Annotated in this window: 41 protein-coding genes and 1 pseudogene (1 of these 42 running past the window's edge); 21 read left to right on the plus strand and 21 right to left on the minus strand. The window is 66.1% G+C overall.

Annotation, left to right across the window (positions count from 1 at the left end):
• The 9 genes from LQZ85_RS15285 to dnaA form a co-directional block, all read right to left on the minus strand.
• Nucleotides 1-80, minus strand: partial view of a response regulator transcription factor gene (locus LQZ85_RS15285; protein ID WP_056275698.1) — the start only. Its footprint begins 607 nt before the window's first position; the window shows 80 of its 687 coding nt (coding positions 1-80); it begins with the start codon at nucleotides 78-80; its stop codon lies beyond the left edge, outside the window.
• On the minus strand, nucleotides 68-1,336 hold the full coding sequence (locus tag LQZ85_RS15290; RefSeq protein WP_053098246.1) for a histidine kinase: 1,269 nt from the start codon (nucleotides 1,334-1,336) through the stop codon (nucleotides 68-70). Before LQZ85_RS15290 ends, LQZ85_RS15285 begins: the two co-directional genes overlap by 13 nt.
• 136 nt (nucleotides 1,337-1,472) lie before the next feature.
• A complete protein-coding gene (locus LQZ85_RS15295) occupies nucleotides 1,473-1,877 on the minus strand; it encodes a DUF3566 domain-containing protein (RefSeq protein WP_053098244.1) in 405 nt (134 codons plus the stop codon).
• Nucleotides 1,874-4,435, minus strand: a complete 2,562-nt coding sequence (gene gyrA, locus LQZ85_RS15300) for a DNA gyrase subunit A (protein ID WP_053098243.1) — start codon at nucleotides 4,433-4,435, stop codon at nucleotides 1,874-1,876. Before gyrA ends, LQZ85_RS15295 begins: the two co-directional genes overlap by 4 nt.
• Nucleotides 4,436-4,486: 51 nt before the next feature.
• Entirely contained in the window at nucleotides 4,487-6,556 is a 2,070-nt protein-coding gene (gene gyrB, locus LQZ85_RS15305) for a DNA topoisomerase (ATP-hydrolyzing) subunit B (RefSeq protein WP_171821963.1), read from the minus strand.
• A gap of 118 nt (nucleotides 6,557-6,674) precedes the next feature.
• On the minus strand, nucleotides 6,675-7,178 hold the full coding sequence (locus tag LQZ85_RS15310) for a DciA family protein (RefSeq protein WP_056275693.1): 504 nt from the start codon (nucleotides 7,176-7,178) through the stop codon (nucleotides 6,675-6,677).
• Nucleotides 7,171-8,331 carry a DNA replication/repair protein RecF gene (gene recF / locus LQZ85_RS15315; protein ID WP_056275690.1) on the minus strand — a complete coding sequence of 387 codons (1,161 nt, stop codon included), beginning with the start codon at nucleotides 8,329-8,331 and terminating at the stop codon, nucleotides 7,171-7,173. The genes LQZ85_RS15310 and recF overlap by 8 nt, the downstream gene beginning before the upstream one ends.
• 63 nt (nucleotides 8,332-8,394) lie before the next feature.
• Nucleotides 8,395-9,537, minus strand: coding sequence for a DNA polymerase III subunit beta (dnaN, locus tag LQZ85_RS15320; RefSeq protein WP_053098240.1), 1,143 nt, complete (start codon nucleotides 9,535-9,537; stop codon nucleotides 8,395-8,397).
• A gap of 494 nt (nucleotides 9,538-10,031) precedes the next feature.
• On the minus strand, nucleotides 10,032-11,423 hold the full coding sequence (gene dnaA, locus LQZ85_RS15325) for a chromosomal replication initiator protein DnaA (protein ID WP_053098239.1): 1,392 nt from the start codon (nucleotides 11,421-11,423) through the stop codon (nucleotides 10,032-10,034).
• Nucleotides 11,424-11,741: 318 nt separating this feature from the next.
• Between dnaA and rpmH the strand changes: the two genes are divergently transcribed.
• The 12 genes from rpmH (at nucleotide 11,742) to LQZ85_RS15385 (ending at nucleotide 22,836) form a co-directional block, all read left to right on the plus strand.
• On the plus strand, nucleotides 11,742-11,879 hold the full coding sequence (rpmH, locus tag LQZ85_RS15330) for a 50S ribosomal protein L34 (RefSeq protein WP_022889115.1): 138 nt from the start codon (nucleotides 11,742-11,744) through the stop codon (nucleotides 11,877-11,879).
• 27 nt (nucleotides 11,880-11,906) lie between these two features.
• Nucleotides 11,907-12,227, plus strand: coding sequence for a ribonuclease P protein component (rnpA, locus tag LQZ85_RS15335; protein WP_230101163.1), 321 nt, complete (start codon nucleotides 11,907-11,909; stop codon nucleotides 12,225-12,227).
• Complete coding sequence (yidD, locus tag LQZ85_RS15340) at nucleotides 12,224-12,574, plus strand: membrane protein insertion efficiency factor YidD (RefSeq protein WP_056275688.1); 351 nt, start codon at nucleotides 12,224-12,226, stop codon at nucleotides 12,572-12,574. Before rnpA ends, yidD begins: the two co-directional genes overlap by 4 nt.
• 3 nt (nucleotides 12,575-12,577) lie before the next feature.
• On the plus strand, nucleotides 12,578-13,648 hold the full coding sequence (gene yidC, locus LQZ85_RS15345) for a membrane protein insertase YidC (protein WP_056275685.1): 1,071 nt from the start codon (nucleotides 12,578-12,580) through the stop codon (nucleotides 13,646-13,648).
• A complete protein-coding gene (locus LQZ85_RS15350) occupies nucleotides 13,645-14,139 on the plus strand; it encodes a R3H domain-containing nucleic acid-binding protein (RefSeq protein WP_056275682.1) in 495 nt (164 codons plus the stop codon). The genes yidC and LQZ85_RS15350 overlap by 4 nt, the downstream gene beginning before the upstream one ends.
• A 37-nt stretch (nucleotides 14,140-14,176) precedes the next feature.
• Complete coding sequence (gene rsmG, locus LQZ85_RS15355; protein ID WP_230101141.1) at nucleotides 14,177-14,797, plus strand: 16S rRNA (guanine(527)-N(7))-methyltransferase RsmG; 621 nt, start codon at nucleotides 14,177-14,179, stop codon at nucleotides 14,795-14,797.
• A gap of 2,773 nt (nucleotides 14,798-17,570) precedes the next feature.
• Nucleotides 17,571-18,014: an AAA family ATPase gene (locus LQZ85_RS15360; RefSeq protein ID WP_230101142.1), complete on the plus strand. Its 444-nt coding sequence runs from the start codon at nucleotides 17,571-17,573 to the stop codon at nucleotides 18,012-18,014.
• 586 nt (nucleotides 18,015-18,600) lie between these two features.
• Nucleotides 18,601-19,476, plus strand: a complete 876-nt coding sequence (locus LQZ85_RS15365; protein ID WP_269464941.1) for a ParA family protein — start codon at nucleotides 18,601-18,603, stop codon at nucleotides 19,474-19,476.
• Nucleotides 19,476-20,444, plus strand: coding sequence for a ParB/RepB/Spo0J family partition protein (locus LQZ85_RS15370; RefSeq protein ID WP_082586457.1), 969 nt, complete (start codon nucleotides 19,476-19,478; stop codon nucleotides 20,442-20,444). The genes LQZ85_RS15365 and LQZ85_RS15370 overlap by 1 nt, the downstream gene beginning before the upstream one ends.
• Before the next feature lie 82 nt (nucleotides 20,445-20,526).
• Nucleotides 20,527-21,954: a sugar porter family MFS transporter gene (locus tag LQZ85_RS15375; protein WP_230101143.1), complete on the plus strand. Its 1,428-nt coding sequence runs from the start codon at nucleotides 20,527-20,529 to the stop codon at nucleotides 21,952-21,954.
• A gap of 9 nt (nucleotides 21,955-21,963) precedes the next feature.
• A complete protein-coding gene (locus tag LQZ85_RS15380) occupies nucleotides 21,964-22,299 on the plus strand; it encodes a hypothetical protein (protein WP_053098229.1) in 336 nt (111 codons plus the stop codon).
• Nucleotides 22,300-22,317: 18 nt separating this feature from the next.
• Nucleotides 22,318-22,836 carry a GrpB family protein gene (locus LQZ85_RS15385; protein ID WP_230101144.1) on the plus strand — a complete coding sequence of 173 codons (519 nt, stop codon included), beginning with the start codon at nucleotides 22,318-22,320 and terminating at the stop codon, nucleotides 22,834-22,836.
• A gap of 90 nt (nucleotides 22,837-22,926) precedes the next feature.
• On the opposite strand, the gene trxA is transcribed toward LQZ85_RS15385, so the two are convergent.
• The 4 genes from trxA to LQZ85_RS15405 form a co-directional block, all read right to left on the minus strand.
• Nucleotides 22,927-23,250 (minus strand): thioredoxin, encoded by a 324-nt coding sequence (gene trxA, locus LQZ85_RS15390; RefSeq protein WP_042541543.1) that lies wholly within the window; start codon nucleotides 23,248-23,250, stop codon nucleotides 22,927-22,929.
• A gap of 67 nt (nucleotides 23,251-23,317) precedes the next feature.
• A complete protein-coding gene (gene trxB, locus LQZ85_RS15395) occupies nucleotides 23,318-24,292 on the minus strand; it encodes a thioredoxin-disulfide reductase (RefSeq protein WP_056277582.1) in 975 nt (324 codons plus the stop codon).
• 88 nt (nucleotides 24,293-24,380) lie between these two features.
• Nucleotides 24,381-26,000: a murein biosynthesis integral membrane protein MurJ gene (gene murJ, locus LQZ85_RS15400; protein WP_230101145.1), complete on the minus strand. Its 1,620-nt coding sequence runs from the start codon at nucleotides 25,998-26,000 to the stop codon at nucleotides 24,381-24,383.
• Complete coding sequence (locus LQZ85_RS15405; RefSeq protein ID WP_230101146.1) at nucleotides 25,993-28,176, minus strand: DUF6049 family protein; 2,184 nt, start codon at nucleotides 28,174-28,176, stop codon at nucleotides 25,993-25,995. Before LQZ85_RS15405 ends, murJ begins: the two co-directional genes overlap by 8 nt.
• Nucleotides 28,177-28,274: 98 nt before the next feature.
• On the opposite strand from LQZ85_RS15405, the gene LQZ85_RS15410 reads away from it, so the two are divergent.
• Nucleotides 28,275-29,807, plus strand: a complete 1,533-nt coding sequence (locus LQZ85_RS15410; protein ID WP_230101147.1) for a methyltransferase — start codon at nucleotides 28,275-28,277, stop codon at nucleotides 29,805-29,807.
• A gap of 40 nt (nucleotides 29,808-29,847) precedes the next feature.
• Nucleotides 29,848-30,903 carry an LLM class flavin-dependent oxidoreductase gene (locus LQZ85_RS15415; RefSeq protein WP_230101148.1) on the plus strand — a complete coding sequence of 352 codons (1,056 nt, stop codon included), beginning with the start codon at nucleotides 29,848-29,850 and terminating at the stop codon, nucleotides 30,901-30,903.
• 191 nt (nucleotides 30,904-31,094) lie between these two features.
• Here the strand turns inward: LQZ85_RS15415 and LQZ85_RS15420 are convergent, their stop codons facing one another.
• Nucleotides 31,095-32,855 (minus strand): alkaline phosphatase family protein, encoded by a 1,761-nt coding sequence (locus LQZ85_RS15420; RefSeq protein WP_230101149.1) that lies wholly within the window; start codon nucleotides 32,853-32,855, stop codon nucleotides 31,095-31,097.
• Between the two features lie 79 nt (nucleotides 32,856-32,934).
• Here LQZ85_RS15420 and LQZ85_RS15425 point away from each other — a divergent pair, with 79 nt between their 5' ends.
• The 7 genes from LQZ85_RS15425 to LQZ85_RS15455 all read left to right on the plus strand — a co-directional run bounded on the left by LQZ85_RS15425 (nucleotide 32,935) and on the right by LQZ85_RS15455 (nucleotide 39,027).
• Nucleotides 32,935-33,228, plus strand: coding sequence for a hypothetical protein (locus LQZ85_RS15425; protein ID WP_056275643.1), 294 nt, complete (start codon nucleotides 32,935-32,937; stop codon nucleotides 33,226-33,228).
• 61 nt (nucleotides 33,229-33,289) lie between these two features.
• Entirely contained in the window at nucleotides 33,290-34,717 is a 1,428-nt protein-coding gene (locus LQZ85_RS15430; RefSeq protein ID WP_056275640.1) for a CCA tRNA nucleotidyltransferase, read from the plus strand.
• Between the two features lie 215 nt (nucleotides 34,718-34,932).
• Complete coding sequence (locus tag LQZ85_RS15435) at nucleotides 34,933-36,258, plus strand: transcriptional regulator (protein WP_230101150.1); 1,326 nt, start codon at nucleotides 34,933-34,935, stop codon at nucleotides 36,256-36,258.
• Nucleotides 36,259-36,395: 137 nt separating this feature from the next.
• A complete protein-coding gene (locus tag LQZ85_RS15440) occupies nucleotides 36,396-37,946 on the plus strand; it encodes an aldehyde dehydrogenase family protein (RefSeq protein ID WP_230101151.1) in 1,551 nt (516 codons plus the stop codon).
• Nucleotides 37,947-38,014: 68 nt separating this feature from the next.
• Nucleotides 38,015-38,416, plus strand: a complete 402-nt coding sequence (locus LQZ85_RS15445; RefSeq protein WP_187249170.1) for a DUF779 domain-containing protein — start codon at nucleotides 38,015-38,017, stop codon at nucleotides 38,414-38,416.
• Nucleotides 38,417-38,476: 60 nt separating this feature from the next.
• Nucleotides 38,477-38,752 carry a type II toxin-antitoxin system Phd/YefM family antitoxin gene (locus tag LQZ85_RS15450; RefSeq protein ID WP_230101152.1) on the plus strand — a complete coding sequence of 92 codons (276 nt, stop codon included), beginning with the start codon at nucleotides 38,477-38,479 and terminating at the stop codon, nucleotides 38,750-38,752.
• Complete coding sequence (locus tag LQZ85_RS15455; RefSeq protein ID WP_230101153.1) at nucleotides 38,749-39,027, plus strand: type II toxin-antitoxin system RelE/ParE family toxin; 279 nt, start codon at nucleotides 38,749-38,751, stop codon at nucleotides 39,025-39,027. Before LQZ85_RS15450 ends, LQZ85_RS15455 begins: the two co-directional genes overlap by 4 nt.
• A 23-nt stretch (nucleotides 39,028-39,050) precedes the next feature.
• Here LQZ85_RS15455 and LQZ85_RS15460 read toward each other — a convergent pair.
• From LQZ85_RS15460 to LQZ85_RS15490, 7 genes and pseudogenes are all read right to left on the minus strand, one after another.
• Nucleotides 39,051-39,728: pseudogene (locus LQZ85_RS15460) on the minus strand (tryptophan--tRNA ligase); the annotation flags it as partial.
• A gap of 180 nt (nucleotides 39,729-39,908) precedes the next feature.
• Complete coding sequence (locus LQZ85_RS15465; protein ID WP_230101154.1) at nucleotides 39,909-40,664, minus strand: ATP-binding cassette domain-containing protein; 756 nt, start codon at nucleotides 40,662-40,664, stop codon at nucleotides 39,909-39,911.
• On the minus strand, nucleotides 40,661-41,458 hold the full coding sequence (locus LQZ85_RS15470) for an ABC transporter ATP-binding protein (protein ID WP_230101155.1): 798 nt from the start codon (nucleotides 41,456-41,458) through the stop codon (nucleotides 40,661-40,663). The genes LQZ85_RS15465 and LQZ85_RS15470 overlap by 4 nt, the downstream gene beginning before the upstream one ends.
• The gene (locus tag LQZ85_RS15475; protein ID WP_230101156.1) at nucleotides 41,455-42,315 is read right to left on the minus strand and encodes an ABC transporter permease; all 861 of its coding nucleotides are present in this window, start codon (nucleotides 42,313-42,315) and stop codon (nucleotides 41,455-41,457) included. Before LQZ85_RS15475 ends, LQZ85_RS15470 begins: the two co-directional genes overlap by 4 nt.
• A complete protein-coding gene (locus LQZ85_RS15480; protein ID WP_053098213.1) occupies nucleotides 42,312-43,274 on the minus strand; it encodes an ABC transporter permease in 963 nt (320 codons plus the stop codon). Before LQZ85_RS15480 ends, LQZ85_RS15475 begins: the two co-directional genes overlap by 4 nt.
• 53 nt (nucleotides 43,275-43,327) lie before the next feature.
• Nucleotides 43,328-44,821: an ABC transporter substrate-binding protein gene (locus tag LQZ85_RS15485; protein WP_230101157.1), complete on the minus strand. Its 1,494-nt coding sequence runs from the start codon at nucleotides 44,819-44,821 to the stop codon at nucleotides 43,328-43,330.
• A gap of 28 nt (nucleotides 44,822-44,849) precedes the next feature.
• On the minus strand, nucleotides 44,850-45,545 hold the full coding sequence (locus LQZ85_RS15490) for a DUF1684 domain-containing protein (protein ID WP_230101158.1): 696 nt from the start codon (nucleotides 45,543-45,545) through the stop codon (nucleotides 44,850-44,852).
• Nucleotides 45,546-45,901 lie beyond the last annotated feature (356 nt).

The raw sequence follows: 45,901 nt of genomic DNA on the forward strand, positions 1-45,901 counted from the left end.
ACACTGTGTCCGGCGTCCTCGAGCAGTCGCACGAGCCCCTCGCGCAGCAGGACGGAGTCCTCGCAGATCAGGATGCGCATGGCACGTTCACCTCCAGGCTGGTCGGTCCGCCGACGGGGCTCTCGAGGCGGAAGGTTCCGCCCGCTGCGAGGATGCGATTCGCGATGCCGTCGAGGCCTCCGCCGGGCTGCACCTGGGCGCCGCCCATGCCGTTGTCCTCGACGCGGGCCCAGAGCACCCCTCCGTCGCGGAGACGGACAGTGACACGCGCCTCGCTGGCCCGCGAATGCTTCGCGGCGTTGGTGAGCGACTCGGCGATCGAGAAGTAGACAGCGGCTTCGGCCTCGCGGCTGCAGCGGCCGTCCATGCGCACATCGAGATGGACGGGGATGTGCGAGCGGCCGGCGAGGGCGGACAGCGCCGCGTCCAGGCCCCGGTCGTCGAGGACCGATGCATGGATGCCACGGGCCAGCTGACGCAGCTCGGTGATCGCGGCCTTGGTCGAGGTGTGCGCCTCGGCGATCAGCTCCTTCGCGGCATCCGGGTCGTTGTCGATCTTCTGCTGGGCGAGCCCGAGGGTCATGCCCACCGATACGAGTCGCGGTTGGACGCCGTCGTGCAGGTCACGCTCGATACGTGTGCGTTCGACATCCGCGGCACGTACAGCGCCCTCACGCTGAGCAGTGCTGGTGCGCACTCGCTCGGTGAGCTCGGCCTCGCGGCTGCGAACGACGATGGCGAGTGAGAGCACGCGGTTGAGGAGCGCCAGTCCGATCATTCCGGCGAGGCACGCGGCTACTCCGAGGATCCCGATGAGCGGTGCCCACGCGGGGTCGATGCCGCCCCCGCCGAACGGACCCATCACGGCATCCGTTCCCGTGAGAGGAGCGAACGAGATGGCGATCGACCAGACGAGGCCGAAGGCGAGCCGCAGCACGATCCAGCCGAGAACGGCGGTGATCGCGAAGTTCGCGAGGGCCCTCCACATGCGGCCGTCGATGGCCTGGCGGCCGAGCGAGCGGAGCCAGCCCGCGAACCCGGGGCGATCCCGAGGGCGCCATCTGAGCGGCGTGATGGGCGACCTGTAGAGAGCGCTGACTCGCGCGACCTCGAACCAGCCGACGCCGAACAGGGCGTACACGAGCCCGACGAGCAGCACGATGCCGACGCCCGCCGCGAAGAGCAGGCCGAGGCCGGTGCCGAGGAGTCCGGAAAGAGTCGCGAAGATGAAGCCGCCGATGACTCCGATTCCCGCGAGATGCAGGATAGAGAGCACGATGCGCAACGGCGGCTTCGTGGCCGTCGCCGGTGGTGGCGTGGCAGTGTGTGTCGTCATGGTTCAAAGGTACGGCGGCCCCGATCCGGCCGACACCGAGGCAACCGGAGACCCGGGTTCGGGTTTTCCCTACTCCGTCGGAGAACAGAAGAGGGGCGGATGCTGTTCGCATCCGCCCCTCCTCGAATCCTGACGATCAGTTCGACATGAACCCGACCAGCAGTCCGCCGGTCACCTTCACGGCGACGTTGTAGATCCCGGCGATGACCGCACCCAGCACCGTGAACACGATGAGGTTGAGGATCGAGACCACCGCGGCGAATGCCATCACCTGCGGCAGGCCGGCGACCTCGGAGATCCGCACGGAGTTGTCGGTGATGGTTCCGATGAACTCATCCGCCTGCGTGAGGATGCCGGTCGCCTGCAGCACGAGGAAGATCAGGAAGAACGACACCATCGTCACGATCGCGAGCGCCACAGCGCCCAGGAACGACAGCTTCACGGCCGACCAGAAATCCACGTAGACGAGGCGCAGGCGCACCTGCTTGCCACCGGTCTTGCGCGTGGACTTCTTCGCCAGCTTGTCGGCTACTGTGCTCATGCGTCTGCTTCCTCAGGGTTCTCGTTCGTCTCGGGGGCCGTGGACTCGGAGTCCACCGCAGCCTCATCCGATTCGTCTTCTTCGGTGAGGCCCCGCTCACCGTTGCGGGCGATGGCGAGGATCCGGTCGGCTTCCGTCGTCCGTGCGAACACCACTCCCATGGTGTCTCGGCCCTTCGCGGGCACCTCGGCCACGGCAGAGCGTACCACCTTGCCGCTGGACAGAACCACAAGGACCTCGTCGTCGGAGGAGACCATCAGACCACCCGCGAGAGTGCCCCGATCGTCGTTGAGCTTGGCAACCTTGATGCCGAATCCACCACGTCCCTGGACGCGGTATTCCTCGATGGCGGTGCGCTTCGCATAGCCCCCGTCGGTCACCACGAACACGAACTGGCCGAGGGCGGCGACGGATGCCGACAGCAGGCTGTCGCCCTCACGGAACTTCATGCCCTTCACGCCGGCGGTCGCGCGTCCCATCGGTCGCAGCGCATCATCGGTCGCACTGAACCGGACGGACATGCCGCGGCGGCTGATGAGCAGGATGTCATCCTCAGCGTTCACCATGAGAGCCGAGACCAGCTCGTCCTCGTCGTTCAGGCGGATCGCGATGACGCCGCCCTGGCGGTTGGTGTCATACGCGTCGAGACGCGTCTTCTTGACCAGACCGTCGCGCGTCGCGAGAACGAGATAGTCGGCGACCCCGTAGTCGCGGATGTCGAGCACCTGCGCGATGTTCTCGTCGGGCTGCAGGGCGAGGAGGTTCGCGACGTGCGTTCCCTTCGCATCGCGGCCGGCCTCGGGAACCTCGTAGGTCTTCGAACGGTAGACGCGACCCTTGTCGGTGAAGAACAGCAGCCAGTGGTGCGTCGTCGTCACGAAGAAGTGCTCGACGATGTCGTCGGCCCGCAGCTGGGCGCCCTTGATGCCCTTGCCGCCGCGGTGCTGCGACCGGTAGTTGTCGCTGCGCGTGCGCTTGATGTAGCCGGCGCGGGTGATGGTGACGACCATCTCCTCTTCGGCGATGAGGTCTTCCATCGAGACGTCGCCGTCGAAGCCGTGCAGGATGTGCGTGCGACGGTCGTCTCCGAAGCGCTCGACGATGCCGGTGAGCTCTTCGCGGATGATGTCGCGCTGCAGCGACTCGTCGACGAGGATCGCCTGGTACTCGCCGATCAGCCGCTCGAGCTCCGAGGCCTCGTCGAGGATCTTCTGACGCTCGAGGGCGGCCAGTCGGCGCAGCTGCATGTCGAGGATGGCCTGGGCCTGGATGTCGTCGATGTCGAGGAGCTTCTGCAGTCCCTCGTTCGCATCCTGCGTGGTCTGCGATCGACGGATGAGAGCGATGACCTCGTCGAGAGCGTCGAGCGCCTTGAGGTAGGCGCGCAGGATGTGCATGCGAGCCTCTGCCTTGGCGAGACGGAAGCGCGTGCGTCGGACGATCACTTCGAGCTGGTGCGTGATCCAGTGGGTCACGAACCCGTCGATCGCGAGCGTGCGCGGCACGCCGTCGACGATCGCGAGCATGTTCGCGCCGAAGTTCTCCTGCAGCTGCGTGTGCTTGTACAGGTTGTTGAGCACGACCTTCGCGACCGCATCGCGCTTGAGCACGACCACGAGACGCTGACCCGTGCGGTCGGACGACTCGTCGCGGATGTCGGCGATGCCGGTGATCTTGCCGTCACGGGCGAGGTCGCCGATCTTCACCGCGACGTTGTCGGGGTTCACCTGGTACGGCAGCTCGGTGATCACGAGGCACGTGCGGCCCTGGATCTCCTCGACGTTGACGACCGCGCGCATGGTGATCGAGCCGCGACCCGTGCGGTACGCCTCGTGCACGCCCTTGGTGCCGAGGATCTGCGCGCCGGTGGGGAAGTCGGGGCCGGGGATCCGCTGGATGAGACCCTCGAGCAGCTCTTCGCGGGGGAGGCCGGGGTTGTCGAGCGCCCAGAGGGCGGCAGACGACACCTCGCGCAGGTTGTGCGGAGGGATGTTGGTGGCCATGCCGACCGCGATACCCACCGACCCGTTGACGAGGAGGTTCGGGAAGCGGGCCGGAAGAACCGTCGGCTCCTGAGTCTGGCCGTCGTAGTTGTCGGTGAAATCGACCGTGTCCTCTTCGATGTCCCGAACCATCTCGAGCGCGAGCGGGGCCATCTTGGTCTCGGTGTACCGGGGCGCCGCGGCACCCATGTTGCCGGGAGACCCGAAGTTGCCCTGGCCGAGGGCCAGCGGGTAGCGCAGCGACCAGGGCTGCACGAGACGCACGAGGGCGTCGTAGATCGCCGAGTCACCATGCGGGTGGTACTGACCCATGACCTCGCCGACCACGCGAGCGCACTTCGAGAAGGACTTGTCGGGGCGGAATCCGCCGTCGTACATGCCGTAGATCACGCGTCGGTGGACGGGCTTGAGTCCATCGCGCACGTCGGGCAGCGCACGGCCGACGATCACGGCCATCGCGTAGTCGAGATAGCTGCGCTGCATCTCGGACTGCAGGTCGACCTGGTCGATCTTGCCGTGGTCGTGTGCCGGCTCGGGGCGTACTTCGTCAGTCATGTGTGTTGTCGATTCCGGTCGTTATGGGAACGAATGCAGGCGCGGGACGCGTCAGATGTCGAGGAAGCGGACATCCTTGGCGTTGCGCTGGATGAAACTGCGTCGCGATTCGACGTCCTCACCCATCAGCACGCTGAAGATCTCATCGGCCGCTGCGGCATCCTCGATGGTCACCTGGCGGAGCGTCCGGGTGCTGTGGTCCATCGTGGTCTCCCACAGCTCCTTGGCGTTCATCTCGCCGAGACCCTTGTAGCGCTGGATGCCGGCATCCTTCGGGATCCTCTTGCCGTTGTCGAGTCCGAACTTGAGCAGCGCGTCGCGCTCGGCGTCGCTGAACACGTACTCGTGGGGCTGGTTCGTCCACTTGAGACGGTAGAGCGGCGGCATCGCGAGGTACACGAAGCCGGCCTCGATCAGTCCGCGCATGTAGCGGAACAGCAGCGTGAGCAGCAGCGTCGTGATGTGCTGGCCGTCGACGTCGGCATCCGCCATCAGCACGATCTTGTGATAGCGCGCCTTCTCGATGTCGAACTCTTCGCCGATTCCGGTGCCGAAGGCCTGGATCATCGCCTGGACCTCTTTGTTGCCCAGTGCCTTGTCGAGACGCGCGCGCTCGACGTTGAGGATCTTGCCTCGCAGAGCGAGGATCGCCTGCGTGTGCGGATCGCGACCCTGCACAGCGGAGCCACCTGCCGAGTCACCCTCGACGAGGAAGATCTCGCTGATCGAGGGATCCTTGCTCGTGCAGTCCTTGAGCTTGTCGGGCATCGCGGCGGACTCGAAGACGCTCTTTCGACGAGCGGTCTCGCGGGCCTTGCGCGCGGCGAGACGAGCGGTGGCCGCATCGATCGCCTTGCGGATGACGTTCTTCGCCTGGATCGGGTTGCGGTCGAACCAATCGCCGAGCTGATCGCCGACGACCTTCTGCACGAACGCCTTGGCCTCGGTGTTGCCGAGCTTCGTCTTGGTCTGCCCTTCGAACTGCGGCTCGCCGAGCTTGATCGAGATGACCGCGGTCAGACCTTCACGCACGTCGTCGCCCGACAGGTTGTCGTCCTTCTCCTTGAGAAGGTTGTTCGCCCTGGCGTACTTGTTGACGAGCGTGGTGAGCGCTGCACGGAAGCCCTCTTCGTGCGTGCCGCCCTCGTGGGTGTTGATCGTGTTCGCGTAGGTGAAGACGTTCTCGGTGTACGAGGTGGTCCACTGCATCGCGACCTCGAGAGAGATCTTGCGCTCGGTGTCCTCGGACTCGAAGGCGATGATCTCGTCGTTGACGACCTCGGCGTGACGCACCTTGTTGAGGTATTCGACGTAGTCGACGAGACCGCGCTCGTAGAAGAAGACGTCGTTCGGCTGGGTGAGGGTCGGCTGCCCGTCGACCTCGACCTGGTAAGCCGAATCGGGACGCTCGTCGGACAGCTCGATGCGGAGGCCCTTGTTGAGGAACGCCATCTGCTGGAAGCGCGTGCGCAGGGTGTCGTACTCGAAGTTCGTGGTCTCGGTGAAGATCTCGGCGTCCGGCCAGAACGTGATGCTGGTTCCGGTGTCGTCGGACGCCTCGCCCTTCTCGAGCTGCTGCTGCGGGACGCCGCCGTTCGCGAAGCTGTGCCGCCAGACGAAGCCCTTCTGCTTGACCTCGACGTCGAACCGCGTCGACAGGGCGTTGACCACCGACGAGCCGACGCCGTGGAGACCGCCGGAGACGGCGTACGCGCCGCCGCCGAACTTTCCGCCGGCGTGCAGGATGGTCAGAACGACCTCGACCGTGGACTTCGTCGGGTCGGAGGAGTGGGGATCGACCGGGATGCCGCGGCCGTTGTCGACCACGCGGACGCCGCCGTCTTCGAGCAGCGTCACGAAGATGGTGTCGGCGTAACCGGCGAGAGCCTCGTCGACCGAGTTGTCGACGATCTCGTAGACGAGGTGGTGCAGACCACGCGGTCCTGTGGAACCGATGTACATACCGGGGCGCTTGCGGACGGCTTCGAGACCTTCGAGGATCTGGATCGAGTCGGCACCGTACTCACCGGGCTGCTTCACCTTGGGTGAGATCTTGCCCTCGGTCGCGGGGGTTCCCCCGTTGGTCGATTCCGTCTCGTCAGCGGGGGATTCAGGCGTCATCAGAGGGCATTCTCCACATCGATATCACGAATCCCCAGTCTAGCGGCTTTTCGTGGCGAGATGCGGCTCAGCGGCCGCGTGTGGCCCTCTGAGCGTTTCAGACCCCATCCGTGGTGTCCTACCCGTAGGTATCGCGCGGGCCCCGTCCTGGAACGACTCTGGGACCCCATTTCCAGGAGGGTACGTCCGGTCCGATGAAGCGGAGGTTCTCGACACCCGCGTCCGGATACCGTCGGCCGATCTCCGTCAGGATCGTTCCCCGCATGTACTGCAGGTTCTTCGCCCAGGCGGTCGAGTCGCACTTCACCGTGAGCACACCGCGCTCGAGGGAGACGGGTTCGGAGTGCTTGGCGGTGTCCGTGCCTGCGAGGTCGGACCACTGCCTGACCAGGTCCTCACGGGCGAGAGTCTTCTGCCAGCCGGAGTCCCGCGTCAGCTTGTCGAGCACGGCTCCGAGCGGTCCGGGGTCGCGGCCGGGCGTGAACGGCGCGTTGTCGTCGTCGGTGACGATGCGTCGCTTGCGCTTCCACGTCTTCGAACTCGGCGCGAGTCCGCGCAGGCGCAGATAGGTCGCGACGGTCTCGGGAGTCTCGGATGCCGGATCGGGTGCGATCTCACTCATCTGCCACCTCCCTCTCATCACTGATCGTTCCCGCCGAGATCCGCACCACATGGGCGTGGAGCACCTCGGGGATATCCTCCTCCACGGCTGCCGTCACGACCACCTGCTCATAGCCCGCGGTGAGAGCTGCCAGCCGCTGACGGCGATCGGCGTCGAGTTCGGCGAACACATCGTCGAGGATGAGGACGGGATCGCCGGCAGGAGACTCGCTGCGCAGCAGCTCTGCGGAAGCGAGACGCAGCGCGAGGGCCACCGACCAGGATTCCCCGTGGGACGCATACCCCTTCACCGGAAGACCACGAACGCGCAGGACGAGGTCGTCGCGATGAGGGCCGGTGAGAGTGAGACCGCGGTCGAGCTCGTTCGACCGTTTCGCGAGAAGTGCGGCGTGGAACATCTCGGCGATGTCTCCGGAGGTCTCGGCCGGCGCGTCGACACCCTCTTCGGGATCCGCTCCTCGCACCGACAGAGCCCACTCGAGCTGCGGGCGATGATCCTCGCCCGCGATCGCCGCGTACGCCTCGGCCACCGGCTGCTGGAGATCTGCGGCGAGACGGTGTCGCGCGGTGATGATCTCGGCACCGAGGGAGACGAGCTTGTCGTCCCACACATCGAGGGTGCTCAGGGCCTCGCCCTTGATGCCACGCGCCCTGGCCGACTTCAGAAGCGCATTGCGCTGCTTGAGAACACGGTCGTAATCGGCGAGGACCGAAGACATGCGGGGCGTGCGCTGGATCAGCAGCTGGTCGACGAAACGACGCCGAGACGAGGGGTCGCCGCGGACGATCTGCAGATCCTCGGGAGCGAAGAGCACCACATGGGCGTAGCGAGGCAGCTCATTGGTCTTCGAGGGGGAGCCGTTGATCCGCGCCTTGTTCGAGCCCTGCTTGTTGAGCTGGACCTCGATGAGCACCTTGCGTTCGCCGTGAGAGAGGCGAGCGCGGATGATCGCGAAATCCTGACCCTCGCGCACCATCGGCGCATCCGACGAGACGCGGTGCGAACCGAGAGTGGCGAGGAAGACGACAGCCTCGGCAAGGTTGGTCTTGCCCTGGCCGTTGCGCCCGACGAGGACGTTGGGACCCTTGTGCAGAGCGAGATCCGCGGTCGCGTAATTGCGGAAGTCGACCAGGCTCAGGTGTTCCACAATCACGCTGTCAGCCTACCTTCGGGCTCTGACACTGCCGTCGCCGCGCGGAGCGCGCCCGTCGCAGGATCAGCGAAGCAGCAGGTTCGGCTGCAGCAGGTACTTGAACGAATCCAGACCGGCCTGGTCGACCGAGGTCTGGCTCGTGATCAGCACGGGGCTGAGCTTGTTCGCGTTGTCGCTCGACGTGAAGGTGACGCGGACGAACTCGCTCTTGACCGCGCCGAGCGCCTCGATGAGGTACTGCGGGTTGAGGCCGAGCGTGACGTCGTCGCCACCCGAGAGGATCGCGTCGACGGACTCGGATGCACGCGCATGCTCACTGCCCGACGCATCCATCGTCACGCTGTCGGACGTGAACGTGAAGCGCAGCGGAGCTGCTCGGTCGAGCACGAGCGACACACGGCGCACGGCCTCGACGAGGTCTGCGGTGTTCACGACCGCATAGTGCTCGGTCTGCTCCGGGAAGAGACGGCGGACCGGAGGGAAGTTTCCCTTGATCAGCAGTGAAGTGACCGTCTTGTTGCCGGCCGTGAACGCGATGATCTCGCGGTCGCCCGCTCCCGAGAACGCGATCTGGATGGTGCCTGCATGACCGAAGGTCTTTCCGACCTCGAGAAGAGTGCGTGCGGGCACCAGTGCGCTGGCTTCGACCGCTTCACCGTCCCACGGTACGTCACGGAGGGAGACGCGGTAGCGGTCGGTGGCCACGAGGCTGAGCGTCTGGCCGGAGACCTCGAGCTGCACTCCGGTCAGGACCGGGGTGACGTCGTCGCGCGAGGCGGCGAAACCCACCTGGCTGATCGCGGTGCCGAAATCGTCGGCGGGCACGACGCCGGAGGAACCGGACACCTCGGGGATCGACGGATATTCCTCGACCGGCATGGCTGCGAGGGTGAACCGCGCCGAGCCGCAGGTGACCGTGATGCTGCCGTCGTCCTCGACGGCGATCTCGATCGGCGCGTTGGGAAGGCGGCTGGCGATGTCGGAGAGCAGTCGACCGTGCACCAGGATCGTGCCCGGTGTGTCGACGGTGGCTTCGATTGTCGTGCGCGCGGATGCCTCGTAGTCGAACGCCGAGAGCGTGAGACCGGAGCCGTCTGCCTCGATCAGGACGCCGGCGAGGATCGGCTGCGGGTTGCGCTGCGGAAGCAGCTTGACCACGAACGACACGGCCTCGCTGAAGACATCGCGGTTGACCTGAAACCTCACGGGTGCTCCCTTGTCGTCGTTCTGAGACGTGTCGTCATCGGTCCTGCCAGTGCAGGGCTTCCCATGCTAGCCCCCAACTCGGGAGTATCCCTACGACCGGATCAAAGCTCGGGCCTGTCGGACTTTCCCCACCCTCTGGTGATCGGATCGCCCCTGAATTGAATTAACTCCTTAACGGTGTTAACACCTGTGGATACTGTGGATAACTCGGTGGAAAGCAGACGCGAGTAGGGAACTACACGGTTGTCAGTTGTGGAATCCCTGAGGAATCCGCGGGTGGACGGCATCCGTCGGGTCGAACCGTCTCCCACAGTTATCCACAGGTTCGACGGTTTCACACACATTCGTCCCGACCTGCAGGCGAGTCATCCACAAGTTATCCACATGTGCAAACTGGCATCGATCTGCTCCGTCGTATGCCGCTCACACGCACGCAAAGGGGGTCGTAGCCTCCTATCGGAAGCTACGACCCCCTTTTTCGAGGCGACGTGGACTCAGCGTCGACCGAGCTGCGTGGTGATCTCGGTCACCTGGTTGTAGATCGAACGGCGCTCCTTCATGAGCTCGCTGATCTTCTTGTAGGCGTACATGACGGTGGTGTGATCGCGGTTGCCGAACAGCTGGCCGATCTTCGGCAGGGACAGACTCGTCCGCTCGCGGCACAGGTACATCGCGATCTGGCGCGATGTGGCTATCTGCTGAGACCTGCTGGAGCCGTACAGGTCGTCGACCGTCAGCTTGAAGTACTGCGCGGTCGCAGTGATGATGTCGGTCGGCGAGATGATGTTGTCCTCTGCCGTGTCGATGATGTCGCGGAGCACCGTCTGGGCGAGCGAGATGTCGAGGGCCGAACGGTTCAGGCTGGCGAATGCGGAGACGCGGATCAGCGCACCCTCGAGTTCACGGATGTTCGACGACACCACGGTGGCGATGTACTCGAGTACCTCGTCGGGAATATGAAGCGCCTCGCTCTGCGCCTTCTTGCGGAGGATCGCGATGCGCGTCTCGAGGTCGGGCGCCTGCACGTCGGTGATCAGGCCCCATTCGAACCGACTGCGCATGCGATCCTCGAAGCCGGTGAGATGCTTCGGCGCGACGTCGCTCGTGATGACGACCTGTTTGTTGTGGTCGTGCAGCGTGTTGAAGGTGTGGAAGAACGCCTCCTGGGTCTCCGCGCGACCCTGTAGGAACTGGATGTCGTCGATCAGGAGGATGTCCACATCGCGGTAGCGGGCCTGGAAGGCTGCACCTCGGTTGTTCGCGATCGAGTTGATGAAATCGTTCGTGAACTCCTCGCTGGAGACGTACCGGACCTTGACCCCTGCATAGAGGGATTGGGCGTAGTCGCCGATCGCGTGCAGCAGGTGCGTCTTGCCGAGGCCCGAGTCGCCGTAGATGAAGAGCGGGTTGTATGCCTTGGCCGGCGCTTCGGCGACGGCGACGGCAGCGGCATGGGCGAACCGGTTGGACTGCCCGATGACGAAGTTGTCGAAGGTGTACTTCGGGTTCAGACGGGACTCGTGCCGCAGCTGCGTCGGCTGCTCCATCGGGGATTCGACGCGGATCTGCTCCTGGCGGCCGTAGTCGGCGACCGCGATGGGCGCCGTCGGCTGCTCGGCGAGCTCATGATTCACGACCACGCGGTACGACGTCACCTCGTCGCCGATGTGGGAGAGGGCCTCCATGATCGGAAGCCTCAGCCTCTTGTTGATCTGCGCGGCGGTGAGATCGTTCGGGACCTCGAGATAGAGGGTGGCCGCCATCACGCCGGCCGGAACCGCGAGGCTGAGGAATCCCTGGAGCTGAGGAGTGACTCGGTCGTCCGCCTCGAGGAGCTCCTGCACCGTGGTCCAGATCGGAACGTCGGGCTGGGCAGGTGATGACATGACGCTCCGTGCTGAGGGGACGACGGGCCGTCTGGATGACGCGGCCCGCCTGTGGATAACTTCGGATGCCACGGTAGTCACCACGGCTGGGAACGGCAACCTGCCTACGGGAATCCGCGCGCGTGTTGCTCATACGTGCATGCCGCAGGGTTGTGGATAATAGCTGTGCGGATCGTGCCTGAGCTGGTGGTCGAAGCGCGCAGATTTGCTCTGCGCGCCGTCAAGACGTACCCTTAATCGGTTGACTTATGCCTGAACGGCAGATCCCTATGTCTCCGGTCAAAATGATCCCGGTGGCAGCATTCCCGGAGTGATTCCATGAGCAAGCGCACCTTCCAGCCCAACAACCGTCGTCGCGCCAAGAAGCACGGCTTCCGTCTTCGTATGCGTACCCGCGCCGGCCGCGCGATCCTTTCGGCTCGTCGCGCGAAGGGCCGCACCGAGCTCTCCGCGTAGATCGCTGTGCTCGCCCGCCCGTATCGTGTGACCCGCGGGAGCGACTATCGACTGGTCGTTCGACGCGGATCCCGTTGTGGCGGAGCCAAGGTCGTCACCTCGATGCTGACGACGGGCGAGAGCAGAGCCGCGAGGTTCGGATTCATCATCAGCAAGCAGGTGGGCACCGCTGTGGTGCGCAACACCGTGCGCCGGCGACTCAAAGCCGTGTGTGCGGACGCGCTGACGCGGGTCCCCGAGGGCACGGATGTCGTCATCCGTGCCCTTCCTGCATCCGCGACCGCGACCTACGCCGAGCTGAGTGCGGACGTGAACCGGTGCCTGGATCGTCTCGGGCAGCGGCCATGACCGCTCTTCCGGCATCCTCGATCGGCTCCGCTCACCTTCATGCCGGTGACGCGATCCGCAGCATCCCGCTGATCCCGCGGAATCTCGTCCTGGGGTTCCTCGCCGGGTACCGCAAGGTGATCTCCCCGATGTATGGAGATGTCTGCGCCTATTACCCATCTTGTTCCGCTTACGCTGTAGGTGCGGTGCAACAGCACGGCGCAGTGCGGGGAGCGGCGCTCTCGGCGTGGCGCATCGTTCGTTGCAATCCCTGGAGCCACGGCGGCGTCGATGACGTCCGTCCGCACGAACACTTCCGTTATGACCTGACCGCTCACGGTTTCGTCGTCCCTGCCCGAAAGGATTGATCGGTGGGTCTTGACCTTCTGCTCGCCAGCGCAACACCCTCGCCGGAGCCTGCCTCCGGCGGCTTCGATCTGATCGGAACCATCCTCTGGCCCCTCAAGTGGGTCGTCGAGCTCGTACTCGTCGCCTGGCACTGGCTGTTCACGGCCGTCGGTCTTCCTGCCGCATCCGGTCTGACCTGGGTGCTGTCGATCGTCGGTCTCGTGATCGTGGTCCGTGCTGCCCTGATCCCGCTCTTCGTGAAGCAGATCAAGAGCCAGCGAAAGATGATGGAAATTGCTCCTGAGCTTCGAAAAGTTCAGGAGAAGTACCGGGGTAAGAAGGATCAGCTCTCTCGCGAGGCCATGAGCCGCGAGACCATGGCGCTCTACAAGAAGCACGGCACGACGCCGATGTCGAGCTGTCTTCCGCTTCTTGTGCAGATGCCCATCTTCTTCTCGCTGTTCAGCGTTCTGAGCGACGTCTCGAAGCACCACAACCTGGGTGTCGGAGGCGTCGGTCTGCTGAACGCCGAGCTCACCGAGCAGTTCTACAACGCCGAGCTCTTCGGTGTCGCATCGCTGCACGAGACGCTGGGGAACGCGGTCGACGCGGGGAACACCACAGCGATCATCATCCTGGTCACGCTCGTCGTGCTCATGATCGCGTCGCAGTTCTTCACGCAGCTGCAGATCATCTCGAAGAACCTGTCGCCCGAAGCCAAGACCGGCCAGGCGTACCAGATGCAGAAGATCATGCTCTACGTGCTGCCTCTCGGCTTCATCTTCTCGGGCATCTTCTTCCCGCTCGGCGTGGTCGTCTACTGGTTCATCTCGAACCTCTGGACCATGGGACAGCAGTTCCTCGTCATCCGTGAGATGCCGACTCCCGGATCTGAGGCGGCGAAGGCTCGTGAAGAGCGTCTTGCTCGCAAGGGCAAGGCGATCGACGCCTCGGGCAAGGTCGTCCCGATGGCGGCATACGAAGCAGAGCAGCAGCGTCTGCTCGAAGAGGCGGAGCGCGCGAAGGCGCAGGCCCCCAAGCGTCAGCAGCCGGTGGGCAAGAAGCGTTCGAAGAAGAAGGGGAGCGGTTCGTGACGACCGACAACGTGACCGAGACCGTGGAGCCCACGGTCGCAGAGCTCGAGAACGAGGGCGACGTCGCCGCTGACTACCTCGAAGAGCTGCTCGACATCGCCGACATCGATGGGGACCTCAACCTCGACGTGCGGCAGGGCCGCGCATATGTCTCGGTCGAGGCTGAGGGAGACGGACTGGCGCTTCTGTCTGCACCCGACACGGTGCAGGCGCTTCAGGAGCTCACGCGTCTTGCGGTCCAGAGCAAGACGGGTTCGTTCTCGCGATTGATCCTCGATGTGGGCGGATCGCGCGATGCGCGCCGCCGTCAGCTCGAGACGCTCGTGAACGCCGCCGCAGCCAAGCTCGACGATGGAGCGACCCAGGCGTCGCTGCCCGCCATGTCCAGCTATGAGCGCAAGCTGGTGCACGACATCGCGGCTGATCAGGGTCTCGTGTCCGAGTCCTATGGCGAGGGTGCCGACCGCCACACTGTTCTGCGTCGTCGTTGACGTTTCACATGCGACGTCAGGCCAGCGGGATGCTGTCGTGAGTGACCTGGAGATCGAACCGTCGGTGGCGGTCGATCTTTTCGGCGATCGGATCGAGCTGGCCCGGCAGTTCACGGCGGCTCTCGCGCAGCATGGCGAGGAGCGAGGACTCATCGGTCCTCTCGAGCTCCCGCGTTTGTGGTCCCGGCACATCTTGAACAGTGTCATCGCCGCCCCGTTGTTCCACGGTTCGGTCGCGGACATCGGTTCGGGTGCGGGGCTGCCCGGTATCGTCCTCGCGATCGCGCGACCCGATGTGCACTGGACGCTCGTCGAGCCGATGGAGCGCCGGGTGATCTGGCTGAACGATCAGGTCGCCGAGCTGAAGCTCACGAATGTCGAAGTTCTGCGCGCGCGTGCCGAGGAGGTGACTCCTGCGAGCTTCGACGTCGTGACAGCTCGTGCGGTGAGTGCTCTGAAAACGCTGATCCCGCTCACCGCTCCGCTCGTGCGCGATGGAGGCGAGCTCACCCTTCTCAAGGGAATGAATGCCGTCAACGAGATCGAAGCAGCGCAGAAGCAGATCAAGAAGTTCCGCCTGTCGGACGTCCGCGTCGAGACTCTCGGCGAGAACGTACTGCCCGAGACGACGCGCGTGGTGAGGGCAGTCGTCCGCTGACGGGTCGATGCCGCGGTTCAGGAACCTGAGCTTCGTCGGGGATGGGCGCACATTCCACGTTCGAGATGTGTACCCGCGTGCTATGTCGCAGGTGGTGGGTGACTTGGCCACGCACGGTGGTCATGGGCCAGGCACTGTTGTGATCTGCCCCTGCAGCATATGAGATCTATTGTCGGGGCTCGCCCGGTTGAGCCAGACCTGGTCACCGCGCGAGGCCGGTAGAGTCCCTCGACGATCATGCCACGATTCGAGTTTATGGCTGATGAGAAGGGTTTTCTTCCGACCCTGGTCGTGCACCTGTGTGGGAGGTCCGTTGCGACGTGATGAGGCACTCAAGCGCTGCCGGATACGCTCAGCAGTGCCGGATAGCCGCCGGCGCTCTGCCCTCGCCGTCAAAGACTGTCCCGGGATCACGCTCGGTGGTAACGGGACGTGGGCGTGTGCCACGACAGATCAGGCTTCACCGCAGACGTGTCCGGTGTCGGAATCCGGAATGGGTCTGTCCCCGTGTGCTCGTAAGCGAGAGTGTTCGCCCCTCTGGGAACGACCGGGGGTCCTAACCATGTTTCACGTGAAACATGGTTAGGACGACTGCCATGCGGGGGTAAGTCGGGGCGGGCCGAGGTGGGGTGAAGGGATTCCGCCGACAACTTGCGGTGGTCCGGGTCACGAGGGCGTTGCGCTCGCTGGTCTGATCTGTGCCACTCAGCCGCACTTCGAGGCACTGCGGACGGCTGCTGTGCGCTGCGATGCTCGTCGCTGCGCGGGGGAGCGGTGCTGCGAGCCACCCTTCTTCTTAGCGCCGGGTCTGGATCCTTGCTTTTCGACCCACGTCACTTCACAGCAGCGGACTTCACCTCACTGAACTGCCCTAGACCGCACTACACCGTGCGGTCTGCAGTGATCTCTCCTGTTCTGATCTGCGCTCTCGTGATCTGACCTGCGCTACTCGGACGTGTGCCGTGTGCCGTGTGCCGTGTGCCGTGTGCCGTCTGTTGGGCGTTCTGACTACTGAGTGGGGTCCGCGCGTGGTGGAGCGCACGTGTGGCGCTCAGAGCTCGTGGACCGGGGCGCGGGTCCGCCGGGAGTCGTATGTTTCACGTGAAACAATCGTTGAGTCGCTGCCACGGAACGGATCGCGGTGCCCTTGGCGTGGCTACGGGTGTCATCCCGGTCCAGATCATCCGCCGGGGGAGCGTTGCGAGCTGACAACCAGATCATGGCGCCGAGGAGCGGGACCGTCTGCTCTAGGCATGGTGGGCGGCCGGACATAGCTGGAACTTTCAATCGGGTATCGCGGCGGAACCGGTCAGGCGGCTGTTCTGACCCGCTGCCGTTGACAACATTCGGGCGAAAGGGTGATCTGGCAACACCCTGCTCAGTCTTACCGGGGTTCTTCGCAGCATGGCTTGAGTGAGTGACAAGCCTTCCTGGCACGAATGGACGTCTCTCCTCGGGCCGACCGCGTCGCGCTATGCGGCAGGCACAAGTGTTTCACGTGAAACATCGAGCGGCGGGTCGTGATGGCTTCGGATGATCGCGACCGCGCGATAGCAGGAACAGGGGGAGGGTCTCGGGGCCGGCCGCGACGTGGGCGATTGAGGGCGCTCTAGTGGCGCGTCGTTACTGGGTGCCCGTACACCGTCGGGTGGACGGTTTCAAAGACTAGTGATCGCGTCACGATCCCAGTGAGTAGTTTGCGAAGCCCCGCTCGCGAGACAGTCGCTAGCTCATTGATGTGACGAGTCATCGGGCGTCTCGAAGGTGCGGGGATTCTTGGCCCGAGAAGCGGCGGTCCCCGGTTTGAACGATAGAAATCGTGAGCTGGCGCGAGGCTCGGTGTCGCACCGAGAGCCCGAGCAGCAGCGCTCTGGAGGGCTACCCGCAATGGGACGCACGCGGTCGTTGCTGATGCCCCTGCTGCGGATGCCAGCGAGGTGCACCCCGAGGTCTGCTGCGACGGTCGCGGGCGGGGTTCTCGGATAAACCCCAGTTCAGGGGCGGATCCGTGCACCACCCGAGCTCGGCAACCGTGGCCAGCCGGTGGGCGTGGCTCGTGCTGACTTGCCGTCAGTATGACGCAAGGGAAGAGCAGACGGGACGCAGTAGACGAACGTTTCACGTGAAACACTGTGAGTGGTGTTTCGCGCCTGCGGTTCCTTTGCGGATCGACGCCATGCACTAGATCCTCACCGGACCCAAGGTGGGCGAGCTGACCCTAGAGCGATGCTTGCAGCGAAGAGCCGAGGCCGTCGACGCTCCTTGGCCCAATCCTTGATAGCTGTGCAGCATGCGAACGACGTACTTCGTTAGTGCCCGTCTGAGGAGATGTTTCACGTGAAACGCCGCTGAGGTCGCGATGAGATGGGTGGGGCTCCGCCCCGAATGGTCGGTCTCACGCGATCACGGCGCTACCCTTTGTCAATCGACGTGGCTGGGCTGTCTGAAGCCGTGCGTGGCGTGCGCGATGCGTCTGTGACGACTAGGTGATTCGCGCGTGGGTGACCTCGGGGGTGAGGTTCGCTGGTGACACCACCCCGATGCGATGAGGGCAGGCGCTCACGCAGCGGAGTGAAACCCGTCGCGCTCACAGTCATGCGCCGGCTGGAGCCAGCGTAGAACCCGAAGCAAGAGTGGGGGCCTGCTACCGCTCGGCTAGCCGGAGCAGCTCTGGACGCGGAGGCAATTTCGTCCGCCTGCACGCGGTCCGGGTAGAACGCTCCTGTCACTCACGTCGGCGATGTTCCACGTGAAACATCGATATGGTGAATGCATGGTGCGCATGCTCATCACTGGGATGTCTGGCGTCGGCAAGTCCAGCGCGCTGCAGGTACTGGGGGAGCGGGGATACTCCGTCGTCGACACCGATTATGGACCATGGACAACCGAGTCGGGACTGTGGGACGAGGTCTTGATGGGTGCGCTACTCGGGGAGAGCACCGAAGTCATCGTGTCTGGCACGGTGTCGAATCAGGGTGCCTTCTACGACCGCTTCGACCACGTGGTCCTCCTGTCAGCGCCGATTTCGGTGATGCTCGATCGTGTTCGTCGGCGATCTTCGAATCCCTACGGCTCGACGACGGTGCAGCAAGACGAGATTCGCACGAACCTCGAAACCGTGGAGCCGCTACTGCGGGCGACATGCACGTCCGAGATCGACGCAACTCAACCGCTGACCGCCGTCGTCGACCGGATCGAGCAGCTCCTACGATCTTGATCCAGGCCGATATGCGTCAGATGTTTCACGTGAAACTATGCGGCTGTCGACCGTCACCACGGACCTCGGCGCACAGGGGAGGATCCGGTTCCACGCGATAGTGGTGTGAAGGATGCTGACGAGTCCTTTGTGACCGGTCGGTCTCCCCGAAACGAGGGGCGTCAGCGACGGAGGCTCGTTGAGTCCCGTGAGCCGCTAGCGGGCAGCCTCTTTCACAGAGGGCGCGACATCCGTGTGGGCCGAGGACAGAGACACCTGCTCTCCTCACGCCCGTGCAACCACCGACACGAACTGGTCGCCGGCGCGACAGATGGTGCAGTGCGTGGACGTCGTCCCTCCATGCGTGTAGCCCTATCTCCGGTGCGTCAGGACGTTCAACGGCACAATGAACACCCAGGCCAGAAGGCGAAAGTGCCATTCTCTCCGCAACGGCACGTCCGGACGAGTTATCACCGGCCTGCACGACTCAGTAAGGATTCGAGAAGGCAACGTCTGCCGCAGCGATTAGAGTGGAACACGGCCCCGAAAGGAGTGGATGTTTCACGTGAAACAGCCCGAAAAGGCATCACCGAAGGACTCTTTCGGGATGGATACGCCGCTCGCGCGGGAACTCGCCGACCTCTCCGCACGACGCAGAGCACTCGAGACCGTGTCCATCGACTTCGCCGGCGACACCCGCATCCTGACGGTCTCCAACCAGAAGGGCGGCGTAGGTAAGACCACGAGCGCCGTCAATGTCGCCTCTGCACTCGCGGGTCTTGGCGCACGGGTCCTTGTGATCGATCTGGACCCTCAGGGCAACGCCTCGACCGCGCTCGGAGTGCCGCACAACGCCGAGACTCCGAGCGTCTATGACGTCCTGATCGAAGACACCCCGCTCGCTGACATCGTGCAGCAGAGTCCCGAGGACGAGAACCTCTTCTGCGCACCGAGCACCATCCATCTCGCCGGCGCAGAGATCGAACTCGTCGCGCAGGTCGCACGGGAGCATCGACTGCGACGGGCGCTCGAGGAGTATCTCGTCGACAACCGTATGGACTTCGTCATCATCGACTGCCCTCCGTCGCTCGGGCTGCTCACGATCAACGCCTTCACCGCGGCGAACGAGGTCTTCATCCCCATCCAGTGCGAGTACTACGCGCTCGAGGGTCTGAGTCAACTGCTCGGCAGCATCCAGATGATCCAGAAGCACCTGAATCCCGGACTGCACCTCTCCACGATCCTGCTGACGATGTTCGACGGACGCACGCGACTCGCGCAGCAGGTGGCGGACGAGGTCCGCACACACTTCCCCGAACAGGTGCTCGACACCGTCATCCCGCGTTCCGTGCGGGTGTCGGAGGCACCGAGTTTCGGTCAGACCGTGATCGCCTACGATGGGCAATCCGCCGGCGCCGTCGCGTATCGCGAGGCCGCTGTCGAGATCGCGTCGCGGACGGCGACGCAGAGCAAGGAGAAATGATGGCGAAGCGCACTGGACTGGGTCGGGGCATCGGAGCCCTCATCCCGACGGCTGATCAGTCCGAGCGTCCCGTGGATGTGTTCTTCCCCGGAGCCAACCTGCGGCCGGCGACGGAGCAGACCAGTGACCAGCCCGCAGCAGAAGGCGATCTCGAGGTCGTTCCCGGCATCCACCTCGTCGAGGTCGATCCGCAGAAGATCGTGCCGAACCCGCGTCAGCCGCGCACGCACTTCAATCCCGAGGACCTCGCAGAGCTCGTGCACAGCGTGCGTGAGTTCGGCGTTCTGCAGCCGGTGGTCGTTCGCAAGAACAGCGACGGCGAGTATGAGCTGATCATGGGGGAGCGGCGCACCCGCGCCGCGCGGGAGGCGGGCCTCGAGAAGATCCCGGCGATCGTCCGCGAGACTGCCGACGAAGATCTCCTGCGCGATGCTCTGCTCGAGAACCTGCACCGCTCCGAGCTGAATCCGCTCGAAGAGGCCTCGGCATACCAGCAGCTGCTCGAGGACTTCGGGATCACCCAGGAAGAGCTCGCCACGCGGATCGGTCGGTCGCGCCCTCAGATCAGCAATACGATCCGTCTGCTCAAGCTCCCCGTTCCCGTGCAGCAGCGTGTGGCGGCGGGGGTGCTGACGGCTGGACACGCTCGCGCGATCCTCAGCCTGGACTCACCCGAGGCCATGCAGCGTCTCGCCGACAAGGTCGTGAACGAGGACCTGTCGGTGCGCGCGACCGAGGTCGCTGCGAAGACGGAGCCGGCAGCACCCGGCCGGACGGCGAAGCCGACTCCGGGCGCTCGACGGGCATACCTCGACGAGGTGGCCGGCAACCTCGGCGATCGGCTCAACACTCGCGTCAAGGTGTCGCTGGGCGCTCGAAAAGGCCAGGTCATCATTGATTTCGCATCGATTCAGGATCTGAACCGCATCCTCGGTGAATTGGGCGAATCGGGGTACGGTCCGGCGTGATACCGCCGCTCGACCCCTGAGCGGTCGTAGACTCTCGACATCTCGTCGATGAGGGGGAGTCATGTCCGGAGCAGCGAGTCCAGTGAAGTTCCAACGCCGCGTCATCGCGGTGAGTATCGCCGCAGCACTCGGTGGCTTCCTCTTCGGATTCGATACCGCCGTGATCAACGGCGCCGTCGATGCTCTCGCGGGCAACGTCTCGGGCTTCGACCTCGGGGTCGGGCTCAAGGGCTTCGCGGTGTCGTCGGCCCTGATCGGGTGTGCCGTCGGTGCGTGGTTCGCAGGACCGATTGCGAACAAACGCGGGCGAATCCCCGTGATGGTCTTCGCGGCGGCGATGTTCTTCGTCTCCGCCATCGGCTCGGGACTCGCGTTCAGTGTCGTCGACCTCATCATCTGGCGAGTGGTGGGTGGTCTCGGTGTCGGTGCGGCATCCGTCATCGCTCCCGCATACATCGCCGAGGTCTCGCCTGCCCGGGTGCGAGGTCGACTGGGCTCTCTGCAGCAGCTCGCCATCGTCACCGGAATCTTCGCCGCTCTGCTCTCCGACGCGTGGCTGGCGGGCCTCGCGGGTGCCGCAGACCAGCCTCTGTGGGGACTCACCGCCTGGAGATGGATGTTCATCATCGAGGCGGTGCCCGCACTCGTCTACGGGATCATGTCGTTCCGTCTGCCCGAATCGCCGCGATATCTCGTGCGCAAGGGCGATCTGAAAGGCGCGTCCCAGGTGCTCGAGACGGTCACGGGGGCCGTTGACGTCGACGCGAAGATCCAGGAGATCACCAGCACCATCGACACCGAGCGCAAGGAGTCGCTGAGCGACCTGCGGGGCAGTCGTCTGGGGCTCAAGCCGATCGTGTGGGTCGGCATCCTGCTCTCCGTGTTCCAGCAGTTCGTCGGCATCAACGTCATCTTCTACTACTCGACGACACTGTGGCAGTCCGTCGGCTTCGATGAGTCGAGTGCCCTGCTGACTTCCGTCATCACGTCGGTGACGAACATCGTGGTGACCATCATCGCGATCCTGCTGGTCGACAAGGTCGGCCGACGCATCATGCTTCTCGTCGGCTCTGTGGGTATGACGGTGACGCTGGGCCTCATGGCGCTCGCTTTCTCGTTCGGTGAGCTGAACGCCGAGGGCACAGCGACCCTGCCTGACCCCTGGGCGACCGTCGCCCTCATCTGCGCGAACGGCTTCGTGGTCTTCTTCGGTGCCACCTGGGGTCCGCTCGTCTGGGTCCTTCTGGGAGAGATCTTCCCGAACTCGATCCGCGCCGGCGCACTCGCGGTCGCGGCAGCAGCCCAGTGGGCAGCGAACTTCTTCATCTCGACCACCTTCCCTGTGTTCGCCGAGATCGGCCTCACATTCGCCTACGGCTTCTACGCGTTCTTCGCGCTGCTGTCGTTCTTCTTCGTGTACTTCAAGGTGCCCGAGACCAAGGGTCGCGAGCTCGAGGAGATGACGGACGAGCTGAAGGTGGAGCGCCGGGGCACCCGCAGGGCGACGTAGGCTGGAAGCATGACCGAGTCAGTTCCGCGCCGCGCCAGCCTCGAAGTGCTGAGAGCAGAAGCGTCGGACGAACTCGCCGTGCTGATCCAGGAGAGGCTCCTCGGCGGGGAAGATCCGTGGGAGTTCATGGAGGAGCTGCCGAGCGTCGATGAGCTCGTCGTCTACCTGCTGCGAGCCGACAACATCACCGCGAACGACGGTGTGCGACCGAACGCGGCTCGGCACTACCGGGTGCTGCGTCAGATCGCGCTGGAGTACCCCGAGCTCACGCCGGCGGTCTGGGGCCTTCTCGACGAGAAGCAGCGGCACCGACGCTGGGACCCGTCCGTCGCCGACGCCTCCTAGGCACCTATCGTGCCGCGAATGCTCGTCTCCTACGACCCGGAGTGGCCGAACCAGTTCGAGGCGTTCGCCGCTGAGATTCACGCGGTCGCGGACGCGGATTGGCTGATCGAACACATCGGATCGACGGCGATCCCCGGCATGCGCGCGAAGCCGATCATCGACCTGGCCATCCGCATCGTCGATCGCAGCGACTTCGACGCGCGCAGGGCCGCTCTGGAAGCCGCAGGCTGGCGCCTGGGCAGCGCTGTGCGCACGCACCCGGTCATGATCCGTGAATCTGACGGCGTGCGGATCGCGATCGCGCACTTCTTCGTCGAGGAGGAGTGGGATGCGGTGCACCAGCGCATCCTGCGGGACTGGCTTCTGGAGCATCCGGAGGATGCCGATCGCTACTCGCATGCGAAGTGCGACGCCGTCGCCGCCCAGGCGAGGGGGAGGACGACCTACAACGCCGCGAAGTCCCCCATCATCCAGGAGCTCGTCGACCGCGCTCGAGCGTCTCGAGGACTTCCTCCGGTGCGGATCTCCGACAAGTAGTCGGCTCTCGTCTCAGGAATGGGGACGGAAGCGGCCGGGTACGAGAAAGGGCCGCCACCCGGAGGGGTGACGGCCCTGAAGACTGCAGGATCAGCCGATGAAAGCCGCGAGGTCCTGCTCGAGGGCCGGCTTCGGCTTGGCGCCGATGATGGTCGTCTTGACCTCACCGCCCTGGAACACCTTCATCGCGGGGATCGAGGTGATCTGGTACTTCATCGCCAGCTGCGGGTTCTCGTCCACGTTCAGCTTGAGGATGGTGATCTTGTCGGGGTTGTCCGCCTGGATCTGGTCCAGAACGGGGGCGACCATACGACACGGTCCGCACCACTCGGCCCAGAAGTCCACGAGGACGGGACCTTCGGCCTGCAGAACGTCCTGCTCCCAGGTCGCCTGGCTCGTAGCCTTTGCACTCATCAGAGTTCTCCTTGATTCGAGGTTCGCCTGCTACAACAGCGGGCGAGGTGAAAGTGTTCCCGTCCGCTCAGGCGGTGATGATTTCAGCGGCTTCGGCGGCCGGGAACTCGACCGATGCGTCTTCGAGGTCTGCCAGGAAGTGCTCGGCGTCGAGAGCGGCGACCGTGCCCGAGCCAGCGGCCGTGATGGCCTGACGGTAGGTGGGGTCGATCACGTCGCCGGCGGCGAACACACCGGGGACCGAGGTGACGGACGAACGGCCGTCGACCCAGATGGTGCCCTCGGCGGTCAGCTCGAGCTTGTCGTGCACGAGGTGCGTGCGCGGGTCGTTGCCGATCGCGATGAACAGGCCGTCGAGCGCGAGGTCGCTCAGCGTGCCGTCGACCGTGTTGCGCAGCTGCACGCCCGTGACGGAGTCGCCACCGAGGATCTCGGCGACCTCGCTGTTCCACACGAACTCGATCTTCTCGTTCGCGAAGGCCCGCTCCTGCATGATCTTCGAGGCGCGCAGGGTGTCCTTGCGGTGGATGACGTAGACCTTCTCGGCGAAGCGGGTGAGGAACGTGGCCTCTTCCATCGCCGAGTCGCCGCCGCCGACGACGGCGATCGTCTTCTCGCGGAAGAAGAAGCCGTCGCAGGTGGCGCACCACGAGACGCCGTAGCCCGACAGGCGCTCTTCGCCCTCGATGCCGAGCTTGCGATAGGCGGAGCCGGTCGCGTAGATCAGCGACTGGGCCTCGTGCACCGTCCCGCTGCCGAGGGTGACCTTCTTGACGGGGCCGGCGAGGTCGAGCTCGGTGACGTCGTCGTAGACGACCTCGGTGCCGAACTTCTCAGCCTGCTCCTGGAACTTCGCCATGAGCTCGGGGCCCTGGATCCCCTCGGGGAAGCCGGGGTAGTTCTCGACCTCGGTGGTGTTCATCAGCTCTCCGCCGACCTCGACCGTGCTCGCGATGAGCAGCGGCTTGAGGTTCGCGCGCGCCGCATAGATGGCGGCGGTGAATCCGGCGGGACCGGAACCGATGATGATGACCTGACGCATGTGCTCTCCGTCGTAGATGCTGAGACGCCGAAAGACGTTCGACTGCTTCAACCAATGGTAACCGCGCGACATTCCCGCGCGAGGGGGCTCAGCGGCCCGGCAGGAAACGCCGCAGCATGCCGCTCGCGACCTTGAGCTCCGGAGCGCGCAGGACAGCCAGGATGCCGATGTAGACGACCACGACGGCGAGGCCGATGATGCAGGTGCCGATGGCTCCCTGGATCTTGTCGGACGTGGTCCACCCGGTCGGGCCGCCGAGCAGAAGGAAGACGCCCCACCCGGCGAACCCGGCAGGAACGGCAGCGACGGCGTAGCGGACGACAGCGGTCATCCAGGTGCGGATCTGGAGTCCGCCGATCTTGCGGTGCAGCAGCCAGCTGGCCACGATCATCTGCAGGGTGCTCGCGATCGACTGGCCCAGCGCGATGGCTGCGGCCAGCATGGTCACCTCGATGATCTCGGCGGTGAGCAGCCACTGCGCGACCAGAGCGGTGACGACCACGAGACCGCACTGGAACAGCGTGAACCAGAAGGGCGTGCGGGTGTCGCCGTAGGCGTAGAAGGTGCGTTGCACGATGAAGAGGATCGTCAGCGGAACCAGGCATACGAGGAAGGCGAGCAGCACCAGCGCCGCTTCTTCGGCGTGCGACGCCTGATTGGTGAAGACTCGCGACGCCGGAATCGCTGCCGCGGCGACCGCGGCGACGGCGACGGCGATGAAGAAGAGCAGGGTGCGGATGCTCTGGGCGATGTCTGCGCGGACCTCGGCATGTCTGCCGGCCGCCGCGTGCTCGCTGATCTGCGTGAAGTAGGGCGTGCCGATCGACAGCACGATGATCGAGTACGGGAGCATGAAGATCAGCCAGGCGTACTGGAAGGTGGCGACGGACGCGCCTCGTCCGGAGGCTTCGGTGAGGATCTGGGTCTGCACGAGTCCGGCGCCGAGGCTCGTCAGCGCCATGAGGAACGTCCATCCGGCGAGCCGTCCGACGTTGCCGAGTCCGACGCCGCGCCAACGGAAGTCGGGGCGGAGCGCGAGACCCGTGCGGCGCCAGAAGATCAGCAGGATCGCGGCCTGGATCACGATGCCGAGCGTGGCCGTTCCACCGAGGGCGGCGATCATCTCGGGAGTCCAGTCGGAGACGCGGGTGAGCGGGCCGCCGAACAGCGCGCCCACGACGAGGAAGCCTGCGATCGACACGATGTTGTTGACGACCGGCGCCCAGGTGAAGGGCCCGAAGATCCGCCGTGCGTTGAGCGCCTCGCCCAGCAGCGCGTAGAGCCCGTAGAAGAGGATCTGCGGCATGCACCAGTACGCGAACGCCGTCGCGAGCGCGAGGAACTCCGCGGAACCCTCCTTGCCGGCGTAGAGCCACACGAGCCAGGGCGCGGCGATCGTGGCGATACCCGTGATGACGACCAGCACGACGGTGCCGAGCGTGAAGAGCTTCGAGATGAAGGCGTTGCCACCGTCGGCGTCCGCTGTCGCCTTGACGATCTGCGGGATGATCACCGCGGTCAGCACGCCCACCGAGATGAGAGAGAAGACGTTGTTCGGCAGCTGATTCGCGATCGCGAAGGCGTCTGCGGCGCCCGCACCGACCGAGCCGATCACGCCGACGAGGACGATGGTTCGCAGGAGCCCGGTGACGCGCGAGATGAGCGTTCCGGCCCCGATCAGTGCACTGGCGCGGCCGAGACTACTCATTCAGCTCCTCGACGGCATCCGGTGAGGAGGTCGCCTGTTCTTCGTCGCCGGCGAGGGCTTCACGCCGCCGGCGTCGGACGGTGCGGATGATGCCGAGACCGAGCAGCAGCACGATCAGACCGCCGAATGCGGCGAGCCCGATGGTCTCCCATTCGGCCCGCACCGAGACGCGCACGCGCTCGGGCTGACTGATCGGCACACCGGTGGGGCTCGAGAGCGACAGCGTCAGGGTGACCTCGCCACTGCCCACTCGGGCCGACACGGGGACCTTCACCCTCGTCGTCGTGCCGGGCTGGATCGTCCACGGCGTGACGGACTGCACCTCGAGGCGCGGGTCGCTCGGCTTCACCGTGAGCTCGATGTTCACCGGCCATGGCAGGTCGTTGCGCACCGAGAACGGGAGGTCGGCGTTGGCGGAGAGCAGCTGGATGGTGCTCGCCGGAGGGATGTCGACCGCGTTCAGCGTCTCGGTCGTCTGCTCGTTCACGTCGGCGACGGCCTCTGAGAAGCCCTTGTCAGTCAGGCCGACCGCGGTCGCCCGCATGATCTGGATGCGCTTGGGGCTCAGCAGAAGCTGGCTGTCGTCGAGGATCGTGGAGAACTCGCCGAGCACGACCTCGCTGTCGAGCATCCCCTGCAGGGCCGTGGCTCGTGCCGGGTCGGGCTCGGTCGAAAGGGTCGAGGGTGTCGCCGGGATCGCGAGGACCTCGGAGAGACCGAACGCGAGGGAGTCGACCGATGAGACGGCCTCTCTGAGCGCATCAGCGGTGCGGGTCTCGTCGCGGTCGAGTCCGATCAGAAGCGGCGTCGTCGGACTCTCCTGAGCTGACAGGGCGAGATAAGCGCTCGCCTCGGCCAGCGACTGCTGACGGGCGGCGTCGTCGTCTTCGCTCGCCGCCTGCGACAGAGCATCCGATGCGGCATCCACGGCGACCAGCACGCTGTGCGAATCGATCGCGGCGTGCGCGCCGACCGCACCGCCGACCGCTGCAGAGGAGAGGACAGTGACCGCGCCGCCGCTCAGGTACGTCGAGAACGTGTCGAGATCGGCGGCGGAGACATCGCTGCGGGGCCACAGAATGCCGGGGGTCGACCCCTCGACGGCCATGAGCTGTGCGTCGTCGGGCAGCACCGGACCGTCGGTGGGCTGAGGGCTCGGCTCATCACTCGGTGTAGGCACGGGAGTCGGTGCGCTGCCATCCGTCGGCAGCGAGGCGGGAGTCGGCGCGGGAGTCGCGGTGGGGGTCTCGTCCGGAGGCTCGGTGAAGCTGCTGAGGGTGAGGAACGGCGCGAGCGTCGTGGGCTGCAGCAGTCCCGGAAGACCCGCCTGCGCCTGTGTGGTGGCGTCGGCATCGCCGAACTGCAGAGAGAACCGCTCGTTGGGCAGAGCGTCGAGAAGTCGCAGCCACTCGCGCGCGCTCTGCGGCGCCGAAGAGCCGAGCACGCGGATGGCGGCGGGGATCGCCGGGTCGATCGCCAGGGTCGCGGACGTCCCTCGGACACCCTCGATCGTCGCGGTGAGTGCGCCGTCGGGCGCGGTGAGAGCGCTGAGCTCGTCCGCGGTGAGAAGGGCGCCGTCGGAGGGCGTCGCCGTGATCGGCACCATCACGGCGACGGGCGGATTCGCAGCAGCGGTCACCACGAGCACGGATGTCGACGTCACCGTTCGCGCGGCATCCTGACCCTCGTTCTGTGCCCCGCTGAGCGTCGCGCGCAGCGGGTACACACCCGGTGCGAGGTCGCCGAGAACTTCGGGAGGCAGGAAGAGGCTCGTGGTCGCGGAGGTCTCGGCGTCGACCGGTGCGACGGTGTCGGTTCCGAGCTGGTCGAAACCCCCTGTGGCGTCGGAGTCATTCAGCCACGTCGTGACCGAGGCTTCGTCCGCGAGCGGAGTGCGGTTGATCTCCAGAGTGACTCGTCCGGCGGAGAGTTCGGACTTCGCGTCGTTCTGCACGGTGATCGAGGCCGTCGTCGCTGTGCCAGGGGCGACCGTTCCGCGCACCCCCGCCGACAACAGGAGCTCGACGGAGGACGCCTCTGACTCGTCGTCGGCGGCTGCGACCGCGCTGCCTGCGCCCGTGCTGACCAGGCCGAGTACGATCGCCGAGATGACGGACCCGCGCGCCAGGCGCTGCAGGCGCGTGCGGAGGCCGTTCTCGAAGATGGTCGCGGTCATGAAGGTCTTCCTCGAACGCCGGGATCCCAGGCTGCTCGTGAGTGGTGACCTTGTGATTCTAGGCCGCTGGCTGAATGAGAACCCTGAAGACGCGTAGAGTGACGGCCGTGTCCGACACCCTCGCCCCCACGCCCGATCCGCTCCGCAGCACCGCGCTCGCCGCAGATCTCGACGCCGCGGATCTCCGCTCGGAGCCGCTGCGTCGCCTGTGGGGCGAGGAGGAGGACGACGCGCTGGCCAGAGGCATGCGCGAGCCGATCCTGCGCGCGATCGCCGGTGACGACGGTGTGCTCGCGACTCTCGGCAGGCTGTTGGTGCTCGGGATGCCGCAGCCGATCGCCGCGGTGACGACGGCTCTCCCGAGACTCGGAGCGGACGGCCTCGTGGCCCTCGGCCTCGCGAGGATTGAGGGCGACGAGGTGATCCCCACTGCGCTGCTGCGTCCCCAGTCGTTCGTCGACGCCGACGGGATCGGCGAATGGTGGATCGCCAGCGACCTCGACGAGGTGGCGCTCGACGGAGCGCTGCCCGCGGATCACGTGCTCGGAGTCGGCGGCGCCTCCCGCACGCTCGCCGAGGTCATCATGCCGATCGAGGTCGACCGTGCCCTCGATCTCGGCACCGGATGCGGCATCCAGGCACTGCTCGTCGCTCGTCACGCAGGATCCGTCGTCGCCACGGACATCTCGGCGAGAGCGCTCGCCTATGCCGAGTTGAACGCCCAGCTGAACGGCGTCTCGAACATCGAGTTCCGATCGGGCAGCATGTTCGAGCCCGTCGGGGGAGAGGCGTTCGACCTGATCGTGTCGAACCCGCCCTTCGTGATCACCCCGCGCGCGGAAGGGGTCCCCGAGTACGAGTATCGCGACGGGGGACTCGTCGGTGACGCGCTCGTCGAGCAGTTCCTCCGTGCGGTTCCGTCTTTCCTGACCCCGGGAGGCGTGGCGCAGCTGCTCGGCAATTGGGAGTCGCGCGGTGGCCAGGCATCGCTGAGTGGACGCGCGGGTCTCGATCGCCTCTCGTCGTGGGTTCCTGCCGACCTCGATCTGTGGGTCATCCAGCGCGAAGAGCTGTCGCCGCTGGGCTACGCAGAGCTGTGGATCCGCGACGGAGGCACGACGCCCCGCGATGCCGCGTTCACCCCGCTGCTCACCGCATGGCTCGATGACTTCGCCGCGCGTGGCGTCACCGCCGTCGGATTCGGCTACATCCTGGTGCGGCGGCCGGCGGGCGGCGGAGCGCCCCTGCGTCGTCTCGAGCGCGTCGCACAGCCCGTCTCGAGCGTGGGCGGGGCGCTGCGTTCGGGTCTCGCGGCGCACGACGTGCTCGCAGAAGGACTGCCTACGACGCTGATCGTCGCTCCGGATGTCACCGAGGCACGACATCTGCTTCCGGGCAACGACGATCCGAGCATCATCGAACTGCGTCAGGGCGGTGGCTTCGCACGGACCATCGCGGTCGACCCGGCGCTCGCCGCTCTCGTCGGGGCCTGCGACGGCGAGCTCACGGTGATGCAGATCGTCGCAGCTCTGGCCGACCTGTTCGAGGTGCCGCTCGTCGACCTGTGGGCCGACCTCGAGCCCCGCATCCGCCAGCTCGTGCTCGACGGTCTGCTGATCCCGGGGGAGTGATGCAGGAATACCCGCTCGCATATATGCGTTCGAATACACCATGAAGGCTTTCGGATTCCTCTCCTTCGGGCACTATGCAGACGTGCCCGGTTCGGCGACCCGCACCGCGGGGGACATGCTGAAGCAGACCATCGAGATCGCGGAGGGTGCCGACGAGATCGGCGTGAACGGCGCCTCTGTGCGCGTGCACCACTGGGCTCGCCAGGCGGCGTCGCCCATGCCGCTGCTGACAGCCATGGCTGCGCGTACGAAGCGCATCGAGGTCGGCACCGGCGTGATCGACATGAGGTACGAGAACCCGTTCCAGTTCGCTGAGGAGGCGGCGGCACTCGACCTGATCGCCGACGGTCGCATCGCGCTCGGCGTGAGCCGCGGGTCACCCGAGACGGCTCTGCGCGGATACGAGACCTTCGGCTTCCACGACGAGGAGGACCCCGAGCGCGGCAGTGTCATCGCTCGCGAGAAGTTCGACCTCTTCCTCCGTGCGATCGACGGCGAGGGTCTCGCCCCCGGCGACCCCCGCATGGTGGGAGCCGGCCGATACCTCGCGATCGAGCCCCAGTCGCCCACCCTGCGCGACCACATCTGGTGGGGCTCGGGTTCCCGCGCCACCGCGGAGGAGACCGGCCGCAAGGGTCTCAACATGATGAGTTCGACCCTGCTCACCGAGGCGACCGGTGTGCCGTTCCATCAGCTGCAGCGCGAGCAGATCGACCTGTTCCGTTCCGCCTACAAGGAGGCAGGACACACCGGAGCACCTCGCGTCTCGGTGAGCCGCAGCGTGTTCCCGCTCATCTCGGACATGGACAGGGCGTACTTCGGTCTGCGCAGCGAGGAGAACGCCGACCAGATCGGCATCATCGACGGCTTCCGCTCGACCTTCGGCAAGACGTATGCGGCCGAACCCGACGTGCTGATCCAGCAGCTCTTGGCTGACGAGGCCGTCATGTCGGCAGACACTCTGTTGCTGACGATCCCGAACCAGCTGGGGCCGGCATACAACCTCCACGTGCTCGAGGCGTTCGCGACCCATGTCGCCCCGGCGCTCGGCTGGAAGCCGAACACCGAGGGTCCCGTGCAGGGAGATCCGGTCTGACGATCGACCGCAACTGCGGTTGAAGGGGCGGATGCGAACTGCATCCGCCCTTCTTTCTCCTCGAACGGCGAGCCGATATATCGATAGCCTGGCCGCATGCGAGCGCCCAAGAGCGGATTCCTGGCCGGAGCCATCGTCCTCGTCGCAGTGCTTGTCGGCGCGATGCCGACGGCCGCAGCCACCCCCCGAGATCAGGAACCCTTCGCGGGCCCGAACAGCTCGTCGCCGTGCTCGTGCAGCAGGCGATAGGCGTCGGCGAACGTCTCGGGCTCCGGCTCACCCGGCTTGCCGTACTTGGCGAGGAGCAGCCCGAGCAGGCCGCGGGCGGGTGGGGTGAGCGGCTTCATCTGGTCGGCCTCACCGGGCTTCGGCTCGCGCTGCTCGGGATTCGGCGGCGTGTAGGCGGGCGTGGTCACGGGCCAGTCGGCCGGATGCCGGGGTGCGTCGAGGTTCACAGCGGTGAACAGTGTGTTCGCCGACTGGTCGCGGTCGTTGAGCGGCTTCAATCCGTGCAGCCGCGAGAGGGTGGCCGTGACGGATCCGTGGTGCATCTCGTCGTGGACGATCGTGCCGCGCTTCGTATAGGCCGACACGGCGATCGCGGGCACTCGGCATCCGAGTCGATCGAACGTGAAGCCCATCTCACCCGCCCCGGTGTCTTCCGTGGGCTTCGTCGCCGCGGGCGGAGGCACGTGGTCGTAGCATCCGCCGTGCTCGTCGAACGTGATGAGCAGCAGGGTGTTGACCGCGTTCGACCCCTTCGGCGACGCACTCGTGCGCACCGCCTCGTAGATGTCGTGGATCAGCCGATCGCCGGCCCGGACGTCCGAGATGGCGCTGTCGTAGACCGCTTCGCCGTCGACCTCGCTCTCACGGGGCGACCCGAACGGCGGGTGGAAGTCGTTGTGGTCGTAGACCATGCGCGGCTCGATGAACGCATACGCCGGAAGGGTGCCGTTCTTCGCATCGGCGTAGAAGTCCTCCATCGTGCCGAAGTGCTCGGTGCGCCAGTACTTCTCCAGCACGGCAGCGTGCAGCATCCCGGTGAACGACACCAGCTGGAGCTTGTCGATGTAGATCTTCCAGCTGACCTTCTCGTCTTCCAGACGGTTGAACACCGTCGGGGCCGCGGGCGCATCGAGCCACTTGCGGTACCCGCCGCCGGCCTGGTTCGTGACGAAGCCGTGCGACGTCGACGCGTGGAAGAACGACCGGTTGCAGAACGTCTGCGACGGCACCCCGGCGTACCAGTGGTCGAACACCGCGAACTCCGCTGCGAGGGTCGAGAGCACAGGGAGCATCTCGGGCGAGAAGGACCCCATGATGTGCGCGGCCTCGTCGGGGGCCGGCTCGACGCCCTTGCGCAGACGGCGGAAGTTGATGATGTAGTCCTCGAGGAACCCCGACATCGTCGCCTTCTCGCCGTGGGTGGGTGCGTTGAAGGGGGCCGTCATCTGGTCGACGAACAGGTCGGCGTTGTCCTTCGGGTCGACGGTGCCGAAGATCTGCGTGTTGACGTGGGGGTATTCCTCGCCCGGATCGGGATCGGGCAGGCTCATGATCCGGTCGGTGTCGCCGGTGTAGACGTGCGCGTCGACGACCGTGCCGTCGGATGCCGTGTTGCTGTGCGTCCCGAACGCGAGACCCTCGAACTTCTCGCCTGTCGGAAGCGACTCCTTCGAGTAGAGGTACCCGAGCAGGTTGTCGAACGAGCGGTTCTCACCCATCACCACGACGAGATGATCGAATCCGGGTTCGCTGCGGGGAGTCAGTGCGGCGAACGGATCAGGTTCAGTGGCGAAACCCTTCCGCTGGTTCGCGACGTTCGCGCCGATCGCAGCGCCAGCCGCGCCGCCGACCACGACACCGGCCAGTGCGGCGCCGCCCATCTTGAGGAACCCGCGCCGGGACGTGTCAGGCGCTGAGGGGGACTCGTTCGCTTCTGCGGCCACGTGCCGATCCTAGGACTCGGGCGATGCCGAGCACGAGAGCGGGGACTGTGAGGCGATTCGACGCCGGTAGCGTGGGGGCATGAGCTACGCAGGTGAGTCGTCGATCGAATCGCGCGTCCGTGCCGTGAACGCCGATTTCGGCCGCCGTCAGACGCGGCTGTTCGTGACATTCGCGCTGATCGAGGGGCCGGTGCTGCTTCTGCTCGTTGTCGCGATCTACGGCTTCGAGCTGATCGATCCCGAGATCGGGATCTGGTTCATCGTCGCTGTCGCCGTCGTCGGCGGGTTCCTGTTGAGCACGCTCCTCGTGCGGCTCGTGCAGGCGCGAGTTCGCGCCGTCGCGCAGGCCAAGGGTGAGAACCCGCTGTTCTGACGTCCGCTCGACGGGGACTGCGGCCCGCGGGTGCCACCCGTACCCCGGTACGCTGGAACCCATGCTCAACATGGCTGACGGCCTCGCCCGTCTCGGCGCGCTCGCCGAGAATCCGGTCGTCCGCACCCTCGCGGAGGCTTTCGAGAAGGCGGGCTTCGACCTCGCTGTCGTCGGGGGGCCCGTGCGCGATGCGCTGCTCGGCAGGCCGACCCACGACCTCGACTTCACGACGAATGCGATGCCGGACGACATCCTGCGCATCGTCAAGCCGATCTCCACGGCCCAGTGGGACATCGGTCGGGCGTTCGGCACGATCGGCGCGCGTGTGCAGGGTGAGCAGGTCGAGGTCACGACCTATCGCGCAGACAGCTACGACGGTGTGACCCGCAAGCCCACCGTCGAGTTCGGCGACACGATCGACGCGGATCTGCACCGACGCGACTTCACCGTCAACGCCATGGCTCTGCTGGTGCCGGCCATCACGCTCGTCGACCCGACCGGGGGAGTCGAAGACCTCGTCGCCGGGGTACTGCGCACTCCGGCCGACCCTCAGGTCTCGTTCGGCGATGACCCGCTGCGCATGCTCCGCGCCGCGCGCTTCAGCGCCCAGCTCGGCTTCCGGATCGACGATGACACCGCCGACGCGATCACGCAGCTGCGCGCCACCCTCGAGATCGTGAGTCCCGAGCGCATCCAATCGGAGCTCGTGCGGCTGATGCAGACGGATGACCCGGTGCGCGGCATCCGCGTGCTGGTCGACACCGGTCTGATGGAGGAGTTCCTGCCAGAGGTGAGTGCGCTGCGACTCGAAGTCGACGAGCATCATCATCACAAGGACGTCTACGAGCACTCCCTCACGGTCCTCCGCCAGGCGATCTCGCTCGAGCACTCGCGTCACCCCGGTGCCGAGCCCGATGTGGCCCTGCGGATCGCGGCGCTGCTGCACGACATCGGCAAGCCCCGCACCCGCAAGCTGGAGGACGGCGGAGTCGTCACCTTCCACCATCACGACGTCGTCGGGGCGCGCATGGCACGCAAGCGCCTGCAGTCGTTGCGCTTCGACACCGACACGACCGAGTCGGTATCGACGCTGATCGAGCTGCATCTGCGGTTCTTCGGATACGCCGAGGGCGCGTGGACGGATGCCGCGGTGCGGCGCTACGTGCGCGACGCCGGCGACCTGCTCGAGCGGCTGCACATCCTCACCCGCGCCGACGTCACGACGCGCAACAAGCGCAAGGCCGGACGACTGGCATCCGCCTACGACGACATCGAATCGCGCATCGCGGCGTTGCGCGAGCAGGAGGAGCTCGACTCCATCCGGCCCGAGCTCGACGGCAACCAGATCCAGAAGATCCTCGGCATCTCGCCCGGTCGTGAGGTCGGCGAGGCCTACAAGTTCCTGCTCGAGCTGCGCCTCGACGAAGGCGTCATCGGAGCGGATGCCGCCGAGCAGCGGCTCCGTGAATGGTGGGCAGCCCGGGTCTGAGCCGATCGAGCCGCATCGACAGCGATGCGGCGGTCGGGCGCGGGCATCCCCATGGGGATCCCCCAGACGACTCGTCACTCCTCCGGTTCGTCGACCTCGGCGGCCTGTGCGAGCGCCTGCACCCGGAACGCGTGACCGGAATATCGCGGGTACCGCCGACGGCATCCGGCTCCTACACTGAGGTAACGCTCCACCATCGACGATCGGAGACGCCCGTGGTCGCGTCGTGGCAGGTGTCACGTGAAGGGCCGCCTGAGGCCTCTCGTCTTCTGATCGAGCGTGCACACGAAGAGCTCATCGCCGGCAATCTCGATGACAAGCGCCTGCAGGAGGTGCGACCTCTCGTCCGCGAATCGTGGGTGCGATCCTGGCGAGGGCGCGTCGGCCCCGAAGGGGCCCCGCAGATCGAACTCGTGAGCGAAGAGCTCGAGGCCTATCGACTCGCGCATCCGCTCGCGTCCGCGATGGACATGATCCGAGCCCTGCTGCTGCCGGGAACCGAGGGGGACTCCGGTGTCGTCGTCGCCGTCGGAGATCAGGCCGGACGGCTGCTGTGGGTCGAAGGCGATCGCAAGCTGCAATCGCTCACCGAGGGCATGGGCTTCGTGGCCGGCGCGAACTGGGCCGAGGACGCCGTCGGCACGACAGCTCCCGGCACAGCGCTGGCGCTCGGACAGTCGGTGCAGATCCGCGGTGCTGAGCACTACAACAGGCTGGTGCATCCGTGGTCGTGCACGGCGGCTCCGGTGCGAGACCCCGAGACGCGGCGTGTCCTCGGGGTCATCGACATCACCGGAGGAGACGAGGTCGTCTCGATGCAGGCCAGGCTGCTGGTCGATGCGACAGCGCGCGCGGTCGAGTCGGAGTTGCTCGTGTCGAGACTGCGGGCCCGCAGCGAGTCGCAGCGTCCGATCACCATCTCCTCGCGAGCCAAGCCCACGACCCGGGCGACGCTGCACGTCCTGGGGCGCGATCGCGCGCGCCTCGAGACCGAGACAGAACTCGAGGAATCCGTGATCGAGCTCAGCGCTCGTCATGCCGCGATCCTCCTGATGCTCGCCGTGCATCGCCAGGGGCTGTCGGCCGAGAGACTCAGCGAACTCGTCTACGGACCGGACGCGTCGGCCGACACGCTGCGGCCGGAGATGGTGCGTCTGCGCAAGGTGCTCGAGAAGCACGCCCCCAGCCTCGTCCCCGAGTCGCGGCCGTATCGGCTGCCGGTGGTGCTCGAGACGGACGCGCACGACGTCCTCTCACTGCTCGACCGAGGTGCCCATCGGGTCGCCCTCACCGCCTACCGAGGTCCGGTCCTTCCCGAATCCACATCGCCGGGAGTCGAGGAGTTCCGCGAGTCCGTCAGAGCGGCGCTGCGCGAGACGATGCTGTCGGAGGCAAGCCTCGACGTCCTCCTGGAGTACGCCGAGATCCCGGAGGGACAGAGCGATGCCGCGGCCCTGCGCCTCGCACTGGAGATGCTTCCGGCGCGCTCGCCGAAGCGCGCCGGGCTCGTCGCCCGCATCGAACGCATCGAGGAGAGCTGAACCGTCCGGTCTGTCTCGGACATCTCGCGACGGCGTGCAACCATCCGCAACGTTGCGCATCGGGGCGCAACCTCTGCCGACCTACCTTCGAGACACAGCCCGCAGCACCGACGCCGCGGCCCGTCGAAGGAGTCCCGATGACCATCGTCGAAGAAGACGTGTCCACCGCCTACGCCGCTCCCGGTCAGCCGGGCGCCCTCGCTACCTACCGTCCGCGGTACGGCCATTACATCGGCGGAGAGTTCGTGGATCCCGTCAAGGGCCAGTTCTTCGACAACGTGAGCCCCGTCAACGGCAAGCCCTTCACCGAGGTGGGCCGCGGCACCGTCGAGGACATCGACCGCGCGGTCGACGTCGCCTGGAAGGCCTTCGCCAGCTGGGGCAAGACCAGCGCCGCGGAGCGCTCCGTGATCCTCAACAGGATCGCCGACCGCATCGAACAGCATCTCGAGGAGATCGCCGTCGCCGAGACCTGGGAGAACGGGAAGCCCGTGCGCGAGACGCTCGCCGCCGACATCCCACTCGCTGTCGATCACTTCCGTTATTTCGCCGGAGTACTCCGGGCGCAGGAGGGCGGCATCAGCCAGCTCGACGAGAACACCGTCGCGTATCACTTCCACGAGCCGCTCGGCGTGGTCGGACAGATCATCCCGTGGAACTTCCCGATCCTCATGGCCGTGTGGAAACTCGCGCCGGCGCTCGCCGCAGGCAACTGCGTCGTCATCAAGCCGGCCGAGCAGACGCCGGCATCCCTGCTGTTCCTCTTCGACATCATCGGCGATCTGCTGCCCGCCGGCGTCGTGAACATCGTGAACGGCTTCGGCATCGAGGCGGGTGCACCGCTCGCGCAGCACAAGCGCATCCGCAAGGTCGCGTTCACGGGTGAGACCACGACGGGGCGTCTGATCATGCAGTACGCGTCGCAGAACCTCATTCCGGTCACGCTGGAGCTCGGAGGCAAGAGCCCGAACGTGTTCTTCGAGGACGTCGCCCGCGACACTGCCGACCCGTTCTACGACAAGGCGCTCGAGGGCTTCACGATGTTCGCTCTCAACCAGGGAGAGGTCTGCACCTGCCCCTCGCGGGCGCTCATCCAGCGCTCGATCTACGACGGCTTCCTCGCCGACGGCCTCGAACGCGTCGGCAGGGTCGTGCAGGGAAACCCGCTGGATCCGGCCACGATGATCGGCGCGCAGGCATCGAACGATCAGCTGGAGAAGATCCTCAGCTACATCGACATCGGCAAGCAGGGAGGCGCGCGACTGCTCACGGGTGGCGACCGCGTCGATCTCGGCGGCGACCTCAGCGAAGGTTTCTACGTTGCGCCGACCGTGTTCGAGGGCACGAACGACATGCGCATCTTCCAGGAGGAGATTTTCGGCCCGGTGCTCTCGGTCACCTCGTTCGATGACTTCGACGATGCGATCTCGATCGCGAACGACACCCTCTACGGACTGGGTGCGGGAGTGTGGAGCCGCAGCGGCGACACCGCCTATCGCGCGGGACGGGCGATCGAGGCCGGTCGTGTCTGGACGAACACCTACCACCAGTACCCGGCGCATGCGGCGTTCGGCGGGTACAAGCAGTCGGGCGTCGGTCGCGAGAACCACAAGATGATGCTCGACCACTACCAGCAGACCAAGAACCTCCTGGTCTCGTACGCAGAAGGCCCGATGGGCTTCTTCTGAGCTCGACCTCCGGGCGGGCGCTGCACCGGCAGCGCCCGCCCGGAACCACCTGCAGGAAGGCTCGGAGCATGGTCAGCATCGGCACCTATCAGCGAGTCGACGTGACGGATGCCGCGGCATCCCTCATCCGCGATCTCACCGTGCAGCACGGACCCCTGATGTTCCATCAGTCGGGCGGATGCTGCGACGGCTCGTCACCCATGTGCTACCCGGTCGGCATGTTCATCACCGGGCCGAGCGATGTGCTGCTCGGCGCCCTCGATGTGGGGCTCGACTCCCCGGTCGAGGTCTTCATGTCGGAATCGCAGTTCGAGTACTGGAAGTACACCCACCTCACGATCGACGTCGTGCCGGGCCGCGGTGCCGGCTTCTCGGTCGAGGGTCCCACGGGAATGCGGTTCCTGATCCGCTCGCGGATGCTGAACGACGCGGAGCTGCAGTACTTCGGCCTCGCGCCTTCGGGGAGCTGAGGGGACCAATTTCCTGAAACTAAGCTAGATATAGGCCAGATTTCAGGCTAATCTTCCTCCATGCAGACCATACCGCTCAGTGAGGCGAAGGATCACCTGTCGCGTCTCGTCGACCAAGTGGAACGTGAGCACGAGACGATCGAGATCACTCGCCATGGACGCAGCGCAGCGGTGCTGGTGAACAAGGATGCTCTGGACTCGCTGTATGAGACGCTCTTCTGGTTCTCCCAGGCGGGGACGCGTGAAGACGTGGATGACGCTCGCCGCCAGTCCGGCGCTGGCGAGCTCCGCAGCGCCGAAGACACGATGAAGAGATACGGCGTTCGACCCCGGTGAACTGGGTCACGTCATTCGCCGATTCCGCTTGGCGGGACTTCGATCGACTACCGCCGAAAATCGCGCAGGCGATTGTGGAGTTCGCCGTGCATACGTTGCCGGAGAACCCGCTCCGGATGAGTAAGCCCCTGCTGGAGGACTTCGAAGGACTGCAATCGGCACGCCGTGGCGACTATCGAGTGCTGTTCTATCTGGAGGAGCCGGATCAACTGATCGTGGTGCGTGCCAGGCACCGACGCGATGCGTATCGGCCGCCGGCTCCAGGTATGAACTGACCCCTGCTGGGCCGCCCCTTCCGTCAATAAGTCATCCCCATCGCGGCCCTGACCTCATCGAGCGTGTCGTTCGCGATCTCCTCCGGTGTGCGGTTGAGAACGACCGCAGCCGTCGCGAGCAGTCCCGATACTCCGGGCCGATTCGTGGGGTCGTAGGTGATCGCGCGCTCTGAATCTGTGGGAGCGCGCCTGATGGCGGCCGCGGTCTCGTCTGCCGTCATCCCGAGAGCGATCGCGTTGCCATAGCTCTTCGACATCTTGCGCCCGTCGAGGCCGGGAAGCTCAGGGGTCGCGGTGACGAGCGCGGCAGGCTCTGGGAACACGCTCCCGTATCGCTCGTTGAAGCGACGTGCGATCGTGCGCGTCATCTCGACGTGCGGCAGGTTGTCCTTCCCCACCGGAACGAGGTTGCCCTTGCAGAACAGGATGTCGGCCGCTTGGTGGACGGGATAGGTGAGCAACAGCCCGCTCAGGGTGCGTCCGGACGCCGCGAGCTCGCTCTTGACGGTGGGGTTGCGATGAAGTTCCGCCTCTGTGACGAGGCTCAAGAAGGGAACGAGAAGCTGATTGAGTGCCGGTACCGTCGAGTGGGCGAATATCGTGGTCGAGGTCGGATCCAGGCCGGCAGCGAGATAGTCGAGAACCGCTTCGTACACAGCGCTGCGCACATCGCCGGCCGAGTCGCGGTCGGTGATCACCTGCTGACTCGGACATGACCCATTCTGTGGTCGCACTCCGAGAGGCCTGGCACGCGTCAGCCTGACACCACGGCGTCGTCTGCGGCCACCCTGCTAGACGATGTCGGCTGGCTGTAGACACCCCGACGGTCGGGCAGCCATCCGCGAAACGGCCAGCCATCCATGACGAGCGACTGCCGCGACTCAGCGGAGGAGTCGCGGAACCGCGTCGACCAGCGCCCGGGTGTACGGGTCCTGCGGTGCGTGCAGCACGGATGCGGTGGCGCCCTGTTCGACGACGCGGCCGTTCTGCAGCACCACGGTGCGGTCGCAGGCTGACGCGATCGCGGTGAGATCGTGCGACACCATCACGAGCGACAGGCCGTTCTCTCGACGCAGGCGGTCGAGCAGCTCGAGCACCTGCACGCGCGTCGTCACGTCGAGGGCGCTCACCGGCTCATCGGCGAGCAGCACGCGCGGGCGCGAGACCACGGCTCGGGCGATCGCGATGCGCTGACGCTGGCCGCCCGAGAACTCGTGCGGGTATCGGCGGGCGGTGTCGGCGGGAAGCCCGACCGACTCGAGGGCCTCGGCGATGCGGCGCTGCGCGTCGGCGCCGGAGGCGAGGCCGAGTGAACGCAGGGGCTCGCCGATGATGCGGTCGATGCGCTGACGGGGGTCGAGCGACGAGTACGGATCCTGGAACACCGGCTGCACGCTCGCGCGGAAGCGGCGCATCTGCGCACGGTCGCGCAGCAACAGGGGAGCACCGTCGAAGAGCACCTGTCCATCGCGTGGTGCCGAGAGCCCGAGCATCAGCCGCAGGATCGTCGACTTGCCCGCACCCGACTCGCCCACGAGGCCGAGCGAGTCTCCCTCGTCGAGGCTCAGTGAGATGTCGTCGAGCACCCGGCGCGATCCGTAGGCGAAGCCGGCACCGCGGAGTTCTAGGAGGCTCATGCGTCAGCCTCCTTCGCATCGAGGAACGCATCGAGCGCGCGAGCGCTGTCGACCAGCATCCGCGTGTACGGCTCCGCGGGGCGCCGCAGCACGTCGGCGACCGCCCCCTCCTCGACCACCAGACCGTCGCGCAGCACGACGATGCGGTCGACCATGCGCGACACGACGGCGAGGTCGTGGCTGATGAACAGCAATGCCATGCCGCGTTCGGCGACGAGCCGCTCGAGCAGCGTGAGCACGGCATCCTGCACGGTCACGTCGAGCGCGGTGGTGGGTTCGTCTGCGATGAGCAGCTGTGGCCGGGCGGCCAAGGCGATGGCGATCGCCACACGCTGGCGCTGACCGCCGGACAGCTCGTGCGGGTAGGCGCGCGCGAATCGCGGCTCCGACAGCGACACCTCATCGAGCGCCGCCGTGACGGCCGACCGCAGTTCCGCGCCGCGCAGGCCGAGATGACGACGCAGCGGCTCGGCGATCTGGCGACCGACCCTCATCAGAGGGTCGAGCGCCGTGAGCGGCTCCTGGAACACGATCTGGGCGACCGGTCCGCGCAACGGCCTCAGGTCGGCATCCCGCGCACCGACGACCTGGTGCCCGTCGAGCAGCACCGACCCGGACGAGACGAGAGAATCCGGCAGCAGGCCGGTGACCGCGAGCGAGGTGAGCGACTTGCCCGACCCGGACTCGCCGATCAGCCCCAGGCGTTCGCCGGGCTGAAGCGAGAACGAGACATCGCGCACGAGAGCCCCAGATCCGGAGCGAACGGTGAGCCCTGCGACCTCGAGAATGCTCATCGGCTCCTCCTGCGGGTCGGGTCGGCGAGATCGCGCAGGCCGTCGGCGAGGAAGTTGACCCCGAGCACGAGGGCGATGATCGCGATGCCGGGGGCGATAGCGCCGACGGGAGCGGTGAGCACGGTGCCCTGCGCCTCCTGCAGCATCCGACCCCACGAGGCGTTGGGCGGCGGGGCACCGAGCCCGAGGTACGACAGGCTGGCCTCCGCGAGCACTGCGGCACCGAACTGCAGAGCCAGACTGACCGCGAGGGTCGGTGCGATGTTGGGGAGCACGTGCTCGAACACGATGCCGAGCACACCCGTGCCGCTGGTGCGTGCGGCGGTGATGTACTGCTCCTGCAGCACGCGGCGCGAGAGGATGCGGGTGAGACGCGCGACGACCGCCGACATCGCCAGTCCGATCGCGAGCACCGCCGACCACAGCGACGCTCCCTGCACCGCGACGACGAGCATCGCGAGCAGCAGCACCGGGAAGGCGATCACGACGTCCAGTCCGGCGGAGAGCGTGTCGTCGACCCATGGCCGCGAGAAGGCGGCGATCAGTCCGACGATCACGCCGAGAACGGCGGCGATCGCGACCGAGCAGATGCCCACGATCAAGGCGATCCTCGCACCCCACATGAGCTGCGAGAGCAGGTCGCGGCCGAGCCGATCGGTGCCGAGCAGGTGCATGGCGCTCGGCCCCTCGAGACGACTTCCACTCGTGTCGGCGAGCGGATAGGGGAGCCAGAACAGCGACACCAGCGCGATGAGCACGATGATGCCGGTGAGCACGAGCCCGATCAGCAGGGTCGCCTTCGGCCGCCTCCGCACGGGGACGGATCCGGTGATCAGCTGCTCGGCGACGCGGCTCATCGGTTGCCCGAGACGCTCGTGCGCAGTCGCGGATCGATCAGGCGCTGCACGATGTCGGCGGCGAACCCGACGAGCAGCACGAAGAGGGTGCTGACGACGAGGACACCCTGGATGACCTGGAAATCATGCTGTTCGATGGCCGACAGCAGCAGACTGCCGAGACCGGGAAGAGTGAAGACGCTCTCGACGACGACCGCGCCGAGCAGCGTGGTGGACAGCTCGATGCCGAGGACCGCGACGACCGGCACCGAGCCGTTGCGCACTCCGTGACGCAGCAGCGCCTCGGACATGCCCGACCCGCCGGCGCGCGCGGTGCGGAGGTAATCGCTGCCGATCACGTCGAGGGTGGCGGAGCGCACGTAACGGCTGAGGGATGCACTCATCACGATCACGATCGTCGTCACCGGCAGCGCGAGAGAGCGTAGCGCGTCGGCCGGATCCTCCCAGCCGTCGCGCGGGAATCCGCCGGACGGCAGCAGGCCGAGGCCGAGTGCGAAGATCCAGACGAGCACGACGCCCACCCAGAACACCGGCACGGCAACACCCAGCTGCGCGAATCCCGAGAGCGCGATGCCGTACCAGCGGTCGGACTTCACGGCGGCGGTGATGCCGATCACCAGGGAGACGAGAAGGGCGGCGGTGAACGCGATGAGTGTGAGTGGGAGGGTCACGGCGAGGCGATCGGCGATGTCGGGGCCGACCGGACGCGAGCTCAGGAACGACTCACCGAGGTCGAAGCGCAGGAGCTGACCGGCCCAGGTCGTGAACTGCTGCAGGAGGGGCTGATCCGAGCCGACCTGTGCGCGGGCGGCGGCGATCTGCTCGGGTGTCGCATTCACCGAGAGCAGGGCGTTCGCCGGGTCGCCGGGGAGCAGCCGCAGCAGCACGAAGATCGCGATCATCGCGACGACGAGCGAGACCACGAGGAACGCGAGGCGGCGCAGCAGGTAGGCGAGCATGGCTTCTCAGGATGAAAGAGGGGGATGCCGACACGCGGCATCCCCCTCGCGCGTCAGGACTTGACGATGTCGTAGGCGAAGAACTGCGAGTTCAGGCCGTTGACCGGGTAACCGCTGAGGTCGCTCGAGGCGACCACGATCTGCGGGTACAGGTACAACCATACGCTCGCGGCATCCTCGGCGATCTTCTCGTTGACCTGCTTCAGCAGAGCTGTCTGCTCGTCGGTCGTGGCGGCCTGCTCGGCCTCGGCGACCCACTGCTGCACCTGGGCGTCGTCGTAGCCCCAGTAGAAGTCGGGGTTGCCGTACCAGACCACGTCGCGGTCGTTCACGTGCTCCTGCAGGGTGGCCTCGAAGTCCTGCTCCTTGAAGACCTTGGTGTACCACTCGTCGGCGCTGATCGTGTTGATCTCGACCGTGATGCCGACCTCGGCGAGCTGCGACTGCAGGAACTCCGCGACGGCGGGGTGCGGGTCGTAGCTCGGGGTGTCGAGCGTGAAGGTGAAGCCGTCCGCGTAGCCGGCCTGCGCGAGCAGATCCTTCGAGAGGTCGACGTCGTACGGGTTCACCTGGGTGAGGTCTTCGTACCAGGGGTCGGTGGGCGGCACCATCGATCCGATGAGCGTGCCGTAGTCGCCCCAGATCGACTCGAGCAGCTTCTGGGTGTCGATGGCCGAGTAGATCGCCTTGCGCACGACGGCGTTGTCGAACGGGGCGACCCGGTCGTTGAAGGCGAGCAGCTCCTTGGTCGTCGAGGTGCCCTCGCTGATGACGTAGTCGTCGCTGTCGAACTGCGCGAGCGAGTCCGGGCTCTGCACGCTGGTGATCATGTCGATCTCGCCGGTGGCCAGAGCGTTGTTCTCAGCGGTGGCGTCGGTGAAGTACGTGTAGACGACCTCGCCGTTCTTGGCGGGCTCGCCCCAGTAGTCGTCCCAGCGCTCGAGGGTCAGGGTCGAGCCCTTCTTCCACTCGTCGAGCGTGTAGGGGCCGGTGCCGTCTTCCGTGCCGGTGATGTCACCGGCCTCGTCGTTGACGATCCAGACGTAGCTGAGGTTGTAGAGGAACGAGATCGACCGCTGCGACAGCGTGAAGACGACGGTCTGGTCATCGGGCGTCGCGATGTCGGCGATGGTCGTGAAGCTCGACTTGCGCGCCGACACGGAGTCCTCGGCGGTGACGGCCTCGATGCTCGACTTCACGTCGGCGGACGTGAGCGGGTCACCCGAGTGGAACGTCACATCGTCGCGCAGAGTGATCGTGTAGGTCAGGCCGTCATCCGACACCTGGGCGTCTTCGGCGAGAAGCGGCTCGACCTCTCCGTCGTCGGTCAGGCGATAGAGGCCCTCGTAGACGTTGCCGGTCAGTGCCTCGGTCACACCCTGGCCGCCGCCCTGCGTGTTGCTCAGGTTGGTGGGCTCGTACAGCGACCCGATGAAGATGGTGGCGTCTTCGCTCGCGGCGTCGTCGGTGGCGCCCGACGCGCAGCCGGCCACGAGGGCGAGCGTGGCGACGGCGCCGAGCGCGCCGAGGATGCGGGTTCTTCTCATGAGTGCTCCAGGGTGAGGGTGCGCGGCGTCACGCCGCGTAGATGTCGAAGCCGTCGCGGAAGACGGCGTTCTTCTCGCCTGCTCGGATAGGCAGGGGGAAGCGGTTGGATGCCGGCGGCAGCGGGCAGTTGTACTGGGCGCTGAATCCGCACGGCGGCACGAAGGCGCGGTTGAAGTCGAGCACCACGGTGCCCTCGTCGTCACGGAGCTCTACGAAGAGGAAGCGGCCGGATCCGTAGGTCTCGGAACCGTTCGTCTCGTCGCCGAAGACGAGCAGCAGCGTGCCGCCGTCGTCGAAGGCCGCAAGGTCGTACGCGCGGCCGTCGAGCACGAAGTGGATGTCGCCGGGGACGACGAGCTCACGCGTGCCGCCGTTGTCGCGGATGTGCTCGAACGACACCCGACGATCGCCGGAGACCGGCGTGAAGTGCCCCTCCAGAACCCATGCCGGGTCGTACTCGTATGTGTCGATGCGGTCGAAGGCGCGGATGGCGGGGGACTCGGCATCCCACACGCGCAGCCCGTGCTCGGCCTCCCCGGTCTCGATGTTCGTGCGCTGGATCGGCGTCACGGTCACCGTGTCGGATGAGGCCTGCCGCTCGGCATCCAGATCGGGAGCCTCGCCCGTCCAGCGGGTCTCGATCAGCGCGAGGTTGCCGGTCGCAGAGGTGACGGAGGCGCGGCGATCGGCCTGCCACTGGGTGTGATCTTCGAGTTCAGACATCACCTTCCATTCTCTTGCATGCAGACGGGGGTGGGGCCGGACGCGTCACTCTGGGTAACGGAGATCACGGTGCCAGGAGGGCATGCACGAATGCGGTGTCGGAAAGGCGCCCCAGACCCTCATTTCGCACGTTTCTGGACCGGATGCAACGTGTTCGGTCGAGTCTCTCGGACGCAATGGAATGCAACGTATACCGGTATACCATTACTCATATACGCGCAGAGTCGTCAGTCCCCAGCTGACCCGCGCGTGGACGGTTCGACCGTCCTGCGGAGGGAGAGTCAGATCTTCTTCTGATCCCGAGGGGGGATGGGGTGGGAGCGCTGATCCCCAGTCAGCACCCACCCCCACAACCC

Source organism: Microbacterium sp. Bi98, from assembly GCF_918698045.1.
Classification (GTDB): Bacteria; Actinomycetota; Actinomycetes; order Actinomycetales; family Microbacteriaceae; genus Microbacterium.

Excerpts from the sequence above, each read along its gene's own strand:
- LQZ85_RS15370 (WP_082586457.1), top strand. The coding sequence starts at position 19,476 with ATGGCGAAGCGCACTGGACTGGGTCGGGGCATCGGAGCCCTCATCCCG.
- gyrB (WP_171821963.1), bottom strand. The coding sequence starts at position 6,556 with ATGACGCCTGAATCCCCCGCTGACGAGACGGAATCGACCAACGGGGGA.
- LQZ85_RS15490 (WP_230101158.1), bottom strand. The coding sequence starts at position 45,545 with ATGTCTGAACTCGAAGATCACACCCAGTGGCAGGCCGATCGCCGCGCC.
- dnaA (WP_053098239.1), bottom strand. The coding sequence starts at position 11,423 with ATGTCATCACCTGCCCAGCCCGACGTTCCGATCTGGACCACGGTGCAG.
- gyrA (WP_053098243.1), bottom strand. The coding sequence starts at position 4,435 with ATGACTGACGAAGTACGCCCCGAGCCGGCACACGACCACGGCAAGATC.
- LQZ85_RS15385 (WP_230101144.1), top strand. The coding sequence starts at position 22,318 with ATGCTCGTCTCCTACGACCCGGAGTGGCCGAACCAGTTCGAGGCGTTC.
- LQZ85_RS15380 (WP_053098229.1), top strand. The coding sequence starts at position 21,964 with ATGACCGAGTCAGTTCCGCGCCGCGCCAGCCTCGAAGTGCTGAGAGCA.
- LQZ85_RS15365 (WP_269464941.1), top strand. The coding sequence starts at position 18,601 with ATGGATACGCCGCTCGCGCGGGAACTCGCCGACCTCTCCGCACGACGC.
- yidD (WP_056275688.1), top strand. The coding sequence starts at position 12,224 with ATGACCGCTCTTCCGGCATCCTCGATCGGCTCCGCTCACCTTCATGCC.
- LQZ85_RS15310 (WP_056275693.1), bottom strand. The coding sequence starts at position 7,178 with ATGAGTGAGATCGCACCCGATCCGGCATCCGAGACTCCCGAGACCGTC.
- LQZ85_RS15475 (WP_230101156.1), bottom strand. The coding sequence starts at position 42,315 with ATGAGCCGCGTCGCCGAGCAGCTGATCACCGGATCCGTCCCCGTGCGG.
- LQZ85_RS15290 (WP_053098246.1), bottom strand. The coding sequence starts at position 1,336 with ATGACGACACACACTGCCACGCCACCACCGGCGACGGCCACGAAGCCG.
- LQZ85_RS15430 (WP_056275640.1), top strand. The coding sequence starts at position 33,290 with ATGCTCAACATGGCTGACGGCCTCGCCCGTCTCGGCGCGCTCGCCGAG.
- LQZ85_RS15360 (WP_230101142.1), top strand. The coding sequence starts at position 17,571 with ATGGTGCGCATGCTCATCACTGGGATGTCTGGCGTCGGCAAGTCCAGC.
- LQZ85_RS15480 (WP_053098213.1), bottom strand. The coding sequence starts at position 43,274 with ATGCTCGCCTACCTGCTGCGCCGCCTCGCGTTCCTCGTGGTCTCGCTC.
- trxA (WP_042541543.1), bottom strand. The coding sequence starts at position 23,250 with ATGAGTGCAAAGGCTACGAGCCAGGCGACCTGGGAGCAGGACGTTCTG.
- LQZ85_RS15295 (WP_053098244.1), bottom strand. The coding sequence starts at position 1,877 with ATGAGCACAGTAGCCGACAAGCTGGCGAAGAAGTCCACGCGCAAGACC.
- LQZ85_RS15470 (WP_230101155.1), bottom strand. The coding sequence starts at position 41,458 with ATGAGCATTCTCGAGGTCGCAGGGCTCACCGTTCGCTCCGGATCTGGG.
- LQZ85_RS15415 (WP_230101148.1), top strand. The coding sequence starts at position 29,848 with ATGAAGGCTTTCGGATTCCTCTCCTTCGGGCACTATGCAGACGTGCCC.
- LQZ85_RS15445 (WP_187249170.1), top strand. The coding sequence starts at position 38,015 with ATGGTCAGCATCGGCACCTATCAGCGAGTCGACGTGACGGATGCCGCG.
- LQZ85_RS15485 (WP_230101157.1), bottom strand. The coding sequence starts at position 44,821 with ATGAGAAGAACCCGCATCCTCGGCGCGCTCGGCGCCGTCGCCACGCTC.
- LQZ85_RS15450 (WP_230101152.1), top strand. The coding sequence starts at position 38,477 with ATGCAGACCATACCGCTCAGTGAGGCGAAGGATCACCTGTCGCGTCTC.
- LQZ85_RS15405 (WP_230101146.1), bottom strand. The coding sequence starts at position 28,176 with ATGACCGCGACCATCTTCGAGAACGGCCTCCGCACGCGCCTGCAGCGC.
- LQZ85_RS15425 (WP_056275643.1), top strand. The coding sequence starts at position 32,935 with ATGAGCTACGCAGGTGAGTCGTCGATCGAATCGCGCGTCCGTGCCGTG.
- rpmH (WP_022889115.1), top strand. The coding sequence starts at position 11,742 with ATGAGCAAGCGCACCTTCCAGCCCAACAACCGTCGTCGCGCCAAGAAG.
- LQZ85_RS15440 (WP_230101151.1), top strand. The coding sequence starts at position 36,396 with ATGACCATCGTCGAAGAAGACGTGTCCACCGCCTACGCCGCTCCCGGT.
- trxB (WP_056277582.1), bottom strand. The coding sequence starts at position 24,292 with ATGCGTCAGGTCATCATCATCGGTTCCGGTCCCGCCGGATTCACCGCC.
- LQZ85_RS15465 (WP_230101154.1), bottom strand. The coding sequence starts at position 40,664 with ATGAGCCTCCTAGAACTCCGCGGTGCCGGCTTCGCCTACGGATCGCGC.
- murJ (WP_230101145.1), bottom strand. The coding sequence starts at position 26,000 with ATGAGTAGTCTCGGCCGCGCCAGTGCACTGATCGGGGCCGGAACGCTC.